Source organism: Alloacidobacterium sp., assembly GCF_035631355.1.
Taxonomy (GTDB): Bacteria; Acidobacteriota; Terriglobia; order Terriglobales; family Acidobacteriaceae; genus Alloacidobacterium.
Genome location: NZ_DASQIX010000007.1, coordinates 1 through 57,671 on the forward strand (window position 1 = coordinate 1; position 57,671 = coordinate 57,671).

A 57,671-nucleotide genomic window follows, 5' to 3' on the forward strand; every position below is an offset into this window, starting at 1 on the left:
CCAGGCCAAGCTGCGGAACCTGCGCTCCGGCGCAATGTTTGAGCACCGCTTCCGCTCCGCGGACGCGATTGATCGCGTGGTGGTGGATGAGATCGCGATGGAGTTTCTCTACAACGACGGCGACGACTATTACTTCATGAACACGGAGAACTACGAGCAGACACACTTGAAGCATGACACGCTGGGTGATGCGGTTGAATACCTGACGCCAAATCTTCAAATCACGGTGTCGTTCTTCGACGGTGTGGCCGTGGGTATTGAGCTGCCACAGACCGTTGAACTCACCGTTGTCGAGACGGAGCCGGGGTTGAAGTCGGCTACTGCTTCCTCTGTGACCAAGCCAGCAAAGACAGAGACCGGACTGATTGTGCAGGTGCCTCCATTTATCAATGAAGGCGAGAAGATTCGCGTGGACACGGCTGAAGGGGCTTATCTGAGCCGCGCGTAGGATTTCTGCTTAGACTTGTTACCAACGGGTGCGGCCTTGACCGTGCCGTTTTTACTTTTAAGCGGATATTGTTGAACTTTGTTTCGTAAAATCGCCACCAGTGAATCACATAGCACTGTATAGTGGTCGTCTGATGTTACCTCGGAGCACTGCGTTAATCGATACGCTCCTTCCGAAAATGCACTAAAATTAAGAAGGAGAAGACTATCTTGTAGTCAGTTTGGCGGATGGTCTGACACCGAGGGAACATGGCTTCCGAACTGCGAATCAGCCCGCGTGAGCGGCTGGTGCTGACTACTATTATCGAGCACTACATCACTACCGGGGAACCGGTGGCTTCGCAGGCAGTTGCGCGCCAGTTTGCCGACAAGGACGGCCTGAGCTCGGCAACCATCCGGAACGTGATGGCTTCGCTCAGCGACGCGGGGCTTCTCGACCAGCCGCATACTTCGGCGGGGCGTGTTCCGACGGCGAAGGCGTTTCGCTTTTATGTGGAGCAGCTGAGTGGCGCGTCAAAGCATCTCCCGTTGACACAGGAAAAGCGCGAACAGATTGACGACAGTTTTGCTGGAGTTAGCAACAGCCAGCAGTTTCTGGAGCGCACATCGCATGTGCTGGCGCTGATTTCGAGCGGCGTGGGAGTGGCGCTGGCTTCGACAATTGAGGTCCATGCCCTGGAGCACATCCACTTTACGAGGCTTACGGCAGGACGAGTGCTTGCGGTTGTGGTCACGAAGGCTGGCCTGGTGATGGACCGGATGCTGATGCTTGACCATGATCTGACACATGTCGAGCTTGAAGCTTCGGCGCGGTTTCTGAACGAGAATTTTCATGGCTGGTCGATTGATCGCATTCGCACAGAGTTGACTCGGCGCATGGAGCAGGAGCGCAGCGAGTATGACCGCCTGATGGCCTCGGTAAATGAGCTATGCCGCAAGGGCGCACTTGACGCCGATGGCGGCCTGCAGACAATTTTCGTGGAAGGCGTGGCCAACCTGCTGGCCAGTGAACTGGACCGCGAGCGGTTGCGCCAGATGCTGGCGGCGCTTGAGGCCAAGCAGCGCATAGTGGAATTGCTGAATGCTTATGTGGATGCGCGACAGCATTCGGTGCGTGTCGTGGTCGGGCTGGAAGAGGCCATGCCGGAGATGGAGAACCTGGTGCTGATTGGATCGCCGGCAAGGCTGGGGGCGGAGAATTTCGGCACGGTCGCGGTGATTGGCCCAACGCGCATGCAGTATCAGGAGACGATCAACGCAGTCTCCTATATCGCGCAGCTTTCAGACCGGATATTCCAGCCCCCTCAGTAGGGCATCTAAAAACAGACTGGGCAATAGTCGGCAGGCGGTTTGAACGCGTCTCGCAAAAGGTTTGAATTGATATGAGCAGAAAAACATTGGACGAGAAAACTGTGAACGAAGAAGAGAATCAGAAAGCAACTACAGCGGCTGTCGCGGATGAGCCGCAGGCTGAAGCGATTGTGCCGGTGGAAACATCCAATCCAGCGGAAGAACTGGAGCGGGTCAAAGCCGAGCGTGATGGACTTGTTGACCGGGTAGCGCGATTGCAGGCCGAGTTTGAGAACGCCCGCAAGCGCGAGGCGCGGGAGCGGAATGATTTCCGCGAATTTGCCGTTGCCGGCGCCATCGAGCAGTTCCTGCCGGTGCTGGATAATTTTCAACTGGCGCTGAAATCGACCGGCTCGGCAGAGCAGCTTCGGACAGGCGTGGAGCTGATCGTGAAGCAGATGGAAGAGGCGCTGCGGTCGTTGAATGTTCAGCCAGTGGAGTCTGTGGGCGCTTCGTTCGACCCGCGCGTGCACGAAGCGCTCGAAATGGTCGAGCGGCCTGATTTGCCGGACCATCAGGTGTTCGAAGAGGTCCGCCGCGGCTACAAGATTAAGGAGCGGCTCCTGCGGCCCGCCCTTGTCCGCGTAGTGAACAACCCGCAGCAGAAAGAAGCATGAGCCGAACAGCCAACGTGATTAAAGCCGATTACTACGAAGTGTTAAGCGTGACGCGGACCGCCTCCGACCAGGAGTTGAAGACCGCTTATCGCAAGCTCGCGATGCAGTACCATCCCGATCGCAACCCCGGCAATGCCGAAGCCGAGGAGAAATTCAAGGAATGCAGCGAGGCATATCAAGTCCTGAGCGATCCGCAGAAGCGCGCAGCCTATGACCGGTACGGCCATGCGGGCGTGAGCGGAGTAGGCGGCAATGGCGATCCCTTTGCCGGCATGGGCGATATTGGCGACATCTTCGGCGATTTCTTTGGCGAGATGTTCAATATGGGCGGCGGCAACTCTCGAGGACACGCTTCGCGTGCGCAGCGCGGGCGCGATCTGCGCTATGACCACGTCATTGAGTTTGAAGAGGCTGTCTTCGGCAAAGAAGTCCAGGTCACGATCCGCCGCGCCGAGGCATGCTCGACCTGCCACGGAACAGGCACGGCGAGCGGACGCGGTCCTTCAACCTGCTCGCAATGCCAGGGACGCGGACAGGTGCGCTACCAGCAGGGCTTCTTCTCGATTGCGCGGACATGCAGCGCCTGCGGCGGAACGGGGAGCGTGGTTACCGATCCCTGCACAACTTGCCGCGGCGATGGACGGCAGGAAAAACAGCATACGTTGCAGGTCAAGATTCCCGCAGGCGTGGAAGAAGGCACGCGCATCCGCTATCAGGGCGAGGGCGACGCTGGGCGCTTCGGCGGTCCATCGGGTGATCTTTACATTGTGCTCTCGGTCAAGCCACATGCTTTCTTCGAGCGCGAAGGCAATGACCTGCACTGCGTTATTCCAATTTCGTTTTCGCAGGCGGCGCTGGGAGCCGAGATCACAATTCCAACGCTCGAAGGGGACACTAACCTCAAGATTGGCGAAGGGACGCAGAGCGGCAAAGAATTTCGCCTTCGTGGCAAAGGTGTGCCTTATCTCAACGAGCACGGACGCGGCGATCTTGTTATCCAAGTGGTGGTACAGACGCCAAAGAAGCTGACGAAGCTGCAGAAGGAATTGCTGCGGCAGCTCGGCGAGTCGCTCACCGTAGAAAATGTTCCGACTTCGCGGAGTCTGTTTTCGAAAGTGAAAGAGATGTTTAATTAGGGCTCAGGTCACAGGGTGCAGGTCCCCAGATTCTGAAACGGAACCCCTTTGAAAATGAGACAGCATTTTGTTCGGGTATTTCTGTAATCTGTGATCTGTGCCCTGTGCCCTGTGCCCTGTTCACTCCAGCAATGCGGCTACTACTGCAGTTGCGGTGATGGCTGCGGTTTCGGCGCGGAGGATACGCGGCCCGAGGCTCACTGACTTCCAGCCTTCAGCATCGAAGAGCGCTTCTTCTTCCGCTGTCCATCCGCCTTCAGGCCCTACAGCCATCCGGATGGCCGGCATTTCCGCTCCAGCATTTCTAATAGCTTCTTCGACAGCATTTCGCAGAGTGGTCGAGCATTCCTGCTCGGCAAGCAAGAGGCGCACCACGTCGCTGGTTTGACGCGCTGCTATTTTCAGGGGCAGCACATCATCTACCACGGGAATATCCGAACGGCGCGACTGCTTCGCTGATTCGCGAGCGATACGACGCCAACGATCGACCCGATTCTGTGCCGATTGCGCGAGATGTTTCTCGCTGCGGCGGGCGATGATGGGCACGATGCGTTCGATTCCCAGTTCCGTTCCTTTTTCGATGGCCCACTCCAGGCGGTCGAACTTGAAAATGGAAAGCAGCAGCGTGATGGGCAGCGCCGGGTCGGCCTGAACTTCAGCGATGAGGTTGAAGCGGACGGCGTCGCCCGAGATGCCGACGATGACTCCATGCCAGACGCGATCGCCGGCGACGATGTCATATTCCGTGCCGGGCTGCGCGCGCAGCACGCGGATGAGGTGCGAGGCCTGTTCGCCGGTAAGCGATGCGGTGCCTTCACCCCAACTATCGGCTATCCATCTGCGTCTGGTCATAAGGATTTCTATTCTCACAGAAAAGCGAAATGCCCGCATAAACACTAAGGGGAACGCTATTCGCGTCCCCCTTAGTGTTGCCTTGTTTCTTTGCTTACTTCTTCTTTGCAGCTTTCTTCGCTGCCTTCTTCGCTGGCTTCTTTGCTGCTTTCTTGGTTGCCATAGTTATCTATTCTCCCTATTCGTGTACTGCAACAACAAATGCTGCAGTTAACGAATGTATAGAGTTCTACAAAAAGAGTGTCAAGAAAAAAATGAGAAACTTTTTCAACTTCTGTGCCAATTATGGCGGCGGGCATGACGAAAGTGTTCCGGGAAAATTCAAAACATGCGCACATGTCTCAGCAGCATGAGGGCGATCCCGGAAAAAATATCGTGCCACGCGTGCGCCATCATGCCCGGACGCAGGCTCCCTCGCTTGATGGTCAATACGCAGAAAAGCGCCCCGTATATGGTGATCGCGATCACTCCACTCGCGCCTTCATATCCGTGTGCGATGCCGAAGAGCAGCGATGAGATTACGACGCCTGCCCAGATGCTGCGTCCGGCACCTGCGAACTGCTGCAGCAAGTAGCCGCGAAACACTAGTTCTTCGCAGATTCCGGCGGAAATGCTGAGTACCACCCATAGCAACAGCTCAAACGCATTTTGCGGGGCAAGCTGTGCCAAAGTTTTCTGCGGCGTTGCGAGATGAGCAAGTTTGAAAATGACGCCAACCGCCGTGAGGATGATTAGAGACGCGACCCAGAAGGCGGCGGCTAGCACGATGTCGTCTCTCCAGTCGCGCAGCGTAGGGCGGCGCGCGCCGAGAAGTTGACGCAGCGGAACACGGCGCATGCGAACGCCCCAGAGAGCAAGCGCGGCAAGGACCCATTCCCAGGCGAGCGTCGCCAGGTATTGCGCGATGTGGTGGCTGCTGAGCGCGTGATGCGTCGGCCGGATGCTTCCCAGCAGCGAAAAAATAAGCACAGGAACAATGAGCAGGACCGTGTGCCACGACGGCGCGATGGTCCGGGGTGGTTGTGTGGCGAATTTTTCACTCATCGTTTGCGCAGTCCTTGAATTGATTGTTACATCCCGGGCTTGATATCTTCGTGTGTTTGCCGTCTAACGAAGTGTGGAGTTTGGTTATGGAAGAAATCGTGATTGTCTCCGGCGTGCGCACTCCTGTGGGGAAGTTTCAGGGTGCATTGTCTGACCTCTCTGCGACCCAACTGGGCGCGATTGCCGTGCGCGAGGCTGTGAGGCGAACCGGAATTGATGCCTCGACTGTTGACGAATGCATTATGGGCAACGTCGTTTCTGCCGGACTCGGTCAGAATCCAGCACGCCAGGCAGCGCTCAATGGTGGCCTATCACCCGCGGTTGGCGCGATGACGATCAACAAAGTCTGCGGCTCGGGCCTGAAAGCTGTTGCTCTGGCAGCGCAGGCGATCCAGACAGGAAACTCGGAAATCGTCGTCGCCGGCGGCATGGAGTCTATGACGAACGCTCCCTACCTGCTTCCCAATGCGCGCAGCGGCTTCCGCATGGGAAACGCCACCGCAGTAGATTCCATGGTGAATGATGGACTGTGGGACTCGTTCAACAACTACCACATGGGGCAGACGGCGGAGAACGTTGCCGATAAGTACAAGATCACCCGCGAGGAACAGGATGAGTATGCGCTGAACTCGCATCGTAAAGCGGCTGCAGCTTGGAAAGAGTGTCGCTTTAAATCGCAGATAGTCCCGGTAGAGATTCCCGCAAAGAAGAAAGGTCAGGCGCCGCTGCTATTCGAGCAGGACGAGTCGATTCGTGGAGACGCCAGCATTGAAGCGCTGCGCGCCCTGAAGCCGGCCTTCAAAAAAGATGGCACGGTAACGGCGGGAAACGCTCCCGGCGTGAACGACGCAGCGGCGGCACTGGTAGTGATGTCAGCGGCAAAAGCAAAATCGCTGGGGCTGGAACCGATGGTGCGGATCCGCGCGCAGGCAACCAGCGGCGTCGATCCGGCATGGGTGATGATGGCTCCAGTGACCGGCGTGCAGAAAGTCATTGCCAGGGCCGGATGGACGGCAGACAGCGTGAATTTGTTCGAACTTAACGAAGCATTTTCCGTGCAGGCTATTGCAGTGACACGCGAATTGGGAATTCCCCTTGAGAAGGTGAACGTAAACGGCGGCGCGGTGGCCATCGGACATCCCATTGGCGCAAGCGGCGCGCGCGTCCTGGTGACGCTCATCCATGAGATGATCCGGCGTGATGTGCATCGCGGTGTGGCCGCGCTTTGTCTGGGCGGGGGAAATTCTGTAGCGATGGCGGTGGAGCGCTGAGGATTCAGCATTCGATAACGTTCAGCGCCAGACCAGCCAGAGACGTTTCCTTATAGCGCGACTGCATGTCGAGACCGGTGAGATACATTGTCTTGATGACCTGATCGAGTGAGACTTTGTGGCTCTCTAATTCATTAAGAGCAATGCGACAGGCATGCACGGCCTTAACTGCGCCCATGGCGTTGCGTTCGATGCAGGGAATCTGCACTAGACCGCCGATGGGGTCGCAGGTCATCCCGAGATTATGCTCCATGCCGATTTCAGCGGCGTGCTCGATCTGACCGTTTGTGCCGTTCATCGCAGCCATCAAGCCGCCCGCGGCCATCGAACAGGCAACGCCGACTTCTCCCTGGCAGCCGACTTCCGCGCCACTGATCGAAGCATTCTCCTTGTAAAGGATGCCGATGGCGGCTGATGCGAGGAAGTAGCGAAGAATGCCTTCATCATCTGCGCCTGGAATAAATTCGCGATAGTAGCGCGCTACGGCGGGAATGACTCCAGCGGCTCCATTGGTCGGCGCGGTTACGACGCGTCCGCCTGCGGCGTTCTCTTCATTCACCGCCATGGCATAGACAGTCACCCAGTCGAGCGGAGCCAGGGGATCCACAGAGCCTTTTTCGCGGAGACGCGCGGCAAGCCGCGGCGCCCGGCGGCGCACATTCAATCCGCCCGGCAGGATACCTTCGGTCTTCATGCCACGGTCGATGCAGCCCTGCATGATGCTCCAGATGTGGAGGATCCCACCTCGAACTTCCTGCCGCGAGCGCAAAGCCGATTCGTTTTGCAGCATCAGATCCGGGATCGTGAGCTGTTTTTCAGCCGCCGTCTCCAAAAGGTCTGCCGCGCTCTTGAAGGGATGCGGCAATTTGGCTGTCGCCATGACGGGCCCTTTGCCTGCGCCCTCCGCGTCAGAGACGATAAAACCGCCGCCAATGGAAAAGAAGACTTCACTTGCGAGAGACGCGCCGGTGTCATCCAAGGCAGTAAAACGTAAGCCGTTAGGATGCTGCGTCTTTGCGCCTTCGGGAAACATCCGGTCACGATGAAAGAGCAGGTCCTTCGCTTCGCTGAATGCGATGGGCTTTCTTCCGGCAAGCGACAGCCGATGTGCGCTGCGAATCTGTTGCAGCTTCGGTCCAATGCTTTCAGGATCGATGGTCGCGGGTTCCTCTCCAGAAAGCCCGAGCAGCACCGCGCGGTCGGTGCCATGGCCCATCCCGGTGAGGGCGAGCGAGCCATACAAGTCGGCCTGCACGCACGTCACCTGATCCAGAATTCCGGCTTTTTCAAGAGTGAGAACAAAGCGCCGTGCGGCGCGCATCGGGCCCATCGTGTGCGAACTGGATGGTCCGATGCCAACCTTGAAAAGATCAAAAAGGCTCGTCTTCACGAGAGTTGATTTTAGTCCTGCAAGATGGTGTTGTGCTTCGCATGTGTCTAAAGTTTGCTTCGTGCCTCGCGCTGAGAGCGTTTGTCTCACGTTTGGGCACTCCGGCGATGCTATACTCCAGCCACTTACCAGTTAAAAATTATGCTTTTCAAGGCCCTGAGTGCCGCCGTGTACGGCATCGACGCGAACATTATTGACGTTGAAGTTGATTTTTCCGGAATTAAAACAACTGAAGACCACTTCCATACCGTGGGCCTGCCCGATGCCGCCGTGCGCGAAAGCCGCGACCGCGTGCGCGCCGCGATCAAGAATTCGGGCTTCGATGTGCCTTCGACGCACATCACCATCAACCTTGCCCCGGCTGACATTAAAAAAGAAGGCTCAGGGTTCGATCTGCCCATGGCGATCGGCATTCTCGGCGCCTATGGCGCTTTGCAGCTTCGCGATCTGAGTCAGTTCCTGCTGGTTGGCGAATTGGGGCTGGATGGCGGCCTTCGCGCCGTCTCCGGAATGCTGCCGGTTGCAGTTGCGGCGCGCGAGCGTGGAATCAAGAACCTCGTGATTCCCAAAGCCAATGCGCGCGAAGCGGCAGTCGTCGAGGGCGTAAACGTCTATCCTGTTGAGACACTAAATCAGGTGCGTGAGCTGCTGAACGCCGCAGGCAATGGTGGGATTCACACCGAACCGTTTCGCATACAGACAGCCGAGATGCTGGGCGAGTTACAGCATTATCATGTGGACTTCGCCGATGTCCGCGGGCAGCAGACCGCGAAGCGCGCGCTGGAAGTGGCGGCTGCCGGTGGGCATAATATTCTGATGATCGGGCCGCCTGGCTCGGGCAAGACGATGCTGGCAAAGCGGTTGCCATCAATTCTTGCACCGTTAAGTTTTGAAGAAGCGCTGGAGACCACAAAGATCCACTCAGTCGCCGGAGTACTCGATGCCGATGCGGGTCTGGTGACGCAGCGGCCTTTTCGTTCGCCGCACCATACGATATCCGATGCCGGACTGATTGGCGGCGGCGCAGTCCCGCGTCCCGGCGAAGTGTCGCTGGCGCACAATGGCGTGCTCTTCCTGGATGAACTTCCGGAGTTTCCGCGCAATGTACTGGAAGTCATGCGTCAGCCGTTGGAAGACCGCAATGTAGTCATCGCCCGCGCATCCATGTCCCTGACTTTTCCATCTGCTTTCATGTTGGCGGCAGCGATGAACCCGTGCCCGTGTGGCTATTTCAATGACAAGTCACGCGAGTGCTCCTGCACGCCGCCTATGATCCAGCGCTATGTGTCAAAGGTGTCAGGGCCGCTGCTTGACCGCATCGATATTCATATCGAAGTGCCGGCAGTGCAGTACCGTGAGCTGCGTGCCGGAGCAGCGAGTGAGAGTTCGGCGGCAATCCGGGCGCGCGTGCTGGCTGCGCGGGTATTTCAGCGCGAACGCTTTATTTCGGCAGCTGAGAAAATTTACTCGAATGCGCAAATGAGTACGCGGCAGATTCGCGCCTTCTGCGAGTTGGGGCCAGACGCGGAGCGTCTTCTAGAGCGGGCCATGCAGCAGCAGGGACTGACCGCGCGCGCTCACGACCGAATTCTGAAAGTGGCGCGCACAATTGCCGATCTTGAAGGCGCTCCAGCCATCACAGTCCCGCATATTGCAGAAGCCATCCAGTACCGTACGCTCGACCGGAGTTACTGGAGTTAGACGAGTCTGGGATTGGTGTAATCCCAGACGCAATTGTCATCCCGACCGAAGTCATTGCGTAGCAATGACGTAGTGGAGGGACCTGTGGTTCACTGGTTCACCGCAACGCCGAAAATGCACTAGAACTCACTCAATCGTAGCGCTCGAAGATAATTTGCTTTCTCTGCCAGCCCAGCTCCTTCAGCTTGTCGCGGTTTGCGGAAACCATCTTGTTCAGGCCGCAGATATAAGCATGGATGTCGAAGCCCATTGGCTCGGCCACAGCGACAACTGGTTCTGTGTGTTCCCTAGCGCGCTCAGTGACGATTTCAGCGACGTGGTTCTGGACATATCCGCGCAATCCTTTCCATCCGTCGCGTGGGCGGCTCAGAGTCGAGAGGTAACGAAAGTTGTGCCGTTCAGCGGCAACTTTCTCAAAATACTTCTGATAATAGAGACCGGTTTCGTGGCGTGTGCCATAGACGAGCCAAATGGGACGACCCTGGCTGCGATCTTCGCCGGATTCAGGGAACAGCCACTCTACGAATCCGCGAATCGGCGCGATGCCGGTTCCCGTGGCAATGAAGATCGAGTCAGTCAGCGGTTGCCGCAGTGTGAACACTCCATGCGGGCCGTGAAACTGGACAGTTTGTCCTGGTTCGAGATCACAGAGCAGGTTTGAGAAAAAGCCGTTTTCAACGCGATTTATGCAAAGGTCGAATTGATTTGCCCTCGGTGCTGAGGCGATGGAGTAGGCGCGGGTCTGGGTCTTGCCTCGATCATCGACGGCAGCACAGGAGATAAACTGACCCGCCGTGAAGTCAAAATGCGAGAGCTCGTCGATGGAGAATTCCAGGTGATAGGACTGCGCGGACGCGGAGAGAAGTAATTTCTGTTCAAGACGGGCAGTAAGAAGGGGTCTATCCAATGCTTGCGCACGCTCCTCTCTTGAAATTATCTCTTGCGTTTAACGGCAACAGCAATCAGAGGAGCGGTAAGCGTAACAGCTATACTCGATTTAACGAGAATCTGCCCCAAAAACCTGACTACCCTATGAGCACAGAGCCGCAAAAGTACACCCGGAACAATCCCTATATATCGCGCATGTTGGTCAATATGCTGGTCACTGGACCCGGCTCAGAAAAAGAGACGCGTCATATTGAATTGGAGCTTGAACCGGGAATGCAATATACGCCTGGCGATGCCGTCGGCATCGTGCCTGAGAACCGGCCCTCTGAGGTAGTCGAGGTGCTGGAGAAGCTCCACTTCAAAGGCGATGAGCGCGTACTGGACCACTACAAAGTCCAGATCAGCCTTGAGGAAGCTCTGCGCACGAGGCTGGCCATCGGCAAGCTCACTCGAAGCGCCGTCAATGCATACGCAAAGGTCGCTCCGGAGTCGGCGCCAGGGCTGGCTGCCCTGAAATCGCTGACGCTGCCCGACAATCGATCCTTGGCCGAGAAATATGTCTGGGGTCGCGAGTTCATCGATCTCATCACCGAGTATCCCGGCGGAATAACCCAGCCTCAGCAGTTGTTTACCGTGCTGGCGCGGCTCACTCCGCGCATGTACTCTATTGCCTCATCGCAGTCGCTGGTGGAAGACGCCGTGCACACAATCGTGCGCGTGGTTCGCTACACGGCCCATAACCGCGACAGGCAGGGATTATGTTCCGGGCATCTGGGAGACCGCGCGCCGGAAGGTTGCACGATGCCGATCTTCCTGCACTCGAACAACAATTTCCGCCTTCCGGAAAATACCGATACGCCGGTCATCATGATCGGTCCGGGTACGGGAATCGCACCTTTCCGGGCCTTCCTGCAACACCGCAAGGCACATGGTCACAAGGGCGATAACTGGCTTTTCTTTGGCGAGCAACGACGCGCGTCAGATTTTCTTTATCGCGAAGACCTCGAAGGAATGTTCAAGGACGGTGTTCTGACACGCTTCGATACGGCCTTTTCCCGCGATCAGGCACACAAAGTTTATGTACAAGACCGCATGCGCGAAAATGAGGCAGAGCTATATCGTTGGCTGGAACGCGGAGCGCATCTATATGTATGCGGCGACGCCAACCGGATGGCAAAAGATGTGGAAACCGCGCTTCTGGAGACCATTGCCAAAGGCTTGAATGGCACGCCGGAAGCTGCGCAGGAATATCTTGCCAGCATGAAGAAGGCGAAACGCTATCAGACAGATGTTTATTAGCTTCCGCTGAATTTTCCGCGTACGTCCAAAATAGTGTCCCCCGTGAATCTGATGCCCCATCGCCGATTGGCAATTGGAGTGATCACCAGCCTTCTGTGTTTCGCGCTGGAAGCCTTCGCCCAAAGGCCGGTAGTCCTCACCCTTTCGGACGAAAATGGACTGGCGGTCTCCGGCGCCAGCGTGAGTGTTGATGAACCGGGACGGCCCGTTGTTGAGATGCGGACAGATTATGCAGGCCGCTGCTCTTATCCATTACATCACGACGCTCCCTACCAGCTTCTTGTGAGGAAACCCGGCTTTTACCAGGTCCTTAAATCGGACATAGACGCGCATCTTGAAACCGTAACTGTCGTGCTCGCGCATGAGCAGATTGTCCGCGAGCAGGTCGATGTCACCGCTTCGACTGTCGGTATCGATCCGGAGCAGACCTCGCTCAAGAATACGATGAACACACCGGAGATCGTCAACATCCCATATCCTACTTCGCGGGACATTCGCAACCTTCTGCCATTCAATCCGGGTATCGTGCAGGATACTACAGGGCAGGTACACGTTGCTGGATCGGAAACCTATGCGACGCTGGATCTGCTGGATGGGTTCGATATTCGTTCCCCGGTGAGCGGTATTCTCGCCATGCGCGTAAGTACCGATGCCGTGCGATCGATCGATACGGAAACGACGCGCTACCCAGTCGAGTTCGGCAAGACTACGGGCGGCATAGTAGCGCTCTATACCGGCATGGGCGACAACAAGTTCCGGTTTAATGCGACCGATTTCCTTCCCTCATTCCACAACGTCAACGGCATTCGCTTCGACAAGTTTGTGCCGCGTCTCACCTTTTCCGGGCCGATTGTCCGCAATCGTGCGTGGTTCTTTGATGGTCTTGAAACAGAATACGACAACATCTACATACAGGAGCTCCCTGCTGGAGAAGACACGAACCATGTGATACGCGGCAGCAATCTGGTGAAGGCGCAGGTCAATCTCACTCCGGCAAACATCCTCTCTGGGGGATTTCTCTTCAACGATTATCACTCGCCTTATGACGGCATCTCATCGCTGACTCCACAGGAAAGTACGGTAAAGCGCGATACAGTGGCATGGCTGCCATACGTGCGCGATCAACATACCTTTGCGAACGGCGTGTTGCTGGATGCGGGCTTCGGCGTCGTGCGCTTCCGTGATGGCTTTGAGCCGTATGGTAACCAGCCCTACGAATTGACGCCTGAATTGCCGCAGGGCAGTTTTTTCGAAAGCCAAATCTCTCATTCGCTGCGCGAGGAGGGAACGGCCACGCTCTATGTCCCTCCGCGACACTGGCTCGGGCGTCATGATCTTAAAGCCGGAATTGATCTCGACCATGTCTCTTTCGATGAGGATGTGTCGCTTGCTCCGGTGAGTTACCTGCGGGAGGACAGAACCCTGCTGCGCCGCAGCGTTTTCCCGGATTTCACTCCATTTACGCGGCACAACGTTGAAACTGGCGCATACATGCAGGACCGCTGGCTCGCCCGCCCTGGACTACTGTTCGAGCCGGGGCTGCGTTTCGACTGGGACGAGATTGTCCGTCATCCTCTCTTTTCTCCTCGTCTCGCAGTGGTATATGCTCCGCCCGGAGGAGAAGCCAAAACCAAGCTTTCAGCAGGTATTGGACTCTACTATGAGCATACGCAGCTTGACTATCTGACGCGGGCGCTGGCAGGTGTTCGCTATGACACCTACTACGCGGTTGATGGCATCACTCCCGTAAGTCCCGCACTTGAAACGATTTTCCAGGCTGACGATGATTCCCTGCACCAGATACGCGCCATCAACTGGAGCGTCGGTGTCGAGCGAAAGCTGCCCGGTGAAACTTACGCTGCGGCGAACTTCATCCAGAAGCGAATCAGCAATGGCTTTGTATATGCCAATCAGAATGGTCCAGGCGCGCTGTCCGGAACCTATCTGCTCACCAATGAAAGAAGCGACCACTATAACGCGATAGAGTTCGACGCGCGCCACACGTTCGCCAATGGATACACACTTTTTGGCTCTTATACGCGATCGTCAGCACACACTAATGCCGCGCTCGACTACATGCCGACCATATCGCAACTGGGACCGCAGCAGAGCTGCCCTCTGGCATGGGACGTGCCGAACCGGCTCATTTCATGGGGTTGGCTGCCATTCCTGCTTCCGAAATTCAAGAAGAGCTGGGATTTTGTCTACACGCTTCAATGGCAGTCAGGGTTTCCCTTTACCGCAATCGATGCCAACCACCAGGTGGTGGGGGCGGCAGGCTCATACCGCTTTCCCGACTACGTTTCTTTCAGTCCCGGCCTGGAATGGCGGTTCCACTTCCGCGGCGCTTATTTCGGCCTGCGCGGAGTTCTCGAGAACGCGACTGACGGCAAAGATCCCGGCATTGTGAACAACAATATCGATTCGCCTGCCTTTGGCACATTCACTGAGCCTCAGGGCAGGGCCATCACCGCGCGCATCCGGCTCATCGGAGCAAAGTAGCTACTCAACAGTCACGGATTTCGCCAGATTGCGCGGCTGGTCTACGTCGCAGCCGCGCCGCACCGCGATATGGTAAGCCAGCAATTGCAGCGGAATCACATCAAGCACGGACAGCAACAGCTCAGATGTACGTGGAACATACAGGACATGGTCCACAAGCTGTCCGATTTCATGGTCCCCTTCAACCGCGACGGCAATAACTTTACCGGAGCGTGCCGTCACTTCCTGAATGTTCGATAACGTCTTTTCATAGCGCAGCCTTGAGTCGCGGTTGCTCTTGTCCTGCGTAGCCAGCACAACCACAGGGAGCGTCTCATCGATCAGCGCATTGGGGCCGTGCTTCATCTCGCCGGCCGGATAGCCTTCGGCGTGGATGTAAGAAATCTCTTTGAGCTTGAGAGCGCCTTCCAGCGCCATGGGGTAATGTATGCCTCGTCCGAGAAAAAGGAAATCGCTGACATTGGAGTAAATGCGGGCAAGCTTTTCGCACTCGGTATCTAAAGTGCGGAGAATCTCTTCCACTTTTCCGGGAAGCAGCGTCAGCTCTTCAATCAGAACGCGGCTTTCATCGTCGGATATGATCTGGCGTGACTGCGCCAGATGCACGGCAAATAGGAAAAGAGCGACCAACTGCGCCGTAAAGGCTTTCGTTGACGCAACGCCAATCTCCGGCCCGGCATGAGTGTAGATCGTGCCATGTGCTTCGCGCGCGATCATCGCCCCAACCACGTTGCAGATGGCAATGGTCTTCGATCCCTTGGCAATCATCTCGCGCTGCGCAGCCAGGGTATCGGCGGTTTCACCCGACTGCGTAATAAGCAGGCCCAGCGCTGTAGGATCAGGGATCGGGTCGCGGTAGCGGTATTCGCTGGCGTAATCAACTTCGACAGGTACCCGCGCGAGACGCTCGATCATGAACTTTCCAGCCGTGGCGGCGTGCCAACTGGTGCCGCACGCGGCAATGTTGATCTTGGTGGCGCGGCGGAAATCCCCCCTGCTGATCTTCATTTCGCTCAGAAAGACCTTGCCGGTATCGAGCGAAATACGGCCGAGAGTGGTGTCACGAATGGCGCGCGGCTGCTCGAAAATTTCCTTGAGCATGAAGTGCTTGTAGCCGCCCTTTTCCGCCTGGATCGGGTCCCACTGGATGCGCTGCACTGGGCGCTCGATGGCGTTGCCCGCAAAGTCGGTGAGATGCACGCCCGCCGGAGTAAGCACTGCCATGTCGCCATCGGCGAGAAAATAGAGATTGCGCGTGTGGTGCAGGATTCCAGGCACGTCCGAAGCGACAAAGTATTCGCCTTCGCCGATACCTATAACAGCAGGCGGCCCAAAGCGCGCGGCAACAATCTTGTCCGGCTCGTCGGCAGAGATAACGACGATGGCGAACGCGCCCGTTAAACGTGCTACCGACCGACTCACAGCCTCTTCGAGCGGCATGGTCTTTCCAGAAGTCGCAGCGGAGACCATTTCCTGTTCGATAAGGTGAGCGATGATCTCCGTATCCGTCTCGGTTACGAATTTGTGACCTTCAGCGCTAAGTTCGTGCTTAAGCGCGAGATAGTTCTCGACGATTCCGTTATGCACGACGACGATGCGTCCAGTACAGTCACGATGGGGATGAGCGTTTTCTTCTGTAGGCCGTCCGTGGGTGGCCCAGCGCGTGTGGCCGATGCCGTATGTCCCGTGGATAGGACGGTCGTGGAGAACTTCTTCCAGCTTCCGCAGCTTGCCCGGTGCGCGACGCAGTTCCAGGCCGTTGCCTGTTCCACCCACAGCAATTCCGGCCGAGTCGTAGCCGCGGTATTCGAGGCGACGTAAGCCTTCGATGATGACGGAGACTACTTCCTTACTGCCAACGTAGCCGACAATGCCACACATAGTCAGATTGTACGGGATATGTCAAAGCGCGCAGTCTATGCGTCTTCCAGCTTGTAGGTGAACTCTTCAATGACAGGATTGGTCAATACATCTTTGGCGATGCGCTCTACTTCCTGTTTGGCGGCTACGGCATCCAGCGCGCGGTCGATGTCCAGTACAAAATATTTCCCCTGGCGGACGTCGTTTACGCCTTTGTACTGCATCTTCTTGAGTGCGTTCTGAATGGTCTGGCCCTGGGGGTCCAGCACTGTTCTCTTGAGCGTCACATAGACATGGGCCTTCATTACGCTCGATTATAAAGGACTCCGCGCCCTGCGCACCTGGGAGCTCGCGCTACCTGCGGGCATCGGCAATTTCATATCAAATTGCGTACACTGGATTCGCATGGTGAATTATCTGGAACTGCCGATTGGAGATAAAGTGCCCGAGGTGATCAACTCGGTCATCGAGATCCCGTTCGAGGGCATTAATAAATACGAGTACGACAAGCAGTTGCATGTCTTTCGGCTGGATCGCAATTTGTATTCACCGGTGCACTATCCGGGGGATTACGGATTTATCCCCTCGACGTTGAGCGATGATGGCGATCCATTAGATGTGCTGGTGCTGGTGGATGCGCCCAGCTTTCCTGGGTGCGTGATGCAGGTGCGTCCAATCGGGCTGATGGAGATGCTGGACCAGGGCGTTCTCGACGAAAAGGTATTGGCCGTCGGCAAGAACAATCCCCGCTACACCGACGTGTGGAACTATTCGGAAATCTATCCCCACGTTCTCAAGGAAATTACCCACTTCTTCTCGATTTACAAGGACCTTGAAGGAAAGCGGGTCGAAGTCCGTGGATGGCATGACGCGGCTTATGCGCGCGACCGCGTTCTTCTGGCAGCAAAAAGCTTCGCAGACAACAAAGAAAAGAAACAGGCCGAGGTTGAGACACAAAAATAATTTGCTTAAGGTAATTTCCACCTTCGCAACCAAATAATACTTTGTCATCCTTCGCGGGGGGAAGGATCTGCTTTTCTCTCAGTAGTTATCTACGGAGTGCGCTGAACTGCTCTAGCTACATGAGTGGGCTCCACATGGTCCGAGATGGTTAGATTAGGTTTCCTGTCGAAAGAGATTGATCCCGTAACCGTCTGCCTTTGCGGACCTCTTACAATTTGTGATTGATCAAAGGTGAACTGCCTGTTCTTGATCGTCCCGTCAGCGCTCCAATGGTCGAAGTGTGTCAGCGATGCGAGGACAAGTGTGGCCGCGCCCTGCGTCCAGTCCCAGTGAAAAGTTCCTTGCGCGGACTGGGCCAGATCGTCCACTGCATATCCTGATAGTTCCAGGTGCGTCGTTGCGCTGACGAATCCCGAGACCGGAGGTTCATGCCACAGGGCCATTAACGTCGTGGCATTCGCGTGCAGAAGCTGCGCATTCAAGCTGTACTGGGGAGCACCGCTCGTTGCGTCCATCGTGCCCGTCGCCTGCAAAATGCCGTTCAACGCATGTGCCTCAATCGAGGTGAACTGGATTTTTCTTCCTGCAATATGCAATGAAGCGCTGGCGTCGTGAAGGGCGAGAGGTCCGAGCGTAAAGGTCGCAGCGCGAATTGTGCCGTCGAATGTGGGCCACAGGACTTTGTGGCGGTCCAGACGCGCGAGAATTTGTTGCAGGAATTCGCGATGGTCGCCTGCCCCCATAATGGCTGACTGGAGCGCTCCGGCATCAAGCTGTGTTGTTGTGAGAGAAAAGTCGCGGACGCAAGCCTGATCGGAACAGGGAATTGGCGAAGTTACAGACAGTGTGGCCGGAATTTTGTGGAAAATGATTGAAACAGGGTTCCATACGATTTGCGCAGGCGAAAGCACAGCCTGCGCTGAGACGATTTCCACCGGCTCAGGTAGAAAGTCGGCCTGGTACTTGGCGTTCTTCAAATGCAGCGAACCCTCTGTAAATGTGGTCGGCCCAGGATTAACGAGAGCGCTGGCAGGTTGCAGCCAGGGACCCTGCACCGTCAGGTCAAGTGCGGCACTCCCCTGCGGCGCCAGCGCCGAGGCCGCATGACGCAGAAGGCTCAGATTCGACGCGATTGGCAACAGGCGCTCAACAGATGTATCGCCGCTGAAATGTAGCGAAAAATTCCACCGCGTAAAGTCGCCAGAAATTGTCAGCGGCGCAGCTTCGCCAAGGGGAATGCTCACATTGGCAAGATGGAGCGATGCAGGATCAGTCGCCGCAACTGGTTTTTTTCGCGCCATGCGATGCCGGGCCGGCGGAGGCGCGACGGAGGTGACAATATGCAGTACTGGAAACGTGAGCGGCGCGTTCATGCCGGGGATGCGCAGCGCGAGACCATTTACGGTCGCGTCGCCCGTCAGGGTTTCCATGGGCAACGAGGTATAAGCCAGGTTCCCCATCACCTTTCCCGAGACTTGTACCGATGACGCAAAACCATTACGGACGAGGCGCAACGCCGCCAGCCCAAAAGCAGCAGGGACGTTCTGGATCTGAAGATTCAATGTGGGCTTCGGATGATCGGTATCGGGCACGGTTCCGGTCAGTAGTAGATGGCCATCGTCGACGGGCCAGAGGCAGGTCAGGTCTTCCAGTGAGCGGAAATCATGGTGGTATACCCCCTGACAGGTGGCATCAATATTGAAGGCATCGAGCGGCGCGAATTCCTGGCGGTGCATGGCAGCAATCCGGATGCGCGACTTGAACTGCGGATTGAAGGCGTCGCCTTTGATTGTACCTGTCACATCCAGATTGCCACGCCAGCCCGTGTCCCGCCCGATCAGCAGGCGGGCAATCTGGCCCAGGGGCGCATTCGACCATTCAGTCCTCAGATCAAGCGGCATGCCCCCGATTTCGTTGGCGCGATGGAGCGAGCCTTCCACGCGCAGCAGGCCGGTATCCGATAGGTCTAGATCGAGGTCGGTGCGTACCGGCTGGGCTTCCAACCGGATGCGCCATTCGTCGGGATTGGCGAGCCACATAGCGAAATCGGCATTGAACAGAGAAAACGGCTTTTTCTCATTGCCGATTTTGAAATTTACGCGCGCATCGCTGGCCTCAATATAAGGAAATCGCGGTGCGGAGCTGATACGCCTTTGCGCGGTCGGGGCATTGGAGATGTGCGAGGCCTGCAGCAGTACTGTCCCGATGTTCCAGCGCCCTTCGCTGTTGCGGACAAGGTTGAGGCTCGGCTGATCAAAGCTGATACGCCCGATTTCCAAGCGTCCGCGCCATAAAGATGTTAGCCGAATGTAAGCATCCACACTGGGCGCGCGCAGCGTCGGCTCGGCCCCAAAGGCCGGGTCTTCTTCCACGATGACATCGCTCAACGCCAACCCCGGACGCGGCAGCAAGCGCAGCGTGACCGACGCGAGATGGACAGGACGGCCGAGGCTGTTGCTGATGGCTTCAGCAATGCGCCGTTGGTAGCGGTTCAGGTTGATGAGCGGCGGCAGGACGAGGGCTGCGACCACCACCAGGAGCAAAGCAAGAACAATCCAGTGTTTTCGTCGAGACGCGCGCGGGGTTTGATTGATCGTTTCCACTGCTGATTGAAACATACATCCGGCAACTTGCTGTCGCCCTGCATTTTTTTTAGCGTAAATTCATCCAGCTTCTACGCCCCTCAACCGAAGCATTCATAGAAGCTATTTGATCAGGTGCAAGGTACGGCTCCAGCGGGTTTGATCAAAGAAGTGCAGAATGATGTGGAAGATGAAGCCGACACGATCTCCTATGGAAGTTTTGTCGATCTGGTTTTCCGGAGTGACGAAGGACCAGTAGACGAAGAGCGGCCTACCTACGATGTTTTCTCTTGGCACGAATCCCCAGTAGCGGCTGTCCAAACTTAATGGGCGGTTGTCTCCCATGGCGAAATAATGGCCCGGCGGCACAATCAGGTCGTCGCCCTGAATATGGTTGGGCAGATCTACGGCCCATTCGGCGGTTACGTCGGCTGCCTGCGAGGGCGGTACTGAGGGAAAATCGTCGCGGTAGGGAAAATAATCCGTGGCCTTGGCCGCCTGCGGCTCGTTCTGAGGGACGCCATTGAGATAGACAACGCCGCCGCGCAAGTGAATGCGGTCTCCCGGAATGCCGATGACGCGCTTGACCAGGAAGATGTGCTCGCCACCGGGTGTATCAATGACGGGCTTATAGAAGACGATAATATCGCCGCGCTTCACATCGCGGTGGTGGTCAAAGGGAGCCCATTTCGTCGGCGGGGCAAGGGTCATGCGGTCAACGAGGACGTGGTCGCCGATAAGCAGCGTCTTTTCCATGGACGCGGACGGTATCTCAAAGTTCTGGAAGATGAAAGTGAGCGCGAAGAGTCCCAGCACGAGCACGCTGCAGATGGAGGCGATGAACTCAAGGGGAGTTTCTTCGTGGTGGGCCTGTTTCTTTTCCGTTTGTTTTTCCAGAGTTTGTTCCATGTGTCTTTAGTATTGCAGAGCTACCGTACGATGCGGAACATGCGGTCCCAGCGGGCAAAATCAACGACGCTGTTCACCGGGTCTTTGTCGTGTCCGAGTCTATCACCTGGAAGGTCGGGAACATCTGTCGTCGAGGGCTTGCGGATAGAGAAATAAATGATGAACGGGCGTCCGACAACGTTGGGTCCGGGCACGAATCCCCAGTAGCGGCTGTCGCGACTGTGGTTCCGGTTGTCGCCCAGAACAAAGTAATGATTCGGCGGCACAATCAGCTCACCTTGCTGTACGTCATGGTGCATCTCGGCCCACCAACCGGTATCGACGCCCGGATCAGTGTAAAGCATAGTGGGAAACTGGTCGCGGAAGTTGTCTGAATAGGACGTTTCGTACACAGCGTATGGCTCAGTGATTGGCTGCCCGTTAATGTAAACCTGACCGTCGTGCAGATGGACCCGGTCACCAGGGACGGCGATCACACGCTTGACCACATGGTCCGGTGGATCGAGCGGAAAGTGGAAGACGACGATGTCGCCGCGCTGAATCTGGCGGTATGGAAGCAGCCATTTCCAGATGCCGGGCGGCGCATAGATGGTCTTATTGACCAGCAGGAAATCGCCGACCAGAAGCGTGCGCTCCATGGATTCAGACGGAATGCGAAAGGGCTGCACGATGAACGTCAGCACAAATAGCGCAATGACGATGACGGAGAGCAGCGAGCGCGCCGTGTCTAGCACAGAAGGATAGACAATGTGGTGCTTGTACAGTGTTGCTGGCTGGTTCGTAGTGTCCGGCGCGGGCGGAGCTTCGACCATCTGAGGCTCATTCATCGGCAGCCTCCCCGGCGATGGTCTCTGCCGGAATCCTGAGCTTTTCGAGTGCGCGCCGCGCTGCTTCCTGCTCTGCCTTCTTTTTGGTTGTGCCCGTGCCTCGGGCGAGGGCCTTGCCGGGAACTCCGTTATCAGCTACCCGGACTTCGACCGTGAAGCGTTTCCGGTGGTCAGGACCGCTTTCGCCTTTAACGACATAGATGGGCTGGGTGCCCTTCTGCGCCTGAAGAAACTCCTGGAGTGCTGATTTGTGGTCGCCAATGCTGCGGCCTTCGACCAGCTCTTTTTGCAATTGAGCGACAGAGGGGGAGACAATTTCGCGCTCGACAACAGCGCTGGTCGCTCCAAGGCCGGCATCAAGATAGATAGCGGCGACGACCGCCTCCATACAGTTGGCCAGCAGCGCAGCTTTCTTGCGTCCCCCACTGCGCTCTTCACCTTTGCCGAGCCGAAGATATTTGCCCAGCTTGAGCCGCGCCGCCACCTGCCCGAGATGCTTGCGGCTGACAAGAGCGGAGCGCAGGCGCGTCAGCTCGCCTTCGCTAAGCTCAGGAAAGCGCTTGTATAGGGACTCGGCGACCAGCAGGCCGATGACGGCATCGCCGAGGAATTCCATTTGCTCGTTGTCTTTCGGGGGCGGTTGGTCTGCCGGGCTGGCTTCAGAAAGCTGGAATTCATGGGCGAGAGAACTATGGGTCAACGCCTTGACGAGCAGCGCATCCTGCTCGAACTTGTGTCCGAGAGCGCGTTCGAGCGGTTGAAATGCCGGTTGCCCCATTTGCGATGCAGCCCTCTTTTACTTTAGTCGATTTATTGGACGCTGTTCAAAGAGGCTGGTATGAGGTGGCTTAGACTACGAGTTTGCCCAGACAGAAAAATTCGCTGAGAGTCACTGGTCCTCAGGTACCATGCTTTTCATCAGGAGAGGGGATGATCTCTCAGATAGATTTGGGCGCGGTGCCGGATTTGGCAAACCTGACTCCTCTCCCGGTTAGTTTGCCCCAGCTTGTGGGCCTTAACATCAAGGCCAGGTATCGCTCGGCCCGCTGCGGCGGGGATTTCTTCGATGGAGTGGCAATTGGCTCCCGTGTCATCTTCCTGCTGACAGATATCGCTGGCAGGCGAAGAGAAGTTTTCCCCATTGCAGCCCAAATGCAAAATGTGTTCCAAATGAGAGCGCAACAGCTGTTCGGGACGCCAGATGCAAATGAATCCGAAGGCATTGCCCTTTTGGCGCGCGATGTTAACCGCTCTTTGATTGAGGCAGCCCATGGCGTACGGTTCGCCCCTGCTTTTTTAGGTTGCTACAACCTGGCACTCGGAATCCTTACTTATCACAACGCAGGGCATCTTCTTGCGGTGTTCCATGATACGGAGAGCGTGCGCATTCTTGAATCAGGCGGAATGCCGATGGGGCTTTTCACTCACAGTACTTACGAGCCCGCAGTCCTGGCATTCGAACCGCACGCAAAGCTGCTTCTTGTAACGAAGGGAATTACCGAGAGTAGACGAGGAGCAATGACATTTGGCAGCGAACGCATTCGGCAGATCCTGGAGAATTCTACGGATTCAGCCTCGGACATCTGCGAAGCCGTTTTGCGAGAAGCGCATGAGTTTGGAAAATCTCCCTGGTGGCACATCTACGATCTACTACATCCGGGGAAGCCGCATTGCAGCGATGACCTGACCGCAGTGGCGCTTGTGCGTAGTGACCCATCATGATGACTCTGACGTTTTGAGACGAGCGATTATTAGAGGATACCTTGATGCAAAGACGTCTGGTGCGCCGCATTCTTTTAATCGCCGGGCTGCTAAGCATCATAGTAGTCGTTGGCACTACTGGCTTTGTGCTGATCGAAAGCTATTCATGGTTCGATGCCTTCTACATGACTCTCACGACAATCACGACCGTCGGCTACCAGGAAATACGGCCTCTCAGCCATGCAGGGCGCATTTTTAATTCATTTCTGATCATGTTTGGCGTGAGCGCCATGTTTCTGGCAGTCGGCGCCATGACCCAGTCAATCATCGAACTCGAGTTACAGGACCGCTATGGCAAGCGTAGGAAAAAACGCATGATCGATCACTTGCAGGACCACTTCATCATCTGCGGTTTCGGACGCGTAGGCCGCAACGCCTCGTATGAACTTCAGCGGGCCAATGCTCCTTTCCTGGTGATTGACCGCAATGAGCAGCGTGTCGCAAAGGCGGCGAGCGCGGGAATGCTGGCAATTGTTGCGGATGCAACGCATGACGACTGCCTTCGTGAAGCGGGAGTGCTCCGGGCAAGAGGTCTGATTGCCGCATTGCCCTCCGATGCTGAAAATCTCTTCATCATTCTTTCTGCGAAAACGCTGAACACTAAATTGACGGTCGTGACGCGAGCTTCAGAGGAAGAAGCCGGAGAAAAACTGCGTCGCGCCGGGGCCGACACGGTCTTTACTCCGTATGCAATGGCAGGACGCCAGCTTGCAGATGTTTTGCTGAGACCGCATGTGGTCGAGTTTATGGACTTCGCCAGAAGCAACATCGGCTCCGGAGTCGCCATGGAACAGGTCTGCGTCAGCACAAGAACTGAGTTCACCAGGAAGACTTTCGGCCAACTACTGGAGTTGCGGAAGTCCGGAGTAATTGTCCTTGCGATTCGTAAACAAGGAGGCGAAACAACTTTTAATCCTCCACCTGAGTTCGAAATCTCGGCAGGTGATTTCCTGATTGTTATGGGGGAAAGAGCAAACCTGCAAAAGCTTGAGCAGATCCTCACCAGCTAAACCGCAGTTGTTCACGAATTACCAACGGCTCAAATTTAATGGTGTGGTTGAGCGGCAGGTGCTTGCCCATTAGGTTGAGCAGAAGATGAAGCGCCGTCGCTGTCATCCTCACCCTGGGCGCTCTTTGGCGGAGCAAACGGCTGTTGGATTCCCTTTTCGGCGGCGGCCTTGGTGTCGGGCTGGCCATCACGAACGGTCAGCGCAGTTTTGTATTCGACCAGCGCCTCGTCGCGCTCGTCACGGATATCGTGGATACGGCCCAGGTAGATGTGCGACCAGGCAACCAGGCGTGGGTCTTTGGAGAGGCGGATGGTCTCGTTGAAGTTCTTTTCCGCGTCTTCCATTTTGCCCTGCATGACGCTGGTCAGGGCGAGGATGTAGTCGGCGCGGCCAGGGTCGGGCGTGTGCTGGGCCAGCGCTTGCTGCGCGAGCTTTTCCGCTCCGGCGGCGTCGCCCTGGTGTAGCTTGATCTCGGCGAGATCCAGACCGTGGGGTGTGCGCGTAGCGTGGCGGATCACGTCAGACGAGCCTTGTTCGGCAAATTGGATGTCGCGAGCGTGATGCGTCTGCTGGTCGATGTCCATGCCGTAGACCATGGGGCCGATCGCTTCCTTCAAACTGTCCGGCGTGCGCTCGAAGGCGATGAGCTGGTCATAGAAATACTGCGTAAGCACAAAGCCTGACACCATGCTTTGGTTGACCGCGTTCTGGCGGACAGTGGCGATGCGCTGCAATGAAGCGTTGCGCTTTTGCGTCTCACGTTCGAGGTCGGCGCGGCGCACGTCGTCGGGAATTTTGTATTCGGCAATGCCGGTGTCCATGGTGCGCGCTTCAATGGCGCGGATGAGGCACTCGATGACAAGCGAGACAATGTCACTGCGGTACTGGAAGTCGAGCGGTGCTTCGCGGATAGTCTTGAGGATCGGCAGCAGACGATCCATTGCGGTGGCGCGCGAGTAAAGCAGTGGCTCGATCACATAGTGCAAGTAGGTGTGGCGCACTTCCTGCATGTGGATCGTGCCGTTCACCGGTGATGCAACCACAATATAGTCTGGTCCGTAAACACGGGCGTTGGTTTCAGCAGGTGAGAGCATCGGCTCAAGCACGACCAGAAAGCGGCTGCCGGTATAAGTGCTGGCCGGCATTTTGAGATAGACGTTGGTGGTGACGATCATGCGCGTGAGCGGGTCGTGGAGGCGGGCAATTTCGTCGTCATAGGCAGCGCGGTTTGCCACCCAGATGAGGTGCAACTGCGCCTTATCGACGAAGTCGTGGAGCAGCGGCAGCATGTCAATGACCTGGGTCGAGTCGGGCGGCATGTCGTCCTCTTGTACGCTGAGGGCGAGGTCGGGTGGCGGAGTGAGGTAAAGGGCGAGCGAGACATACTGCGCGAGGTCGCGGCTCGCGTCGGCCAGGCGGTGCTGGTTGATGTAGACGCAGATCTTATCGCGAGCATCGCGGGCGGCTTCAGATTGCTCCAGAGCCTGGTTAAGCTGGTCGCGGACGCGCGCGCGGACGGGATCGGATTCGGAGAGGCCATTGTCGTACCCGCAGGCGTTGAGCGCAACGGCCACGTCGAAGAGCGCTTCGCTGGTTTGCAGGCTGACGGTCGGGCCGGCGGGATCGATGAGCGCAGCAGGCGGCTTTTCCGGCTTTGGGGGCTGGAGGTTCGGCGGCTGTTGCTTGGTTGCAGCCTGGGCTGTTTGCTGGGCCGCTGCCGGGAACAGGCTGCAAGCGAATAGAGTGGCAATAAGGATTGGGAAACGCAGGTTCAGGCGAAACGACATTGGCTGGAAGCTCTGTTGGAAGTCTATTGAAGCGCGTTTGCGGTGGTCAATCGCCGCTGGGGGCAAGTGCTGATTCGCCCATAGCCTTCTGGCCCCAGCGTTTGCGCGAGATCCAGTAGAAGATCGGCCCGGCGAGGGCGATGAGAAATCCAAACAAGAGCGCTGGCATATGCGCCATGCGCTCGTCGCGCGCGGCATACATTACATATGCAATAAGCAGTGCGGGCGGAAGGCCGAGAGTACAGGCCATGAAGAGATTGCCGGCACGGAAGGGGCGTTGCAAGTCTGGTTCTTTGAAGCGCAGCACGGCAAGAGCAACGAATTCGAGCAGGAGGCTGCTGCCGTAAAGGATGAGATCGATGGAGATCAGCTCTTCGAATCGGAAGCCAAGCGCCGCGGCCCAGGCAATGCCGCAGACGATGATCGCAACCCACGGGACGCCGCGCCTGTTTTTCAGCGCCATCCATGACGGGAGCATGCCGTCATGCGCCAGTACCATGGGCAGGCGCGTGTACGACATAACAAGCGCATTGAACATGCCGAGACCGCTGATCATTCCGCAGACGACGACGGCAATGCCCAGCAGCGGACCTCCGAGCATATGAGCCGCGTCAGTCCACGATCCGGTTGTGAACTGATTCACCGCAACCCCGGCATACGCTAAGGCCAATACCGGCAGGATGTAAGAGATGGCAACAAGCCCGGCAGCGGAAAGCATAGCCAAGGGATAGTTGCGGCGCGGATTCTCGACTTCTTCAGCAACGGTCGAGGCGTTGTCCCAACCCATGTAGTTCCACAGTGCGACAATGACGGCGGTGCTGATGCTGCCTCCGGTAAAGGCGGTTGCGTGGGCCTGCCAATGCGGACTGCGAAGAAAACAGAGCACGACGAGAACGGCAAAGGGCGAGAGCAGGAGAACGAAGAGCGTGACAGACCCTTCGCCGACGGCGGGCGCTCCGCAGAGGTTCCAGAGGCAGCAGATGGCAACCAGCACGACTTCCCAGGTGATGCTTCGCGAGCCTGCGGTCCATGTGGGGAAAAGCTTGCCGAGGTAGAGGACGAATAGCGTTGGGTAGATGGCCATGTCGAAGATGCTGGCCATGAGCGAGAGCCACGCCTCCTGATACCCCCAGAACGGCCCCATGGCGCGACGCACCCAGACATAGAATCCACCTTCAGAAGGGATGGCGCTGGTGAGTTCGCCCAGCATGAGCGCGGTGGGGAAGCTCCAAAGAAACGGGAAGAGGACGAGGATGATGAGGGCCTTCGTATAGCCCGCGCCGCCGAGGATGTCCTCAATACCGTAAGGGCCGCCAGAGACCATGAAGTAAGTTGCAGCAATGAGCGGCACTAGACGCATGCGGCGCATGCGTGATTTTTGCTTCGAGAATGCGGCGATGGCGTTGACTTCAGATTCCTCCCTGTGAAGCGGCCGCTATTGGAACTCTAAAAGAAACAGGAAGGAAAAGTGCAGGAAATCAGGACGGCCCATAACTGACTTCATGCGTGGAGTGAAAATGAAAAGCTACAATTGGCCAAGTGCGCCGCTGGGAGATCGTTCCTATATAATCAGAGCACACGCCGCGGAGAGATGGCCGAGTGGCCGAAGGCGGCGGTTTGCTAAACCGTTATAGGGTCAAAAGCTCTATCGAGGGTTCGAATCCCTCTCTCTCCGCCAGCATACCGTCCGGTACAGTCCATTACAGTCCAGCTAATCGACAAAATACTAGCAATCTACCTACATAAATCCACTATTCCATTATCCGTTATCGTTCGCCACGATACACTAAAATCCGCTCCTATCTGGGGGTATTTACGGGGGTATCTTTGAAGCTAACGGACACAAAGGTCAAGAATGCCAAACCCAAGGCAAAAGCCTATCGGCTGGCTGATGGGCGGGGCTTTTATGTGCTGGTCACACCTGGCGCGGCCAAACTTTTTCGATGGAAGTACCGTTATTACGGTTCCGAAAAGCTGATGGCATTTGGCAAGTATCCGGATGTCTCACTGGAAAAAGCCCGCAAGCGATGTCAGGATGCGCGGGAACTGCTGGCTGACAATATCGACCCGATGGCCCGCCGCAAGGTGGAGAAGCAGGTGCAGCGGCAACAGGTGCAGCACACCTTTCGGCATGTGGCGAAGCAGTGGCATGAGCACTGGAAGCAGGGGCAGAGCGAGAGACACGCAGCTTACGTCTGGAGCCGTCTGGAGAAAGACATTCTGCCTCGGATTGGCTCCCGTCCGGTAGCGGAGATTGAATCGCTGGAGACTGTGAACATGCTCCGGGCGATTGCAGATCGTGGTGTGGCTGACCTGAGCAAGAGAGCGTATCAGGTCACCAGCAGCGTCTTCCGTTACGCGGTCATTCACAAGCTGGCGGAGCACAATCCGGTGGCGAGTTTCAAACCCAAGGACGTGCTGCCGAAGACGGAGAAGCAGAACTATGCCAGAGTCGATGCTAAGGAACTGCCCAAGCTGCTGCACGCCATAGATGCGTATGCGGGTGAACAGACGCGGCTGGCGATGCAGTTGTTGGCGCATACCTTCGTGAGAACCAGCGAACTGATTAACGCGAAGTGGAGCGAGTTCGATATCGAGCATCGCCGGTGGGATATTCCCCCCGAACGCATGAAGATGAAGCGCATGCATACCATTCCGTTGTCCAAACAGGCACTGTCGATATTGGCACGGCTGAAAGAACTCGCTGGCACGTCTGAGTATGTGTTTGCGGGACTGAAGCGGAATCAACCCATGAGCAATGGCACGATTCTGATGGCACTCAAGAGAATGGGTTATCAAGGCAGGATGACGGGCCATGGCTTCCGAGGCGTGGCTTCCACCATCCTCAATGAGCAGGGCTACGAGTCGAAATACATCGAAGCGCAGCTTGCGCACCAGAAGCGCAATCAGGTGGAGGCCGCTTACAATCACGCGAAGTATTTACCTCAGCGTATCGGGATGATGCAGGCATGGTCTGATTATCTGGACAAGCTGAGACAGCGCACGGTCAGCCTCGTCGTGTGAGGGCGAGGCTGTCGAAGTCGGGGACGGTTACTCTCCCGGCTCCGTCGGACATTGTAGGAAGCCTTCATGAATGTGTTGCCTCCGTCTACGCCGGGTGTTGCCGTCTACCTGTGGGAGCGACAGCCAGATGAATCCGCTAAAGCCTTTCATGCATTTTGCTTATACCGCGATGCAGGCATCCAGAGGTCATTGACGCAGGTTGCTCAGATGTTGCACGTCTCGAAGCAGGCTGTCGGGCGATGGAGTCGTCAGCATCGCTGGGTGAGACGTGCTCTCGAATGGGACAACTACGAGGCTGCCCGCATCAATGAGCAGACCCTCCAGCAGCAAGTTCAGTTGCGGGCGCGGATGATGCAGAGGCTTCTGGCACGTATGGAGGCCATGACCGAAGACGAAGCGCGCTCGATGAGCGTCTTTGAGTTTTGTGCGCTGGCGCGGACAATGCAGCAAGGGATAAATGGGGGTGGAGAACACTTGGCCCACTTCCCGACTGGATTACCCCAGCCAGAGTTTCGGACTAGGTTCTACATCGACGTGATCCCGGAGAGAGGTGAAGGGTTTTATTACTTCCGGGTGGAGGATGAGGAAGGGCAGCCTGGGATCATAGGCCGGGTGCGATCTGATGAGGCCGCGCAAAACAGCCTGCTCGAAGCGCATCCGACCGCCATCATCGTGAAGTGAAGGAGGCGGAATTGACCGGAAAGCAGAAAAAAGGTGCTGCTGTGGCATTCCACCTGCATCGAGGATGACTCGGTGCTCAGACATCTCTTTGTCGGCGCTCACATCATTTCTGAGCCGTCTCAGTCGCTAAAGGACGATCCCTTCAGGTGCTATCGAGGCTTCGCACTGCCCCAGCCGTTGTATTGCGGCCGCACCTGGATGTGTTTTTCACTTGGCCCCAATGCGCTAATTATCCAGTAGGCTGGCTATTTCCGGATTCCGGAAATGTGCTTTATAGGCCCGATAAGTGGTTACCCGGCAGCCCCACGGGTCGGGGGTTGAAATTGGTTTTCCGTCCTCGTGATTAGCCCACCGTTCTCAATCCTTTAAGCACGGCGCGGAAGCTGGCGAGGCCGGATTCGAGATTCTCAATGATGTCCTCGGCGAGCGAGTCCGGCTCGGGGAGGTTGTCGAGGTCGGTCAGGCCCTTGTCTTTGAGCCAGAAAATATCAAGGCTGGTCTTGTCGCGCACCGTCAGCTCGTCATAAGTGAACTTGCGCCAACGACCCTCGGGGTTCTTTTCCGCGTCCCACGTCGCCTTGCGCTGGTACCGGTTCTTGGGGTTGTAGCACTCGATAAACTCGGCCAGATGCTCGAAGCGGAGTGGCTTCTGTTTCAGCGTGTGATGAATGTTGGTGCGATAGTCGTAGTACCAGACATCCCGCGTCCATGGCGTCTTGCTGGCCTCGTGGTTGTCGAAGAAAATCACGTTTGCCTTCACACCCTGGGCGTAAAAAATGCCGGTGGGCAGACGCAGGATCGTGTGAAGCTCGGTCGTTTTGAGAAGATTTTGCCGCACCGTCTCGCCTGCGCCGCCCTCGAAAAGTACGTTGTCAGGCACCACAACGGCGGCGCGGCCCGTGGTCTTGAGCATGGTACGAATGTGCTGGACGAAATTCAATTGCTTGTTCGATGTTGTCGCCCAAAAATCCTGACGGTTATAGGTCAGGTCGTCCGTCTCTTCTTCGCCCTCTTCATTCGTAAAGGTCATGGAGCTTTTTTTACCAAAGGGCGGATTTGTCAGCACGAAGTCATAAGACTGACTGGAGGGTGCAACAAGAGAATCATTGGGGGAAATGAGCACGTCGCCGTCAATCTCGCCGATGTTGTGCAGGAACATATTCATCAGGCACAAGCGGCGGGTGTTAGCGACAATTTCGTTGCCATAGAAAGTTTTGTGCTTGAGCGCGGCTTTCTGCGCTTTGTCGAGCTGATAGTTGCCGGAGTTGGTCAGGAAGTCATAACAGGCAAGGAAGAATCCGCCGGTGCCGCAGGCCGGGTCAGCAATGGTTTTGCCCGGCTCCGGTCGCATACATTCGACCATTGCACGGATAAGGGCGCGCGGCGTGAAGTATTGGCCCGCTCCCGACTTGGTGTCTTCGGCGTTCCTCTCAAGCAAGCCCTCGTAGATGTCGCCTTTCACGTCCGCGCCCATCATGACCCATTGAACTTCATCAATCATGTCGATGAGGCGATAGAGCTTGGCCGGGTCCTGAATCTTGTTTTGCGACTTGGTGAAGATCTGCCCCAACACGTCCTTGCGCTTGCCGAGTTCGCGCAGGAGTTCGATGTAGTGCCCTTCCAGTTCCGCGCCGCGTTTAGCCTTCAGCGTCACCCAGGTGTACTTGGCCGGGATGCCAACGTCGCGGTTATACGGCGGCTTGGCGTATTCATCTGCCATTTTGAGGAAGATGAGATAGGTCAACTGTTCCAAATAGTCGCCATAGCTCACGCCGTCGTCCCGGAGCGTGTTGCAAAAGGCCCAAACCTTGGAAACGATGGATTCGGTCATCATTCGGCGTTCTTCTTTCCGTTTTTACCGCTGCGAGATTTCTTTGCTGGCGCGCCGTCCCGCTCGGTGCGGATGCGCTCAAGCAACACGGAGGCGGGTTCGTCCTTCGTGTCCTGCGGCACAAGCTGTCCGGAGAATGCCTTTTTCAGGATGGATTGGCGGAGAATGTGCGATTCAGCCATACCTTGAGAAATCTCTGTCTCCAGTGCCGATAATGCAGATAGCGTACTCTCCAGACGTTCCTCTAAAATCTCCTGTTCGCGACAATCCATCACGGGCAAGGGAATGTCACGACAAATCTCCAAAGTAAGGTTGAATTGGCCCGCTGTAGCTTTTGATTTCTTTTCAAGGGCGCGCAACGTTCCCTCGTAAGTGAGGTAATGCGCCAAGACTTTCGGTCGAATAAACGGCGTCCTAAAGATGGCAATGGCCTGATTTATGTTCCACTCTGCAAAAGTGTCAGGAACAATGGAAACCTTGCCTAGCGGAGGGCCGACGATATTCATTAGGACATCATTTGGGTACACCTTGGACCTCGACAGGAACCCATCATGCGTCTTCTTGCCAACGAAAGTCGGATTGACTGAGAAGTCTAATCGGCCTGAGGTGGTCAGGTTATAGACCTTAATGAACGGAATATCTCCAGCCCCGCCATGCAGGGCATCCTTTTGGGGGGTTGAGCCTTTTGTGATAAAAGCGCATACATCTTCAGCCCGAACACAGGCCCATTCGTCTGGCAGTTCTGGCGCAACCACGCGGACAATATCGCGACCTTTATGTCTTGCAATTTCTTGAGCGATTGCATCTGAACCCTTTAGGCCCCCCTTGTTGCTGTTTCTCCAACCCTCTGTCAGCTTACCCTTGAAGGCGTGTTTGAGGACGGATTGGCGGTAGACTTTGAGCTGTTCGCGAGCGATAGTCAGGGCCTCGATGCCCTTATCCAGTTCGGAGAACAGCTCCTCAATCTTGAGGACGATGCGGCGTTGCTCTTTATACGGAGCAATGGGGATACACCGCTCGGAAATGTAGAGAGTCGGTACGCGCCGCTGACCAACAGCGCCGGTCATATTGTGCTCGGCATCGGCACGGAAGCGTTGGGATGAAACGAAGTAATAGATATACTTCGCGTCAATATCTGAGTATGGCCTCACAACGTGAAACTCCGTAGAACCGAAGCCATATCCATTCTTGAGCGCAGGAACGACGGCCATTTTCCCGTTTTCCATGCACGGGGTTATTTTGGCGAAGAGCACGTCGCCCTCAAGAAAGGGCGTGTAGCCCTTCTTGACCTCGGCGAACTGGCGGGACGTACTAACGTCGATGTGGCCAGTAAGCTCTTGTACCGCTGGCATCGGCACAAACGAAACTTCAAGGTCGTCTGGAATTTCGGACTTGTTCACTTTCGGATTGATGTCCGCTATCTCCGAGAGCCGCGCAGGGAGCCAAGTGAACGGCAATTGTCCGGGAAGGTCACTCATGCCGCCAACGCCTCATTCATTTCATGGAGCACCGTGTCCATGCTTTCGCCGAAGAGCTGATACATTTTTCCAAGTCCGCCTTTGGCGTCGAAGGGGGCCATGTCGAAGTCGTCACGCTCGATGTGGATGGACGTGGCAATGTGGTCGCGTATCATCCGAAGCCATTCCATCTGTTCGTCGTTGAATTTCTGTCCCGCGCCGCTGTGGCGTTTAAGAATCCACATCTGAAAGTTGCGGCGCACGGTTTCTGCGTAAGGCGCAATCTTTTCGTCGAGCCCGCAGACGCGGCGGATGAGCGCGACAATGGCCGTTAGTTCGTTCGCAGGGTTCTCTCCCTTGTAGTCGTCCAACAGCGCGTAGGCGCGCCAAACGCGGATAGGCGCGAGTTTGGGCCGGTCGGCTCTTAGCGCGTCGAACAGGCTCTTAATCATTGCGTAGGTTATTTCGGAGCGTCTCGCGGGCTGGCTGAAAAATATCGTCAGCGCCTCTACCTTGTCGCGGTGTTCTTTCAGATACGCAGCAAAATCTTTCGTCAGGTTTTGCGCGTTTTCCTTCGCGTCGCCATCCCATGCCGCCGTCAGTACCGTGTCTAGATTGTCGTGGTCGATGGTCTGCTCTTTTTCGCGGCGGATATTGTCAATGAGATTGATGAGCGGGCCGGTGAATACGTTCGCGGCGTGGCCCACGAGTTTGTCGCGCGCCTGGGTGCGCTGTTCGTCAGTCGGCTCCGCGCCCTTGGCCGCTTGCTTGGCCGTGTCCTCGATGCGGTCCGGGTCAATGGCGTCAAGCAGTCCTTTGACAATATCGGTCAGGCGCGTGCCGCCCGCGAGTTCGCTGATGCGGGCGCGGTCGTCGTCTGTGAGTTCCCGTTCAAGCCGCGCGAGGCGACCGGCAAGCGAGCTTACGGTATCTTCATCCCGCACGCCCATCATGACGCCGGTTGCAAGGTCTTTGAGCAGGACGGTGGGTTTGGTGATGAGCGGTTGGCTTGCCGTCTTGAGTGATTTGGTGACGCTCACCGCGTCCACGATGACATAGTGCGTCTTGGCGATAGCTGAGGGCGTGACTTTCTTGAGGTCATCCGCGTCCAGCACGCGTGTACCGCGACCCTTCATCTGCTCGAAATAATTCCGGCTCCGCACGTCGCGCATGAAGACGAGGCACTCAAGCGGCTTTACGTCCGTGCCGGTGGCAATCATGTCCACGGTCACGGCAATGCGCGGATAGTAGTTGTTCCGAAACTGCGCGAGGACGGATTTAGGGTCGTCGGCCTGATAGGTGACTTTCTTGCAAAAGTCGTTGCCTTCGCCGAACTCCTCGCGGACGGTCTGGATGATGTCGTCGGCGTGGCTGTCGGTTTTAGCAAAGATGAGCGTCTTTGGCACCTCCGCGCGTCCGGGGAATATCTCCGGCAACTTGTCCCGGAAGGTGCGGACGACGGTGCGTATCTGGTCGGGGTTTACCACATCACGGTCAAGCCGAGTCGCTGAATACTGCTCGTCCTCATCCTGCCGCTCCCAACGCTTTTTGCGCGTCATCCGTTCGCGCTTTTCAATCTGCTGTTCGGCTTTGATAAGAGCGCCGCGCCTCGTCACGTCGGTTTCAATAACGTAGACCTCATTGCCGACGTTCACGCCGTCTGACACAGCTTTTTCATGGCTATATTCGCTAACCACGTTCTTTTTGAAAAAGCCGTAGGTGCGCGCGTCCGGCGTGGCGGTGAGGCCAATCAGAAATGCATCGAAGTATTCGAGCACCTGCCGCCAGACGTTGTAGATGGAGCGGTGGCACTCGTCGATAATGATGAAGTCGAAAAACTCGGGCGGAACCTTTGCGTTGTAGACGACGGGGAGCGGCTCTTTCGGGCGCACCATGTTTTCCGGGCTTACTTCCTCGGCGGCCTCGTCCAACGGCTCGTCTTTGAGGATGGAATACATTCGCTGAATTGTGCTGATGCAGACCTGATTGCTCGACGCAATGAACGGCGACTTGAGGCGCTGGACGTTGTATAGCTCGGTGAATTTCCGGTTATCGTCGTTGGGCAGGTAGGACATGAACTCCTGCTCTGCCTGCTCGCCAAGGTTCTTCGTGTCCACCAAAAACAAAATGCGTTTCGCGTCGGCAAACTTGAGAAGGCGGTACACGGACGTAATCGCCGTGAAGGTCTTGCCTGCACCTGTGGCCATTTGGATAAGGGCGCGGGGCTTGTCAGCCTTGAAGGATGTTTCCAGATTCTCAATGGCCTTAATCTGGCAATCGCGGAAACCAGCAGGGTCTAGCGGCGGAATGTCATGAAGGCGTGCGCGGAGCGATTTGGGCTTAGACAGCCACTCGGCCATTGTTTCTGGCCGGTGGAATGTGAATACCTCCCGCGAACGGGGTTTGGGGTCACGCCCGTCGGTGAAGCGGGTGATGACGTCGGTGCTTTCATAAACGAACGGCAACGGCTGTTTTTTCTCTACCCATTTGAGCTTGGCGGCGGCGTATCCCTCCGACTGCTCCTCAACGGTCGTGATTTTGTGGCCCCAATCGTCTGGCTTGGCTTCGATGACGCCGACGGTGCGGCGGTCCACGAAAAGCACGTAGTCGGCGGGGCCGATGTCGGTCTGGTATTCGCGCACGGCGACACCCTGACCGGCATTGAAATTGATTTTGTCTTTGGCCTGGACCTGCCACCCCGCCTCGGTCAGCTTGGCGTCAATCTGGTCGCGTGCAATCTGTTCAGGATTCTGGTTCTTGGTTGCGGGAGGCATTGTCCTCAGTCAATTCGTGCCTGTTCTGACTTTGTTGTTTGTGTCTCTAATATCGCACACGTATCTTGGTGTTTCGTTGGCTACAAGAATACGAATCAACGCCGCATAGGCATGAGGAATCGGTGTCTGCCGGTCACATCCAGCGGCGGAGATAAAATTCGATTGCGCCAGTTTCGGGCGCTCGGGGTGGGTTTCCTTATTGTGCGTCCCGATTGCCAAAGAAGGCGCGATTGCACGTCTGAGGCCGTCTGAGGACTGCGGACGCGCTGAAGAGTTTTTTCACTAGAATGATTGGCATCCGAAATATTTGTCGAAAATTGCACCCTTGTTGCTCTTAAAAGCTGACATCCATGTACTCACTTGCCAGCTGCTCGAACTCATAATCGGACTTGCAGAATTTCTTTTCCCCGCTAGTTTTGACATAGCACTCGACAGGCTCAACTTCCCAATATTTCTTCACCGCGTCGTTGTGCCACATGTAGGACCCGTAAATCCTCCGCTCCACGGCGTCATACAACTGGTTCGTTGTCCACAGCATGCCGCTGTTCCACTGAGAGGAATGAATCGCAACGAAGCACTTTTTCATCCCGGTGTTGTAGTGGCTAGAGTAGTCGGCATTGTTGTAGTCGACTTCCTTGTAAAAAGCGCGAGCGTATTTCTCGCACTGGACTTGCTCTTCGAGCGTGGGTATGTCCGGTGGCCGCGTCGCAGCCACTACTTCCTTAATCGGTGCCTGAGGCTTTTCAATCGGTGCCTGAGGCTTTTCGCACCCAAACGGCGCCAGCGCCAGCGCGAGGCATAGATACTTTAGTTTCATTGGTTCATACGCAGTCGGGACGCCCACAGTTGCGGTTCCCGCAGAAGTCGCCGAGTCCCCTATCGCTATGGTCACTTGCCTTGAGCTTTCAGGTCGTTGCGCTGGCGCACAGAACGATTGACTGCGAATCAATAGGTCGGAACGAATGACTCCGGAGCATTAGGTCAAAGCAACGCGCGCGGCGACAAGCCGCAACCCAAACCATACAAAACACTTACACCAACTTACCGCGGGAGCGGCGCGCCGGAACTCCGCAACCCATTGATTCTCGACAAGATACAGAGGTCGCGCCGGGCCGTGCGCCGTAACTCATTGTTACCAAAGGGAGTTACTGGTTACACGGCGCACATTGACCGTTGTTAAGTGTGTGTGTCTGTCAACAACCCAAGAATCCACAGACAGGTGCTCTCAGGAATGTTGACGCACGGGCGCAAGGTGTTCCTTGAGAGGAACCGTGCATGAGCAATACCACCCAGAACGCATTTCGCCCCCGCCTGCCGAAAGCACTGGAGAAAGAGAATAAAGAACTGGCCCGTCAGGAAGGCATCCCGGCCACCGATCTGGTCGTGAGGATTCTCGCGGCTGCGGCCTTTCAAGCCCGTAATCGGCCGGCGGTGGTGACGTCATGAACTGGCCGCTCGCGGAAGCCGAGGTCCGGCACGTCACGGCTTTGGCGCAGTCCATTGTCGACCAGCCTCAAGTCAACCGGGGCAGCGCGGTCGAGTCGCTGCTCCGTGGGGACCGGCGTCTTCTGGCTGAGGCAGTGCTGGCATTGATTGCCGACTATCAGGCGCTGGAAGCCCGGCAGTTCGCCTGCCCGGATTGCGTGAGCCGTTTCGACACTTTGCAAGGGCTGGGTAATCACCGCCGACACCATCACGGCTACCAGCGCGAAGTCTATTCCGGCCCGTTCCAATGCCCGGACTGTCCGGCTCATTTTCGCAATCTGCACGCCTTGTCAAAGCACCGCCAACGGCAACACGACTATCAGGACTGGAATGCGGGCCAACGCTTGAAGGACGTTGGTTCTGCAACTCCGCGAGCGTAACCGACCGGGGAGTCGGCTGTCACCGAAGGTCAGCCGGCTCTCTGAACCCAAAAACGAAAAAGCCCGTTCTCTAGGGAACGGGCTTTTCGCAAACGAAGTATTGGTCCAAGGAGGCGATCCATGAACACGGGAAGCATAGCACGGGGCGGTGGCGCATGAAACGTGAAGCGCCCACCAACACGAAAATGAAGCGCCTGTGCTGGATGCTCGACATTCCGCTCTATCAGGCAGTCGGGATACTTGAGCTTCTGTGGCACATGACCGCGCGTGAAGCGCCACGCGGGGACATTGGCAAGATCAGCGACGAAGACATCGCCCTCGGCATTGACTACCGGGGCGACCCGAAGAAGCTCATCAACGCATTGGTACGTTGCCACTGGCTGGACCGGCACAAGAGGTACCGCTTGTCGGTCCACCACTGGAGCCAGCACGCCGACGAAGCGGTGAAAAAGCGTCTGGAGCGCAACGGACTGGCATTCATCGAATTGGAGGGTGTCGCGACACCCCCCCCTGATGTCGAGACAAAGCCGGCAAATGTCTCGACAAAACACCAAAAAAACCGGCTCCGCGCGCGCGCGGGACCAGTGCCAGAGCCAGTGCCAGTGCCAGAGCCAGTGCCAGTGCCGGGGCCTGTGCCAGTGCCGGGGCCTGTGCCCTCTCTCTCCCTCCCGGTCGAGAGAGGGTCCGGGGGAGAGAGAGCGCAAAGGCGCACCTACGCCGAATGGTTCAACGAACGTCTAGCCGAAGCAGCCGGCCGCGATGGAGGGAATCATGCCTGTTGAAATTCGCCGTATGTGGCCCGGTGGACCTTTGCGCAAGTGGTCTGTCAATCGAGAAGCCGGCGTCAGGATTCCCTATGCCAGCGGTGGCTTCGTCGGCGGCTACGTCTGCGACGTGAACCAGCATGACGTCAATGGGGTGTACCGAATGTCGGACGGAAGCTGGCTCTGTGCCGATCATCGGGCACTCCATCGCAAACAGAGTTCGACCGTTTTTGTAACACCACGCGGAATAGCGTTAGACGCGCCCCTGACTCCTCGGCAGGCCTTAGGTGGTGGTAACCCCCCATCCCGAGGCAACGACGCTCAAATCACACTATTCCCCAATCGAGGGGAGAAACCCGATGAATAGCGAAACAGTGAACCGCTGTTCCAAAGCTACCGAGTGGCTGCAGGAATTCTTTGCTACGGACAACTCACCCCTCGATGAAGTACGTCGAGAAGCCGGCTGGCGCACTTTCATTGGGAATTTATCACGCAAGCGGCTTCTATGCTGCGCGTCGATACGTTCGACAACCCGGTGGAGCTTGCCCAACCACACGCGAGGGGACGCATGAAAATTCACCTTTCGCTGGACCGCAAGAAACCCCATCACCCTGACCAAAGGTTCACGACCGAATGCCGGCTCCGAAACGCTGCCGCTGGCACTAGCAAGACCACGGGGAAAATTCTCCACTAGGAGGAACCAATGCCGATTAAGAACTACACCACGGCTGTACCTGCGGACCGTACAGTCGGCGAGATTAGCGCTCTGCTGATTCGTAAGGGAGCAAGGGAGATTACCAGTCAGTACGACAACAATGGGAAATTTGTCGGAATCCGTTTCATGATGTTGGTGGGTGGCGTGCCCTGCTGTTTCCAGCTTCCCGCGAACATCGATGGAGTGTTCCGGGTGCTGCTACGAGATGAACCCTTCAACTTCCGCAGAGCAAGCAGCAAAACCGACTACGAAGCCAAACTGCGTGACCGGGCAGAGTGGGTTGCATGGCGCATTCTCAAGGACTGGATTGATGCGCAGATAGCGATCATCGAATCGGGTCAGGTGGAACCTGCGCAGGTGTTTATGCCCTTCGCCATCACTGGAAATAACATCACCATGTTTGAGGCTTGGGTGGAAAGCAACCAGAAACGTCTGAGCGCCACAAGTCAGGTCAACTAACCCGCTAGGAGGAACCATGAACGACGCCCTCAGTCTCGATTTGCGGACACGCCTTCTTGATGCTTTGAACGCATCCGGCCGGCGCCTCGAAAACCTCAAAGTTGAACTTCAGAGTGCCGAAAACTGAACATCGGAGAGTCGAGCGCCAGCTATGGGTCGATCAGTTGGCCCATACCCGCACCCAACTCAAGGAGGCCCGAATCAGCTATCAGGCAGTCTCTGCGCTGGTCAAAGCCGAACGCGCAGCCATTGACGAATTGCAGAAGAAAAATCATTGCCGCAACCACGGCGCTGAATGACTCGTCGGAACAGCGGCCGGCTGCTGCGCTCAAGATCGCGGCTCCCGTCGGAGTGATGATTCGTTGGCTCGATGGCCAGCTTTATGAGACCGTCACCTCTGCCCGTAGTCCGGTCGACAACATTACCCTGATCGGAGACACGACTTCGGTGCAGAAGGTGACTTATGCCGGGGAAAGCTCCAGAGGCTCGGTTTGACCCCGTTCTGACGGACCGGGGAGCGCAACAAATTTTTTCCGGATTCCGGAATTTGGCTGTACTATTTCGAACTCTGTCCGGGTCCGCAGATAGTTGCCGAAGATGGTGGAAAAGTAGGATAAAATACCCCACTTTTCACGATGGGACGATGAACCTTGGTGATCTTGCGAGATTCTCAAATGGGCATATGCTTTGTATGGACATTAGCAGTCTCATCAACTAATCGAGCCCGTGGCCTCACCCACGGGCTTCTTTTTGCACGGCCAGCCAAATACTCAAACGCTGCTAGGTTTCTACTAACAGATTTCCCGTCACGCCGGTCGGCGGCTCACTGTGCAGGTAACTCATCCAGCCAGTCGCCACCCTGTCGGCTGGGCGTGAATCCAGTACCATCGCGTATCTCATAAATAATGTTGGCACGGTGTTCAATCACGATTAATTGCGGGCCAGCTTACTGGCGTTCATTCGCTGCTCGATCCAGTCATCAATGTCCGAAGCCAGCCAGCCAACACTTCGCTTTCCAAGCTTGAATGGCCGTGGGAATTCGCCGCTGGCCATCAACTCGTACAATCGGGTTCGGTGGAGGCCAATCTTATCAAGCACTTGAGGCCTGCGAAGCACCTGATGTCCGGTAACTATTTGCTGTCGACCCATGAAAACCTCCTAAAAGTCGGGAGCGTCCCCTGATTTAATTTTCAAACTCCTGTCAAGAAAACATTCGCTGTTGACAGCAGGGCGCATAGTAGAAAGCTCTCGGTAAATGCCGGAGAAAACCTGAGTGTGGGCGTAAAACGGTAGGGAGCCATTTTTCGGGGTATTTGTGGGGGTATCTTTCTAAGTTCAGGGCGCGGTTATTTTGATAATGAAAGACTTATATTTTAGGTTGTAAGGACTCTCTCTCCGCCAGGTAGTCTTTCTCTCCTCGTTTCGGAACTTTTTTGCCCCGAAATCCCCGCATTTGGCCGCAAAGCAGCGAATACTACGTCTGCCAGAGAATCGCGTAAGAGGAAATCAAGCCTCGAATGGTCTTTCTCTCTGATGGCCTCCGTCGAAGTCCGGTTTCGCACTCCAATGGGACTGAAGGTTCGAAGTTCCGCAGGTGCCAATCTTCACGAGCGATTTGGAATTGTTCCACCCAACACGATGGACGTCAGGTTCAGCGTGGCCGTGCCCGTGTTCTTGATCGTCACCACCTGCGCGGCGGTGGTGGAACCAACCGCCGTGGTTGCGAACGTCAGGGCAGTCGGTGTCAGCGTGACCACCGGAGCGGTGCCGGTGCCGGTGAGAGTGACGGCCTGCGGCGACCCGGCTGCATTATCAGCAATCGAGAGTGCGGCCTTCAGTGCTCCCGCCGCGGCTGGCTTGAATGCCACCGAGACAGTGCAGGTGGCGGCTACTGCCAGTGTCGTTCCGCACGTTGTGGCGGACTTGATGAACGAGGTTGCGTTGGTGCCGGTGATGGTTTCCGACGTCAGGTTCAGCGTGGCCGTGCCCGTGTTCTTGATCGTCACCACCTGCGCGGCGGTGGTGGAACCAACCGCCGTGGTTGCGAACGTCAGGGCAGTCGGTGTCAGCGTGACCACCGGAGCCGCAGTCGTGGCGTTGACGTTGACCGTGTCGACGCCGAAGTCCGTGCACAAGGAAGCGCACGCGGTGAGGCTGAAGATAACCTTATTGATGTTCGGTCCAGACTCATCGAGGGCGCCAAGGTATACCGGATCGCCCGCTGTGTCACTTGATACTGTGTACGTGGCAAGGAGCGTGGTTCCGTTGTATACCTGGATCTCGCCCGTGAAGGCACCGGGAAGATCTGCCTGAACCAACGCTCCGGCTCCCGAAATGCCTTTCGAGAAAGTTAGTGTCACGGGTCCGCTTCCGCCGTTTCCGGCATCGGAACTCCACAAAAGAGAGTGGCTAACTGTAAACCCGGTCCCAGTCCAACTGCATGGAGTGGCAGGGCAGACCACCGAGATGATGCTGTTGGCGGCGCTCATGCCCACCGTGACAGAATTGGACATCGAAGTTGTGGCACCGAAGCTTGCCGCCAATACGGTGCCATCAGCCCCTTTCTGAGACCATGCGAGGGTATCGTTGGCGGCTTGCGCGGAACTGGAGGTGATCTGCTTGAGGGTATCTGCGCTCGCTCCCGATAGACTCAAGGAAAAAGCCACTATGCTGCCGGCTTTCATCAAAGAATTGCGATTGAACGCCTCTGTCAGCCTTTTCCAGATGAGGGGCAAGCTTGATTGCAAAAGGCACGCTGAAGTGAACATCAGTTTGTACCTCCCGGCGGACAAGCTTTGGCGAAGCCGCTGAAAGTGCCGTTATCGGAGTACTTTCCTCCCGCGCCAAGTGACGGCTTCGAACCGAGAAACCAGGAATAGAACGCCAGCTCCTGCAGCGTGTAGCTGACTCCGGTTGACGTATTCGTGAAGGTAAATGGGTTCGTGGGCGTGCCGAATCCCGGACTCAATGGATCACCCACCTCCAAGTTGTCTTGGCACGTGCCGGCTGCCACCTGGCCTTCTCCGCCCCACGCAGGAACAGCATTCGAGGTGGAAGGGTCATCCAACCATTCGGCGATTTCATGGCTCATCACGCTCGTGTCACCGCCGAAAGCTCCCGAATTGTCATATTCATTGACGGAGTATGTTTGAAAGACTCCGCCGTTCAAATAAGAATTGTGATAACCCAAAGCGCAGCAATTGGAGGGATTGCCGCCGATGTACTCGGCAACACTGTCGAAGATGAACTGGGGGAAATTTGCAGGGCCAACGCCGTCGGCCGCCAACATGGGTATGATAACTGTCTGAACCTCGTTGTCCCACCAGTCGATGTCCATTTCGGCCGTGTCCATGCACCCCCCAAAATTCAGGAAGGAGATGGTTACGCCGTGGGCAGCTGGAACTGTCACGCGGACCGGTGCAAGCACAGTCGGATTCGTGCTGAAGGTGGTATGGTATGGCGTTCCACCGACCTTGGCCCAGAAATTTGCTCGCTGGAATTCATCGAGGTATTGTCCAATGCCGACGTTTACTCCGTTGATAGTGAAGTTGGGTTTGCCGATGAGCGGAGAGTTTTGAATGAGTTGAATAACGCTCTCGTTTGCTGGAGCACAGCCGTCGAAAGTGGTCGGATCGAAAACGTCTCCGGAGTCCTGAAAGGTCAAGATCACAGGAACAAGATAGGTGGGGATCGTGGTGATACGATGACCGTGAGCAAACGGGCTCCGGCCAACCATCGACCCCGTGTAAGTCTTGCCATCCTGCGCTACGGTTGAGTAGCTCCACAAAGGGATGGTTTGGGAAGCTGTCACCTGCGACTGGATCAGCTCCATGGCCTCCGGAGTCATCGGCTCTTTGTGCGGGTGATAGTAGAGCACCTTGTGCGGAAATGGGGTCGTGGCGGGTTTGGCATTTCTCTGCTGCGCGTGGCTCTGCGGCGAACTCACCGACGCCGCTATGGCCAGTGCGAGAACTGTGGCGAACCTAGCTTTCACGTGATACTCCTTCGTGGCTTCCGAGGAAGGATAGGTGTGCCCCGACCTCAGCTTGGGCAGAGTGGAATGTTTTTCGGGGCCGAATAACAGGGCGGGCCTGGAAAGCGCGGGAGAAAATTTCGGACGTTCGCCGCTTCGCAGGCGTGCAAAATCCCTTTTCTGTTTACCTGAAAGTGACGCGAGCGTCAAGAACGTTTCAATGAATTGATACTTCTGAGTCGCCGACCAACCCGACTCTATCCACCGCCAGGTAGTTTGTCTCTCCTCGATTCGGAACTTTTTTGGACCCCAAAATCCCCAAATTTGGGGGTTCGCCCTCCTGAGGCTCGATTTCCTGAGGTCCGGCATCTGACGGTCCGAGTTGCTAAGGTCTGAATCGAATATCAGATTGCTACGCCATTGGATTCCACGCCTCCGCTCCCTGTCCGATGAGTTTTAGATGTCGAAGATTGGCCATTCACGCCAAGATACTGCTGTTGGACCCATGGCAAAGAAATGATGGGGCATACTCTAAGGCCTTTAAGGCAGATGCTACTATTCACCTGACTGGCTTCGGGCTGCGGAGCGACGATGACTGAGGTATTCATATCCTACGCGCGAGTGGATCAGGAATTCGCTCGCGATCTCAACACCGCCCTCCAGAACGCACAGCGCGAGACCTGGATAGACTGGCGCAGCATTCCTGACCCCGCCAAGTGGCGGGCGGAAATATTTGCCGCCATCGAAGCCGCCGACAATTTCGTGTTCATCATAAGTGCCGATTCCCTTCGCTCCCAGATGTGCGGACAGGAAGTCGCTCATGCCGTGGCCGGCAAGAAGCGGATTGTCACCATTCTCTACCGTCCAGTTGACCACGAGGAGCTGCTGCCTGGCTTGAAGGAAATCCAATGGATCAACTATCCGGTGCTTGGCATGGGGCGGACATTTCAACGGTTAATTACAGCCATCGACACCGATCTGGAGTGGGTGCGCCAGCATACCCGCTTTGGCTTACGTGCCGCGAGGTGGGAATCCCACTCTCGGGACAACGGATCTCTATTGCATGGAACGGAACTGCGAGAAGCCGTTCGATGGTTGGAGCAAGCGTCGACAATCAAAACCCGGCAACCAACGGAGCTTCACGAGCAGTACATCCACGCAAGCGTGTATTGGGAAGCTGGAGAACTCGAAAGGGCGCAACGGCACACTCAAAGACTTCGCCGCTTGTACTTAGCCGTCGGAGGGTTGCTCGCATTGGCGGGAGCCGCTGCAGTCGGCGCATATTGGCAGCGAACGCTCGCTCGGGAGTTGGTCTCGGCGTCGACTGCAAGTCAGGACACCGACCCCGAGCTTTCCCTTTTGATCGCAGCGGAGAGTGTAGCAGTGACCTGGCCATGGGGCCATACTGTCCTAGAAGATGCTGAAGAGCAGTTGCGCCGCACCATCCTAGCCTCCCACGCGAAGCTAACCCTGCGCGGCTACGAAGGCTCCGTGAACTACGTGGCCTGGAGCCCGGACGGAAAGCGACTGGTAACCGCGAGCGATCCCAATGCAGCAAAGATCTGGGATGCGGCCAGCGGACGGGAAGGGTTGGTCTTTCCTGGCAATACCAGTGTGGCATGGAGCCGGGATGGGAAGCGGCTGGTTACCACAAGCCGTGACGTGACAGCAACGGTGTGGGACACAGTAAGCATACAAGAAGTATTGACCCTGCGTGGCCATACCGGCCCGGTAGACAGCGTGGCGTGGAGTCCGGACGGAAAGCGGTTGGCGACCGCTAGTGGGGACAAGACGGCGAAAGTGTGGGACGTGGATGGCGTCCAAGAGGTGCTCATCCTACGCGGCCACCGGGGTTCTGTAAATTGCGTCACCTGGAGTCCGGACGGCGAGCGCCTGGCCACCGCGAGCGATGACCACACAGCAAAGGTGTGGGACGGGGTCAGCGGCAAGGAATTGCAAACCTTACGCGGTCACATGAAGGAAGTGAACTGCGTGGCCTGGAGCCCGGACGGTAAGCACCTGGCCACGGGCAGCGATGACGAAACAGTGAAGATATGGGACGCGGCCAGCGGCAAAGAATTGCTGACGCTGCGCGGCGAAAATTACAATGCGGTCCGTCAGAAGGAGGAAGAAAAAGAGAATGAGGAATGGGCAAAAGAGGATCCTAAGATGAGTGGCTTGCTGGGTCATCAATTGCCGTTCCCGAATTATGTGAATAGCGTGGCTTGGAGCCCGGACAGCAAGCTGCTGGCCACGGCCGGCACCGACGAAACAGTGAAGATATGGGGACATAGCCAGTGGAGAGGAAGTGCTGACCCTTTCTGGCGATAGGAGTGTGGCCTGGAGCCCGGACGGCAAGCTGCTCGCCACCGCAAATGGCGATGATGTGTGTATGTGGGACACGACCAGCGGCCGGGAATTGCTGACCATAGGCGGCCACACGAGCGAAGTGAGGAGCGTTGCCTGGAGCCCGGACGGCAAGCGGCTGGCTGCGGCGAGCGATGATCGCACCGCAAAGGTGTGGGCCGCGGTCCGCGGGCAAGAATTGCAGACCTTGCGCGGCCACACGCGCCAAGTGAAAAGCGTCACCTGGAGTCCAGACGGCAAGCGGCTGGTGACGGCCGGTGACGACGGCACTGAAAAAGTGTGGGACGCCGCCAGCGGCCAGGAATTGCTAACGCTGCGCGGGCACAATTACTCCGTGAATAGCGTGGCTTGGAGTCCGGACGGAAAACGGATAGCATCGGCGAGTGCGGACCAGACGATCCGGATCGTCACCACGGTGTACGCTTTGGACGTCCACAACCTGATCGCTCTTGCACGTGAGCGTTTCATTGATGACCCTTCAGTAGACAGTTGCAAGAAGTACCTCCACGTAGACAAGTGCCCCAGCTTTCCTGAGCTTCCTTGGTGGTGAAGTTCGATTGCTGTCTGGAGTGAAGAGTTCCAGAAGATGTTCGAACCGGCGACAAAAAAGTTCTATCGAGGATTCGAATGACTCTCCCCCGCCAGGTAGTCTTTCTCTCCTCATTTCCCGGATTTGGCGGCGAATCGTGAATTCTGCTGAAAACAGAGAATCAGTATAGGCGGATCAACCGCTTCAGAATACCCATTTTCTCCCTTGGGATGAGTCAGGTTTTTGGCCAGAAGGTTCTCTGCGGTTCGAGACCTCGCTAACCTTACGTTTAATCCTTTGCGAACCACCTCGTAAGAAGTTCTATCTAGGAAACTTCACTGTGGTTCACTTTTCGTCTTCATGTCTGATATTTTTTCGGCCCTGCTAGCGACAATGTCGGCAACTCTTCGCTGGTGCGCTAAAGCAGGTAGCATCCGATTCATGTTGGCACCACTCTTGAGCCACTCTGTGATCCGATCCGGGCCCAGACTCCGTCAGGCTTTCTGGTCAAGGAGCCGACGTTGTACTGCATTACAGCCACGAGCCGGCAGGTGCCGATTCGACTCTTGATGAGATCTTGTCTATCGGCTGGCGGGCAAAGACTGTCCGGTCTGGTTTGACGATGCAGCCTTCACCTATTATCCATTTAATGCGCCGTGGCAAGAGATGACTGCCGCAGCCAAGAGCGGTAATCCAGCTCGATTGATTTCCTACAACAGTTGGATCCTTCCACGATTGAATGATTTCTATGAAGTCTATGCAGGTGAAAACGCATTTTCCCAAGAAATGATCAATGGTGATGGATATCTTCCGGTTGGAGGAACAGGAAAGTTTACCGGCGGGCCTCAAGCCGGTCTTCAAGGTCAGATCACAACCATAGTCGATGAAGATTGGGGTCACTTCCAATCCGACACTCCAATCGGTCCACCCAGGTACTCAGCAGAGATCATGATTGTAAAGATCAAGGATGCGATGAGCCGAAGAAACGTTCCTCTTTTTGATATTGAGATCTACCAGGATGGCTCAATCTCACCGCAGACCGCTCAGATGTTTGAAGCCATACGGCGCGCGATCAAATAGGCGCCGATATCGGCGGCGATACCACTTCGATCAACATCGTTTAAGTAACGGCAGCCACCGACAATAGATCAACTTGAATGCGACACCAGGGATTGATCCATCCATGTCAATATCTGTTCGCGCATTTCCGGTAGCTCCTCGTGCGCACAGTCAAAAAGCTCAATCTGGCAGTCTTGCTCGCGCCCATAGGTGCGATACAACGGCAGCAACTTGTTCCGGATCTTTTCCACTCCTTCCGGCGGAGTAAGTGGATCCTGGCGTCCGTTCACGCTGAGATGAGGTCGCGGAACCGTCAACTCATTAATCTGAAACGTATTGAAATGCTTGAGCAGCGAAGGCACAAAGTAATAAACTCCGTGGCCGCTCAATCCGTGAGCTTCAATCAGGGACTCGTAATCGGTCAAGCAGCAGACATCCATGGTCAGCTTTACCCGTGGATCAAGTGCACCGAGCCACCACGCCTTGGTGGCGCCCATGGACATTCCGAACGCGCCCAGCCTCGACGGATCCACCTCAGCACGTCCCGCCAGATACGAGAGGGCTCGAAACTCGTCCAGCATCATCATCCCCCACAGCACTCGCCCTTGCCATAGCATTTGCTTGAACGTGTTTTCTTCACCTTCATGCCCATTCGGCTCATGCTTACGCTCGCCGAAACACCAGCTATCGATGGCGAGTGTCACCAGGCCTTTTTCCGCGCAAACCGGAGCATACGCTGGTTGGACACTCGTTCCCCGAAGCAGTTGCTCCTTGCCCAAGTCATATTGTCCGGCGTGCCAATGGATAAAGAGCAGTCCAGGAGCGGGGTTCTGGCGACGATCGGGAAGGAGTAGCAGGGCCGGAACCGGCTCGATACCATTAAGGTCCAGAATCCAGCGCTCCAGAGTGTATCCGTCATGCTTCTCTTCCCGCACCAGCTGCGGTGGGGCAGCCTCATGGCTCCAGGGCAGATCGCCGAGCAGGTTCCAGAGTTCCCAGCGACGCCGCTCCTGGTAAATCGCGAATTCACTTTTGATGCTTCGCGAAGATTCAGAAGAACCAGCAGCCGCCGGCATCGCCGAAGCCGTTGACGCAATCAGCGAACCACCGACCATACCCGACGCCCAAAGAAACTCCCGTCGCTCCATGCCAATCAGGATAACGCTCACGACTCACCCATCCGATCCGGAGTAGCACGGCTCGGCGCTAGGATAGGGAAAAGGCAGTCCACGCCTGCCTCATTCGTAAATACGCATCTGATTGGTTCCGGAAATGCGATGAGTCGGGATCCTTGCCAGCAATATAACCGCCGTACCTGGAGAGATTATTTCCCTGATATGGCCTAGATAATTCCCTGTTTCGAAGTGCATCCAAATCAGCGGGGGAATGCGTAAATGCTTGGACAGTCAAAGCTGTAGAGGATTTCTCTGCTGTAACTTTGGGTCGAGAATCGAAAACTTCCCTGTATTTTTCCCTATCAGCAGGGAATTTGAGACTGGAGAATGGTTCGCCCCTGACTCCAATTCACCGCCAGGTAGTCTTGTCCTTCCTGATTTCAGAACTTCGCCGCCCTAAATTCCCCTGACTGAGGCGACAATTTCGCCTCCTAGGCTCCGGCTATGGCTTTGTTCTGGAGCACCCGCACAACTACGCGGCGATTCTCCGCCTGTCCTTCCGTCGACTTTGCATTGCCGACTTGTTCGCTCTCCCCCATTGCACCCGGCGCCAGCATTCTGGTGAGAGGGACTTTCCCCTGCTGGATCAGGATATTTGTCACATTGTTAGCTCGGTCTTCGCTAAGTTTCTGATTCATGGCTGCGCTGCCGGTTACCGAAGCGTACCCCCTTACTTCGATCATGTAACCATTCACTGTTTTGGCCTTCTCTGTCAGGGCCAGCAACTGAGAATTGTATTTTGGATCGACAGCTGTCTTACCATTGTCGAAATAGACTGTAACCTCGTCCATAATGTAGTAATCGTCCAACTGGCCAAAGCGGGCGACCGCAGCATCAACGGCCGCTTTATTTGCGGCGATCGCCTCCTGGTGCTGCTGTAAAGCTTCGTTCTGAGCCTTCAGTTCCGCATTGTGCTTTTCTAACTCGGCAGTGTTTTGCTGGGCCTGCTGCTGGGTTTCATGCATACCCGCTTGGATGGCTGCGGCTTGTTTAAGATCATCGCCCTTGAACCTTACCGTTCTGGCGATGAGCCGGGTTTCGTGATAATAGCCCTCCACCTTAACGGCCAGGCCCGGAATGAGAGCTGCCATGGACATTTTCTTGTTGCGAGCCTTAAACATTCCTTGCAGCTGGGCTACATCGGTGCCATCCGTCAGCTCGACGACGAGATCCGGATTATCCGTTGTCTGCACGATCATATTGTCCCCACTTCGTCCTTTGATCAGGCCTTCGATTTTTACGGTTTCTTGAGCGGCGAGTGTTGTGCTCAGGAGTGTGAGGCATACAAGCATTAGGATCGCAGGATGTGTGACCTTGGGCAGATTGAACCTTGTCATGATCGATTCCTTTCGTTACTGATCTTCAAACTCTGGCCTATCCGCTCAGAGATATCACAGGAGCAAGATGTACCCATTTACCTCGCGTCATAGTGTGGGCGAGTGAATATCTTCCAACGGAGTAAGAAAAGTCTTCACGTTGAATATTCAGGCGTTTTCACTGATCACATCAGCTCTTTGGCTTTGGCGGATAGTTTTTCAGGAGTTTCGTAATTGCCTTTGTGAGATTTTTCTGCTGCTTGTCGGGCTTCGCCTTCGGATCGATGGTCTTGCTCACAATGCCGCGCCACACCAAATCCTTGTTAGCGGAGTCGTTCATATCCAGAGCCAACTGCCCGGTGTAGATGGTCGACGTTTGTCCAGTTGTCATGCCGCCTCCCCCACCGTACCATCCACCCCGATACCAACCTGGGCCATAGCCCCAACCGGTATCGTATGATGTGAATTGTTTTTCAGTGCCAATCCCTGCCTGGTAGCCAATGAGCAGGTCAGGGTTATCTGTGTCCACCTTGCTCAGCCCTTTCGTCGCTAACTGAGCATCTACAGTGTCCTTGATCTGCTTATCAACCAGGTCGTTGACTGTGGCCGCACCTTTGAGGGCGACCCACTTATACGTTTTAAACTTCGAGAAATCTGTGTCTTTGTCGAAGTTGTAGCGAACATCCTGAGCGATGGCACTGCTCACAAGCATGAGCATCAGAGCCATCCAGATAAATGAAATTTTCTTCATATCCAATCTCCAGTCCATCGAGTTCCCTGCTCTTGCTTCAACGTTAGTTGTTGCAGTACAAATCTCATCGTTTTCGCGAATCCACACCGATGCTAAGGCGCTTACCTCATTGTGTGAACTGTCAATCTTGACAGTAGGTATTGGCTGGTTGTCAGATCTGTAGTTGGCGAAGGGCCCAAGTATTAGTCGCAAGCAGCTAGAAGGTTCTTAGACCTTTGCCTCGAAACTGTGTGCAGACTTCTTCAACGGCTTCGCGCCTACCGAGGAATCGTAGTTCTGCTGGCTAAAAATCACGAACGTTGATCTCCCTCTACAAGAGACCGATCCTGAATCCCGTGCCATCGTGAAATCATTGTCTCTGTTCAATCTGGTTTGAGGAGGCGATAGCTATGACAGGGCTTTCCCTGTTCTGCCGGTCAGGAAACCGGCTGCATCAATCCAAGTAGCAACCATGTATGTCGCGCGATCATCAGTTCCTCATTGGTCGGCACTACCCATGCCGAAATTTTGCTTTGCTGAGTCGAGATCCTCGGCCCTCCACTGGCATTGGCTTGTGCATCCAGTTCCAGACCCAGCCATGAAGAAGCTACGCAGATTCGCTTGCGAATCTCTGGCGAATTTTCTCCAATACCTGCAGTGAACACGAGGCCGTCGATGCCGCCCAGGACAGCAGTCAGGGCGCCGATTTCTTTGACTGCGCGATACACGAAGTAATCCACCGCGAGACAGGCTTCTGGCTCACTTCTGGAAAGAAGATCACGCATGTCATTGCTGATACCGGAAATCCCAAGTAAACCTGATTGCTTATAGAGGATGGTTTCGACTTCTTTGGCTGCCAGTCCAAGGCTCTGGAAAAGATACAGAACTACACCAGGATCAAGTGCACCGGGCCTCGTTCCCATGCACAATCCGTCAAGGGCGGTAAAGCCCAGACTGCTGTCTATGCTTTTCCCGTCTTTCAAGGCACACAGACTGGCGCCGTTTCCAAGATGGGCGACGATGACCCGCCCCTTGGCAATGTCCGGGCATATCTCCGGTAGAACAGATGCGATGTATTCATAAGACAGACCGTGGAAGCCATATCGCCGCAGACCTGATTTGCAGAGATTACTCGGCAGTGGCACCAGGTTTGCGACTTGGGAATGGCCGGAATGAAAGGCCGTATCGAAGCATGCGACCTGTGGCACATCGGGTAGACGATTGAAGACGGCCTCTATTGCCGCCAGATTATGAGGCTGATGCAATGGGGCCAGAGGAACTAACTCATGCAGTTGTTGAAGAATTTGCTTTGTCAGCAGCACCGGCCGGTCATATTGAACGCCGCCGTGAACAACGCGATGACCAACACCTGATACTCGCGCTCCTGCCCATTTCGAACGGAGCCACGATGCCAGCGCTTCAATCGCAGATTGTCCGTCCGTAACCGTTGCGGTTAAATTGCTCTTCACGAGCACGGCGCCCTGAGCGTCTCTTACTGAAAACTGCGGTACGGTTCCGATACCTTCAATCTGGCCACGGGCTGCAACCTCCCAATTCTTTTCGTCGAGCCGCCGGAAGAAGCAAAACTTCAGGCTCGATGAGCCGGCATTGAGCACAAGTGTGTAGTCTTCCATAGTTACCTATCGTTTCTTGCGGCGTGCATGAGCGGCCAGCATTGCCACTCCACAACTGGCAATCCGAGCGCGCACGCTGTCGGCGCGACTGGTAAGGATAATCGGTACTTTCGCGCCCAATACCAGCCCGGCACTGTCAGCGTTCGCAAGGAAACTTAGTTGCTTGGCAAGTATGTTTCCCGCTTCGAGATCCGGAGCCAGAAGAATATCAGCATCACCGGCAACTTCAGAGTGGATGCCTTTCGTACCCGCTGCCTGCTTGCTGATTGCATTGTCAAATGCCAGCGGACCATCGAGAACTGCGCCCGTGATCTGTCCTCGTTCAGCCATCTTGCAAAGCGCAGCGGCGTCTATCGTGGCTGGCATTTTCGAGGTTACTGTTTCAACCGCCGCCAGGATTGCAACCTTAGGCCTTTTGAGACCTAGCGCGATGATGAGATCAATTGCGTTCTGGCAGATGTCTGCCTTGTCCTCCAGTGTGGGAGCGATGTTGATTGCACCATCAGTAACAAACAGCACCTTGTGATATGTGGGAACATCCATGACAAACACATGACTGATTCGGCGCCCGGTGCGAAGCCCTCCTTCGCGCGAAACGACTGCAGCCATTAGCTCGTCCGTGTGAAGGCTGCCCTTCATCAGGAGTTCTGCCTTGCCCTCCCGCACCAATTCCACCGCATTTGCCGCAGATGCGTGGCTGTGGGGAGTATCCACGATTTCATATCCGCTTATATCGATTCCCGCAGATTCGGCGGTTGCTTCGATCTTGTCGCGCGGTCCGATCAAGATGGGAACAATGAGTCCGAGGTTCCCTGCCTCAACCGCGCCTGATAGGGCAGACATTTCGCAAGGGTGTGCCACTGCGGTCGGAACCGGCTTCAGGTTCTTGCACTTTGTCAACATTTGTTCGTATTTTCCGGTGCCGGTTTGTTGACTCACTCGCACCTCCCGAGTGGCTTCGATTGTCGCTATCTGGATTCGAGATGCATCCCTAAATCCTCTTGATACATTCGGCTACAGGTACTTTAAAACTGAGCGCGGATGCGCAGCCTTAACCGTTCGATACCAGCGGCACGCCGGGTAGAGCAGGATAAGCATTATGACGGAGACACCGTACGTAGCACGCATGCCGTCAATGTCTCGAAGGCCAAAATACGTTGCTGGCACTTCCAGCACCAGACGATGCGCGATATAGAAAAACATTGCGGTCTGCCCAAACACATAGAACGGTCCATTTTCGCGAGTGCCGATGCGCAATTCGAGTGCCCTTAGCATGGCAAGGCAGAGGAAAAGAATGCCAAGCTCCAGTGAATAGTAAGTGAGCGACGGTGGATACTTGCTGACATGCAGCCACTGCTGCCAGGAATTGTCCGAGCGATGTAGAAACATGTCGCCATAACCGGCAAAACCCCGCACTACTGCGAACATGATCAGGCTCACGATGCCGCAAATCCACAATACATTCCGCCCCGAAACCGTGCTCTGACCGGCAGCGAAACGAATGAGATGCCGGCCGAATACCCAACCGAGGACTGAGATGGCCAGCCAGGGAATCACCGGGTATTTGATGACTAAGATGTCGCTTGCATAGTTCGCCACGGTTAACGCAGCCGGCACAGAAGAATTGCCGGGCGGTGTCCAGACCCAGCCAGTCACGATCTCTCCAAGGAACATCCAGCCGACGGCCACAAATAGTAACGCCCATGTGGGCAGTCGTCGAAGAGGTACCATGCAGATCATCGATGTGCCTATTGCAAATAACACACCAAAATTCCAGTGGCCGGAACCGAGAGAGATGACAGTCAGATCAAGAAGCGCAATGATCAGGCCGCGCGTCAGCATGCCCTTATCAATTTCCCATGCATCGAAGCCCTTCACTACCCGGCGTTCCACGCTTATGGCCAGAGAGGTTCCCATGAGAAAGACGAAAGTGGGCGCGCACAGATGCGTGATCCACCGTGTGAAGAACTCCGCCGCGGGGAGAGCCATCGTGCTTGCGCCCGCATATATCGCGGAGTCGTTATCTAAATGGTGGGCATCGAATGCCATCGAAGCATGGTCGATGACCATGAGCACCATAACAAACCCGCGCATCCAGTCGATTGAGGCAACACGTTGCGATATTCGAGTATTTGTAACTTGGCTGCCGGGCTTCTGAGGCGAGACCTGAACTGTATTTCTGGTATCCATGTTTTGCCTACCCCAAGTTCCAATGAGAGGTGCACGTGTGGGCAACTGCTCAGTAGATGTAAAACAGGTTCTGGATTTCTGAGGTGGAGCGTGGTTTAAGCAGGGCCAGGGCCAGCAGAATTCTAGCCTTTTGCGGATTAAGTTCGTCAGACGCTACAAAATTCATTTCATCATCGTTCACTTCCACGTTACGTCCGACGCTTCCTGTTGCTACGCGGCTGCTTCTGACTACCACCACCCCCTTCTTGACGGCTCTCTCCGCGGCTTCCAGCGATGCCTTGTTCATGTTTCCATTCCCGACTCCGGCGATGACGATTCCCTTTGCGCCATTTGCCGTAGAAGCATCAATCAGATCTGGAGACATATCCGCATAAACATAAAGAATGTCCACACGAGGCATTCTGGAAATGCCAGCGATGTCAAATTCGCTTCCAGTCGTGTGCTTCCAAGGTGGCGTATTGAAGAAATCGTTTTTCCCATAGTTACAAATACCAACCAAGCCGCGCAGGGGAGACATAAAGGTTTGAACAGCGGTTGTACTCGTCTTGGTGAGAGAGTGTGCTCCGTGAATCCAGTCATTCATAACCACAAGCACTCCTCGTCCTTTTGCATTCGGATCGACCGCCACACCAACTGCATTAAAAAGATTCAATGGCCCATCCGCGCTGAGCGCAGTTGAGGGCCGCATCGAGCCCACCAGGACTACCGGTTTCTCACTCTTTACTACAAGGTTGAGAAAAAATGCAGTCTCTTCCATTGTGTCCGTGCCGTGGGTTACAACAATGCCATCGACATCGTTCTGCGACAGCAGGACATTGATTCGCTTGGCCAGTGTAAGCATGATTTCGAACGTCATATCTTGCGATCCGACATTTGAAATCTGTTCACCTTTTATGTTGGCGATATCCTTGATCCCGGGAACAGCCGCAAGCATTGCATCGATGGTCACCGCGCCGGATGTATAAGACGCTTGAGTCCCAGTGGGAGCAGCCCCGGCGATGGTTCCTCCGGTAGCCAAAATTACAACGCTGGGAAGTTTCTTTGACGGATTCGCCTGGGCTGGGGCCCGATCCGGATTTTCAAATATGACAAGTAAGAGGAGCAGGATTTCGAATCTCCATTTCCGCGTCATATATCTCCTTCAATTGGGCCAATAAGAGATTGCCTGTGCATACTCTGCACTTTCTCGCTTCCATGCCCAGGCGCGCCGGGCGCGCCTATAGCCCGTTAACCCCACAAATCTTGGTTTCGTCGCTTATGATCTTCCTTTATTGGGAACCAATGAACTGGTATTTCTGACAGTGTGAGCCTCCAGAGAATTCCTCTAAGCTTGACCCGACTTGGAATTGGTCGGACAAGACGTTTCTGCTGTCGGTCTAAGTTCTGCCTGTCAATATCAAACTCAAAGCAAGAATCCTGCATTGATCGGCGCACAACTCGCCGGCTGGAATAGAGGAGAGAACAAATGAAGCCCGTCGAAAAAACCCGTTCACCCCTTTCTTATATTGAGGTTGCAGAACAAAAAAGGCTGAATGATGCTCGTGAGCACGGCGTTCCGTGGAAGAAATGGGGACCATACCTCAGCGAGCGACAATGGGGAACGGTGCGTGAAGACTACAGCAAGGACGGCAACGCCTGGGATTACTTCACCCACGATCAGGCCCGATCGCGCGCATACCGCTGGGGTGAGGATGGGCTCGCAGGGTATTGCGACGATAAGCAACTGCTCTGCTTCGCCGTCGCTCTGTGGAACGGCCGCGATCCGATTCTGAAAGAGCGCATGTTCGGCCTGACGAACAGCGAATCCAACCACGGTGAAGATGTCAAGGAGTACTACTTCTATATTGACAGCACTCCGACTCACTCGTACATGAAGTACCTGTACAAGTATCCGCAGGCCGAATATCCCTATAGCGATCTTGTCGAAACCAACAAACATCGCTCCCGCGAAGAATTTGAGTACGAGCTTCTCGACACAGGCATCTTCGACGAAGACCGCTACTTCGATGTCTTCGTGGAATACGCCAAGGCCGACCCGGAAGATACGCTGATAAAAATCTCCGTCCACAATCGCGGCCCGGAAGCAGCAACCATCCATGTGCTTCCGACACTGTGGTTCCGCAATACCTGGACATGGGAGGAGGGTGAGCCGAAGCCTGTGTTGGGACAGATCGACGGAGGAAAAATTCACGCCTCTCATTCGAAGCTCGGAAATTACACCCTGCAATGTGAAGACGCATGCGAGCTTCTCTTCACCGAGAACGAATCCAATAACAATCGTTTGTGGGGACAGCCGAATGCATCCCCTTACGTCAAAGATGCCTTCCATCAGTATGTAATTTCAGGCGCGCACGATGCAGTGAATCCCGAGAAGAAGGGAACCAAGGCTGCCGCTCACTATGTGCTCGAAGTTCCGGCCGGAGGAAGCAAGGTCGTGCGTCTGCGCCTCAGCGCAAAGCCGTCGAACGACGCATTCAGCCTCTTTGATCAGGTTTTCAGGAATCGTCTTGAAGACGCGGATGAGTTCTACAAACGCATTACTCCGACGAACCTGAGCGAAGACGAGCATCGCGTTCACCGCCAGGCGCTCGCCGGGATGTTGTGGTCCAAGCAATATTACTATTTCGATCTCGATCGATGGCTCATCGAGCACAACTCACATCCCATGACGGGATCAGGCTCAGGCAACAGCCGTAATTCCGACTGGTTCCACATGCTGAACAGTGATGTCATCTCCATGCCAGACAAGTGGGAGTACCCGTGGTATGCGGCATGGGATCTGGCCTTTCACACCATTGCTCTCTCGCTGGTCGACTTTGACTTTGCGAAAGATCAGCTCCTGCTCATGCTGCGCAACCTCTATGCCCATCCCAATGGTCAGATTCCAGCCTACGAGTGGAACTTCGGCGATGTGAACCCTCCCGTGCATGCC

The 57,671-nt window shown here is 55.8% G+C and carries 50 protein-coding genes and 1 tRNA gene (1 of these 51 running past the window's edge); 23 read left to right on the top strand and 28 right to left on the bottom strand.

Going from position 1 to position 57,671, the window contains the following annotated elements; genetic code table 11:
- The 4 genes from efp to dnaJ form a co-directional block, all read left to right on the top strand.
- The coding region (efp, locus tag VEV40_RS01875; protein ID WP_324829734.1) for an elongation factor P at positions 1-448 on the top strand (448 nt) is incomplete at its 5' end.
- Between the two features lie 248 nt (positions 449-696).
- Positions 697-1,758 carry a heat-inducible transcriptional repressor HrcA gene (hrcA, locus tag VEV40_RS01880; RefSeq protein WP_324829735.1) on the top strand — a complete coding sequence of 354 codons (1,062 nt, stop codon included), beginning with the start codon at positions 697-699 and terminating at the stop codon, positions 1,756-1,758.
- Between the two features lie 71 nt (positions 1,759-1,829).
- A complete protein-coding gene (locus VEV40_RS01885) occupies positions 1,830-2,414 on the top strand; it encodes a nucleotide exchange factor GrpE (protein WP_324829737.1) in 585 nt (194 codons plus the stop codon).
- 14 nt (positions 2,415-2,428) lie between these two features.
- Positions 2,429-3,550, top strand: coding sequence for a molecular chaperone DnaJ (dnaJ, locus tag VEV40_RS01890; protein WP_414637778.1), 1,122 nt, complete (start codon positions 2,429-2,431; stop codon positions 3,548-3,550).
- A 120-nt stretch (positions 3,551-3,670) separates the two neighbouring features.
- On the opposite strand, the gene VEV40_RS01895 is transcribed toward dnaJ, so the two are convergent.
- From VEV40_RS01895 to VEV40_RS01905, 3 genes are all read right to left on the bottom strand, one after another.
- The gene (locus tag VEV40_RS01895) at positions 3,671-4,402 is read right to left on the bottom strand and encodes a 16S rRNA (uracil(1498)-N(3))-methyltransferase (RefSeq protein WP_324829739.1); all 732 of its coding nucleotides are present in this window, start codon (positions 4,400-4,402) and stop codon (positions 3,671-3,673) included.
- Between the two features lie 71 nt (positions 4,403-4,473).
- Positions 4,474-4,701 (bottom strand): hypothetical protein, encoded by a 228-nt coding sequence (locus tag VEV40_RS01900; protein WP_324829740.1) that lies wholly within the window; start codon positions 4,699-4,701, stop codon positions 4,474-4,476.
- 22 nt (positions 4,702-4,723) lie between these two features.
- Entirely contained in the window at positions 4,724-5,446 is a 723-nt protein-coding gene (locus VEV40_RS01905; protein WP_324829742.1) for a CPBP family intramembrane glutamic endopeptidase, read from the bottom strand.
- Positions 5,447-5,532: 86 nt separating this feature from the next.
- Between VEV40_RS01905 and VEV40_RS01910 the strand changes: the two genes are divergently transcribed.
- Positions 5,533-6,717, top strand: a complete 1,185-nt coding sequence (locus VEV40_RS01910; protein WP_324829743.1) for an acetyl-CoA C-acetyltransferase — start codon at positions 5,533-5,535, stop codon at positions 6,715-6,717.
- A gap of 4 nt (positions 6,718-6,721) precedes the next feature.
- On the opposite strand, the gene VEV40_RS01915 is transcribed toward VEV40_RS01910, so the two are convergent.
- The gene (locus tag VEV40_RS01915) at positions 6,722-8,107 is read right to left on the bottom strand and encodes an L-serine ammonia-lyase (RefSeq protein WP_324829744.1); all 1,386 of its coding nucleotides are present in this window, start codon (positions 8,105-8,107) and stop codon (positions 6,722-6,724) included.
- Between the two features lie 141 nt (positions 8,108-8,248).
- Here VEV40_RS01915 and VEV40_RS01920 point away from each other — a divergent pair, with 141 nt between their 5' ends.
- Positions 8,249-9,808, top strand: coding sequence for a YifB family Mg chelatase-like AAA ATPase (locus VEV40_RS01920; RefSeq protein ID WP_324829745.1), 1,560 nt, complete (start codon positions 8,249-8,251; stop codon positions 9,806-9,808).
- 130 nt (positions 9,809-9,938) lie between these two features.
- Here VEV40_RS01920 and VEV40_RS01925 read toward each other — a convergent pair whose 3' ends face one another.
- Complete coding sequence (locus VEV40_RS01925; RefSeq protein WP_324829746.1) at positions 9,939-10,715, bottom strand: FAD-dependent oxidoreductase; 777 nt, start codon at positions 10,713-10,715, stop codon at positions 9,939-9,941.
- Positions 10,716-10,840: 125 nt separating this feature from the next.
- Between VEV40_RS01925 and VEV40_RS01930 the strand changes: the two genes are divergently transcribed.
- Positions 10,841-11,995 carry an oxidoreductase gene (locus VEV40_RS01930; protein WP_324829748.1) on the top strand — a complete coding sequence of 385 codons (1,155 nt, stop codon included), beginning with the start codon at positions 10,841-10,843 and terminating at the stop codon, positions 11,993-11,995.
- A gap of 51 nt (positions 11,996-12,046) precedes the next feature.
- Positions 12,047-14,497: a hypothetical protein gene (locus tag VEV40_RS01935; RefSeq protein WP_324829750.1), complete on the top strand. Its 2,451-nt coding sequence runs from the start codon at positions 12,047-12,049 to the stop codon at positions 14,495-14,497.
- Here VEV40_RS01935 and glmS read toward each other — a convergent pair whose 3' ends face one another.
- A complete protein-coding gene (gene glmS, locus VEV40_RS01940) occupies positions 14,498-16,378 on the bottom strand; it encodes a glutamine--fructose-6-phosphate transaminase (isomerizing) (protein ID WP_324829751.1) in 1,881 nt (626 codons plus the stop codon). It abuts the gene before it with no gap.
- A 35-nt stretch (positions 16,379-16,413) separates the two neighbouring features.
- Positions 16,414-16,662: a phosphoribosylformylglycinamidine synthase subunit PurS gene (gene purS / locus VEV40_RS01945; protein ID WP_324829753.1), complete on the bottom strand. Its 249-nt coding sequence runs from the start codon at positions 16,660-16,662 to the stop codon at positions 16,414-16,416.
- A gap of 100 nt (positions 16,663-16,762) precedes the next feature.
- On the opposite strand from purS, the gene VEV40_RS01950 reads away from it, so the two are divergent.
- Positions 16,763-17,320 (top strand): inorganic diphosphatase, encoded by a 558-nt coding sequence (locus tag VEV40_RS01950; RefSeq protein ID WP_324829755.1) that lies wholly within the window; start codon positions 16,763-16,765, stop codon positions 17,318-17,320.
- Between the two features lie 89 nt (positions 17,321-17,409).
- Here the strand turns inward: VEV40_RS01950 and VEV40_RS01955 are convergent, their stop codons facing one another.
- The 4 genes from VEV40_RS01955 to rnc form a co-directional block, all read right to left on the bottom strand.
- Positions 17,410-19,938, bottom strand: a complete 2,529-nt coding sequence (locus VEV40_RS01955; RefSeq protein ID WP_324829756.1) for an AsmA family protein — start codon at positions 19,936-19,938, stop codon at positions 17,410-17,412.
- An 87-nt stretch (positions 19,939-20,025) separates the two neighbouring features.
- Complete coding sequence (lepB, locus tag VEV40_RS01960) at positions 20,026-20,811, bottom strand: signal peptidase I (RefSeq protein WP_324829757.1); 786 nt, start codon at positions 20,809-20,811, stop codon at positions 20,026-20,028.
- Between the two features lie 20 nt (positions 20,812-20,831).
- Positions 20,832-21,638, bottom strand: coding sequence for a signal peptidase I (lepB, locus tag VEV40_RS01965; protein WP_324829758.1), 807 nt, complete (start codon positions 21,636-21,638; stop codon positions 20,832-20,834).
- On the bottom strand, positions 21,631-22,416 hold the full coding sequence (rnc, locus tag VEV40_RS01970) for a ribonuclease III (RefSeq protein ID WP_324829759.1): 786 nt from the start codon (positions 22,414-22,416) through the stop codon (positions 21,631-21,633). Before rnc ends, lepB (VEV40_RS01965) begins: the two co-directional genes overlap by 8 nt.
- 152 nt (positions 22,417-22,568) lie before the next feature.
- Between rnc and VEV40_RS01975 the strand changes: the two genes are divergently transcribed.
- Both VEV40_RS01975 and VEV40_RS01980 read left to right on the top strand, forming a co-directional pair.
- Positions 22,569-23,360: a PP2C family protein-serine/threonine phosphatase gene (locus VEV40_RS01975; RefSeq protein WP_324829761.1), complete on the top strand. Its 792-nt coding sequence runs from the start codon at positions 22,569-22,571 to the stop codon at positions 23,358-23,360.
- Between the two features lie 44 nt (positions 23,361-23,404).
- Positions 23,405-24,409 carry a potassium channel family protein gene (locus tag VEV40_RS01980; protein WP_324829763.1) on the top strand — a complete coding sequence of 335 codons (1,005 nt, stop codon included), beginning with the start codon at positions 23,405-23,407 and terminating at the stop codon, positions 24,407-24,409.
- A 35-nt stretch (positions 24,410-24,444) separates the two neighbouring features.
- On the opposite strand, the gene VEV40_RS01985 is transcribed toward VEV40_RS01980, so the two are convergent.
- Together VEV40_RS01985 and VEV40_RS01990 are read right to left on the bottom strand one after the other, a co-directional pair.
- Positions 24,445-26,196, bottom strand: a complete 1,752-nt coding sequence (locus VEV40_RS01985; RefSeq protein WP_324829764.1) for a hypothetical protein — start codon at positions 26,194-26,196, stop codon at positions 24,445-24,447.
- 46 nt (positions 26,197-26,242) lie between these two features.
- Complete coding sequence (locus tag VEV40_RS01990; RefSeq protein ID WP_324829766.1) at positions 26,243-27,565, bottom strand: APC family permease; 1,323 nt, start codon at positions 27,563-27,565, stop codon at positions 26,243-26,245.
- A gap of 216 nt (positions 27,566-27,781) precedes the next feature.
- Here VEV40_RS01990 and VEV40_RS01995 point away from each other — a divergent pair.
- The 3 genes from VEV40_RS01995 (at position 27,782) to VEV40_RS02005 (ending at position 29,901) form a co-directional block, all read left to right on the top strand.
- Positions 27,782-27,874: transfer RNA gene (locus VEV40_RS01995), tRNA-Ser, on the top strand.
- 149 nt (positions 27,875-28,023) lie between these two features.
- Positions 28,024-29,220 (top strand): tyrosine-type recombinase/integrase, encoded by a 1,197-nt coding sequence (locus VEV40_RS02000; RefSeq protein ID WP_324829767.1) that lies wholly within the window; start codon positions 28,024-28,026, stop codon positions 29,218-29,220.
- A gap of 66 nt (positions 29,221-29,286) precedes the next feature.
- Positions 29,287-29,901 carry a hypothetical protein gene (locus VEV40_RS02005; RefSeq protein WP_324829768.1) on the top strand — a complete coding sequence of 205 codons (615 nt, stop codon included), beginning with the start codon at positions 29,287-29,289 and terminating at the stop codon, positions 29,899-29,901.
- Between the two features lie 343 nt (positions 29,902-30,244).
- On the opposite strand, the gene VEV40_RS02010 is transcribed toward VEV40_RS02005, so the two are convergent.
- The 4 genes from VEV40_RS02010 to VEV40_RS02025 form a co-directional block, all read right to left on the bottom strand.
- Positions 30,245-31,735: a class I SAM-dependent DNA methyltransferase gene (locus VEV40_RS02010; protein WP_324829769.1), complete on the bottom strand. Its 1,491-nt coding sequence runs from the start codon at positions 31,733-31,735 to the stop codon at positions 30,245-30,247.
- A complete protein-coding gene (locus VEV40_RS02015; RefSeq protein ID WP_324829770.1) occupies positions 31,732-33,210 on the bottom strand; it encodes a restriction endonuclease subunit S in 1,479 nt (492 codons plus the stop codon). The genes VEV40_RS02010 and VEV40_RS02015 overlap by 4 nt, the downstream gene beginning before the upstream one ends.
- Complete coding sequence (locus VEV40_RS02020; protein WP_324829771.1) at positions 33,207-35,963, bottom strand: DEAD/DEAH box helicase family protein; 2,757 nt, start codon at positions 35,961-35,963, stop codon at positions 33,207-33,209. The genes VEV40_RS02015 and VEV40_RS02020 overlap by 4 nt, the downstream gene beginning before the upstream one ends.
- A 334-nt stretch (positions 35,964-36,297) precedes the next feature.
- Positions 36,298-36,855 (bottom strand): hypothetical protein, encoded by a 558-nt coding sequence (locus tag VEV40_RS02025; protein WP_324829772.1) that lies wholly within the window; start codon positions 36,853-36,855, stop codon positions 36,298-36,300.
- Positions 36,856-37,238: 383 nt separating this feature from the next.
- Between VEV40_RS02025 and VEV40_RS02030 the strand changes: the two genes are divergently transcribed.
- The 4 genes from VEV40_RS02030 to VEV40_RS02045 all read left to right on the top strand — a co-directional run bounded on the left by VEV40_RS02030 (position 37,239) and on the right by VEV40_RS02045 (position 39,766).
- On the top strand, positions 37,239-37,409 hold the full coding sequence (locus VEV40_RS02030) for a hypothetical protein (RefSeq protein WP_324829773.1): 171 nt from the start codon (positions 37,239-37,241) through the stop codon (positions 37,407-37,409).
- A complete protein-coding gene (locus tag VEV40_RS02035; RefSeq protein WP_324829774.1) occupies positions 37,406-37,828 on the top strand; it encodes a C2H2-type zinc finger protein in 423 nt (140 codons plus the stop codon). The genes VEV40_RS02030 and VEV40_RS02035 overlap by 4 nt, the downstream gene beginning before the upstream one ends.
- A 155-nt stretch (positions 37,829-37,983) precedes the next feature.
- Positions 37,984-38,610, top strand: coding sequence for a hypothetical protein (locus VEV40_RS02040; protein ID WP_324829775.1), 627 nt, complete (start codon positions 37,984-37,986; stop codon positions 38,608-38,610).
- Positions 38,611-39,295: 685 nt separating this feature from the next.
- Positions 39,296-39,766 (top strand): hypothetical protein, encoded by a 471-nt coding sequence (locus tag VEV40_RS02045; RefSeq protein ID WP_324829776.1) that lies wholly within the window; start codon positions 39,296-39,298, stop codon positions 39,764-39,766.
- A gap of 149 nt (positions 39,767-39,915) precedes the next feature.
- On the opposite strand, the gene VEV40_RS02050 is transcribed toward VEV40_RS02045, so the two are convergent.
- On the bottom strand, positions 39,916-40,098 hold the full coding sequence (locus VEV40_RS02050) for a hypothetical protein (protein WP_324829778.1): 183 nt from the start codon (positions 40,096-40,098) through the stop codon (positions 39,916-39,918).
- Positions 40,099-40,120: 22 nt separating this feature from the next.
- Here VEV40_RS02050 and VEV40_RS02055 point away from each other — a divergent pair, with 22 nt between their 5' ends.
- Entirely contained in the window at positions 40,121-40,261 is a 141-nt protein-coding gene (locus VEV40_RS02055; RefSeq protein WP_324829779.1) for a hypothetical protein, read from the top strand.
- Between the two features lie 435 nt (positions 40,262-40,696).
- Here VEV40_RS02055 and VEV40_RS02060 read toward each other — a convergent pair whose 3' ends face one another.
- The 3 genes from VEV40_RS02060 to VEV40_RS02070 form a co-directional block, all read right to left on the bottom strand.
- On the bottom strand, positions 40,697-40,915 hold the full coding sequence (locus VEV40_RS02060) for a helix-turn-helix transcriptional regulator (protein WP_324829780.1): 219 nt from the start codon (positions 40,913-40,915) through the stop codon (positions 40,697-40,699).
- A 455-nt stretch (positions 40,916-41,370) separates the two neighbouring features.
- Complete coding sequence (locus VEV40_RS02065; RefSeq protein ID WP_324829782.1) at positions 41,371-42,420, bottom strand: choice-of-anchor D domain-containing protein; 1,050 nt, start codon at positions 42,418-42,420, stop codon at positions 41,371-41,373.
- 113 nt (positions 42,421-42,533) lie between these two features.
- Positions 42,534-43,760, bottom strand: a complete 1,227-nt coding sequence (locus VEV40_RS02070; protein ID WP_324829783.1) for a hypothetical protein — start codon at positions 43,758-43,760, stop codon at positions 42,534-42,536.
- Positions 43,761-44,330: 570 nt separating this feature from the next.
- On the opposite strand from VEV40_RS02070, the gene VEV40_RS02075 reads away from it, so the two are divergent.
- The 3 genes from VEV40_RS02075 to VEV40_RS02085 all read left to right on the top strand — a co-directional run bounded on the left by VEV40_RS02075 (position 44,331) and on the right by VEV40_RS02085 (position 47,715).
- Positions 44,331-46,070, top strand: a complete 1,740-nt coding sequence (locus tag VEV40_RS02075; RefSeq protein ID WP_324829784.1) for a toll/interleukin-1 receptor domain-containing protein — start codon at positions 44,331-44,333, stop codon at positions 46,068-46,070.
- A gap of 4 nt (positions 46,071-46,074) precedes the next feature.
- A complete protein-coding gene (locus VEV40_RS02080) occupies positions 46,075-46,656 on the top strand; it encodes a WD40 repeat domain-containing protein (RefSeq protein WP_324829786.1) in 582 nt (193 codons plus the stop codon).
- A gap of 645 nt (positions 46,657-47,301) precedes the next feature.
- Complete coding sequence (locus VEV40_RS02085) at positions 47,302-47,715, top strand: hypothetical protein (protein ID WP_324829788.1); 414 nt, start codon at positions 47,302-47,304, stop codon at positions 47,713-47,715.
- A gap of 68 nt (positions 47,716-47,783) precedes the next feature.
- On the opposite strand, the gene VEV40_RS02090 is transcribed toward VEV40_RS02085, so the two are convergent.
- The 7 genes from VEV40_RS02090 to VEV40_RS02120 all read right to left on the bottom strand — a co-directional run bounded on the left by VEV40_RS02090 (position 47,784) and on the right by VEV40_RS02120 (position 55,871).
- Complete coding sequence (locus VEV40_RS02090) at positions 47,784-48,863, bottom strand: dienelactone hydrolase family protein (protein WP_324829790.1); 1,080 nt, start codon at positions 48,861-48,863, stop codon at positions 47,784-47,786.
- A gap of 437 nt (positions 48,864-49,300) precedes the next feature.
- Positions 49,301-50,206, bottom strand: a complete 906-nt coding sequence (locus tag VEV40_RS02095; protein ID WP_324829792.1) for an OmpA family protein — start codon at positions 50,204-50,206, stop codon at positions 49,301-49,303.
- 169 nt (positions 50,207-50,375) lie between these two features.
- The gene (locus tag VEV40_RS02100; RefSeq protein ID WP_324829794.1) at positions 50,376-50,936 is read right to left on the bottom strand and encodes a DUF4136 domain-containing protein; all 561 of its coding nucleotides are present in this window, start codon (positions 50,934-50,936) and stop codon (positions 50,376-50,378) included.
- A gap of 416 nt (positions 50,937-51,352) precedes the next feature.
- A complete protein-coding gene (locus VEV40_RS02105) occupies positions 51,353-52,549 on the bottom strand; it encodes an acetate/propionate family kinase (protein WP_324829796.1) in 1,197 nt (398 codons plus the stop codon).
- Between the two features lie 6 nt (positions 52,550-52,555).
- Complete coding sequence (locus VEV40_RS02110; protein ID WP_324829798.1) at positions 52,556-53,488, bottom strand: bifunctional enoyl-CoA hydratase/phosphate acetyltransferase; 933 nt, start codon at positions 53,486-53,488, stop codon at positions 52,556-52,558.
- Positions 53,489-53,563: 75 nt separating this feature from the next.
- Positions 53,564-54,739 carry a DUF1624 domain-containing protein gene (locus VEV40_RS02115; RefSeq protein ID WP_324829799.1) on the bottom strand — a complete coding sequence of 392 codons (1,176 nt, stop codon included), beginning with the start codon at positions 54,737-54,739 and terminating at the stop codon, positions 53,564-53,566.
- A 49-nt stretch (positions 54,740-54,788) separates the two neighbouring features.
- Positions 54,789-55,871 (bottom strand): type II asparaginase, encoded by a 1,083-nt coding sequence (locus tag VEV40_RS02120; protein ID WP_324829801.1) that lies wholly within the window; start codon positions 55,869-55,871, stop codon positions 54,789-54,791.
- 333 nt (positions 55,872-56,204) lie between these two features.
- Here VEV40_RS02120 and VEV40_RS02125 point away from each other — a divergent pair, with 333 nt between their 5' ends.
- Positions 56,205-57,671 carry the 5' portion of an MGH1-like glycoside hydrolase domain-containing protein gene (locus VEV40_RS02125; protein WP_324829802.1) on the top strand. 1,281 nt of this gene lie beyond the right edge of the window, so only the first 1,467 of its 2,748 coding nucleotides appear in the window; the start codon lies at positions 56,205-56,207; its stop codon lies off the right edge, out of view.

Bases quoted from the DNA above. Each gene is read 5' to 3' on its own strand.
- VEV40_RS02120 (WP_324829801.1), bottom strand. From the start codon at position 55,871: ATGACGCGGAAATGGAGATTCGAAATCCTGCTCCTCTTACTTGTCATA.
- VEV40_RS01895 (WP_324829739.1), bottom strand. From the start codon at position 4,402: ATGACCAGACGCAGATGGATAGCCGATAGTTGGGGTGAAGGCACCGCA.
- VEV40_RS01950 (WP_324829755.1), top strand. From the start codon at position 16,763: ATGGTGAATTATCTGGAACTGCCGATTGGAGATAAAGTGCCCGAGGTG.
- VEV40_RS02095 (WP_324829792.1), bottom strand. From the start codon at position 50,206: ATGACAAGGTTCAATCTGCCCAAGGTCACACATCCTGCGATCCTAATG.
- VEV40_RS01935 (WP_324829750.1), top strand. From the start codon at position 12,047: ATGCCCCATCGCCGATTGGCAATTGGAGTGATCACCAGCCTTCTGTGT.
- VEV40_RS01980 (WP_324829763.1), top strand. From the start codon at position 23,405: ATGCAAAGACGTCTGGTGCGCCGCATTCTTTTAATCGCCGGGCTGCTA.
- VEV40_RS02040 (WP_324829775.1), top strand. From the start codon at position 37,984: ATGAAACGTGAAGCGCCCACCAACACGAAAATGAAGCGCCTGTGCTGG.
- lepB (WP_324829758.1), bottom strand. From the start codon at position 21,638: ATGAATGAGCCTCAGATGGTCGAAGCTCCGCCCGCGCCGGACACTACG.
- rnc (WP_324829759.1), bottom strand. From the start codon at position 22,416: ATGGGGCAACCGGCATTTCAACCGCTCGAACGCGCTCTCGGACACAAG.
- VEV40_RS02100 (WP_324829794.1), bottom strand. From the start codon at position 50,936: ATGAAGAAAATTTCATTTATCTGGATGGCTCTGATGCTCATGCTTGTG.
- hrcA (WP_324829735.1), top strand. From the start codon at position 697: ATGGCTTCCGAACTGCGAATCAGCCCGCGTGAGCGGCTGGTGCTGACT.
- VEV40_RS02105 (WP_324829796.1), bottom strand. From the start codon at position 52,549: ATGGAAGACTACACACTTGTGCTCAATGCCGGCTCATCGAGCCTGAAG.
- VEV40_RS02115 (WP_324829799.1), bottom strand. From the start codon at position 54,739: ATGGATACCAGAAATACAGTTCAGGTCTCGCCTCAGAAGCCCGGCAGC.
- VEV40_RS01910 (WP_324829743.1), top strand. From the start codon at position 5,533: ATGGAAGAAATCGTGATTGTCTCCGGCGTGCGCACTCCTGTGGGGAAG.
- VEV40_RS01955 (WP_324829756.1), bottom strand. From the start codon at position 19,938: ATGTTTCAATCAGCAGTGGAAACGATCAATCAAACCCCGCGCGCGTCT.
- VEV40_RS01990 (WP_324829766.1), bottom strand. From the start codon at position 27,565: ATGCGCCGCATGCGTCTAGTGCCGCTCATTGCTGCAACTTACTTCATG.
- VEV40_RS02055 (WP_324829779.1), top strand. From the start codon at position 40,121: ATGATTCGTTGGCTCGATGGCCAGCTTTATGAGACCGTCACCTCTGCC.
- VEV40_RS02035 (WP_324829774.1), top strand. From the start codon at position 37,406: ATGAACTGGCCGCTCGCGGAAGCCGAGGTCCGGCACGTCACGGCTTTG.
- VEV40_RS01885 (WP_324829737.1), top strand. From the start codon at position 1,830: ATGAGCAGAAAAACATTGGACGAGAAAACTGTGAACGAAGAAGAGAAT.
- VEV40_RS01920 (WP_324829745.1), top strand. From the start codon at position 8,249: ATGCTTTTCAAGGCCCTGAGTGCCGCCGTGTACGGCATCGACGCGAAC.
- VEV40_RS02060 (WP_324829780.1), bottom strand. From the start codon at position 40,915: ATGGGTCGACAGCAAATAGTTACCGGACATCAGGTGCTTCGCAGGCCT.
- VEV40_RS02075 (WP_324829784.1), top strand. From the start codon at position 44,331: ATGACTGAGGTATTCATATCCTACGCGCGAGTGGATCAGGAATTCGCT.
- VEV40_RS02045 (WP_324829776.1), top strand. From the start codon at position 39,296: ATGCCGATTAAGAACTACACCACGGCTGTACCTGCGGACCGTACAGTC.
- VEV40_RS02010 (WP_324829769.1), bottom strand. From the start codon at position 31,735: ATGATGACCGAATCCATCGTTTCCAAGGTTTGGGCCTTTTGCAACACG.
- VEV40_RS02005 (WP_324829768.1), top strand. From the start codon at position 29,287: ATGAATGTGTTGCCTCCGTCTACGCCGGGTGTTGCCGTCTACCTGTGG.
- lepB (WP_324829757.1), bottom strand. From the start codon at position 20,811: ATGGAACAAACTCTGGAAAAACAAACGGAAAAGAAACAGGCCCACCAC.
- glmS (WP_324829751.1), bottom strand. From the start codon at position 16,378: ATGTGTGGCATTGTCGGCTACGTTGGCAGTAAGGAAGTAGTCTCCGTC.
- VEV40_RS01930 (WP_324829748.1), top strand. From the start codon at position 10,841: ATGAGCACAGAGCCGCAAAAGTACACCCGGAACAATCCCTATATATCG.
- VEV40_RS01975 (WP_324829761.1), top strand. From the start codon at position 22,569: ATGATCTCTCAGATAGATTTGGGCGCGGTGCCGGATTTGGCAAACCTG.
- VEV40_RS02015 (WP_324829770.1), bottom strand. From the start codon at position 33,210: ATGAGTGACCTTCCCGGACAATTGCCGTTCACTTGGCTCCCTGCGCGG.
- VEV40_RS01900 (WP_324829740.1), bottom strand. From the start codon at position 4,701: ATGCCCGCCGCCATAATTGGCACAGAAGTTGAAAAAGTTTCTCATTTT.
- purS (WP_324829753.1), bottom strand. From the start codon at position 16,662: ATGAAGGCCCATGTCTATGTGACGCTCAAGAGAACAGTGCTGGACCCC.
- VEV40_RS01985 (WP_324829764.1), bottom strand. From the start codon at position 26,196: ATGTCGTTTCGCCTGAACCTGCGTTTCCCAATCCTTATTGCCACTCTA.
- VEV40_RS01905 (WP_324829742.1), bottom strand. From the start codon at position 5,446: ATGAGTGAAAAATTCGCCACACAACCACCCCGGACCATCGCGCCGTCG.
- VEV40_RS02020 (WP_324829771.1), bottom strand. From the start codon at position 35,963: ATGCCTCCCGCAACCAAGAACCAGAATCCTGAACAGATTGCACGCGAC.
- VEV40_RS02030 (WP_324829773.1), top strand. From the start codon at position 37,239: ATGAGCAATACCACCCAGAACGCATTTCGCCCCCGCCTGCCGAAAGCA.
- VEV40_RS02085 (WP_324829788.1), top strand. From the start codon at position 47,302: ATGACTGCCGCAGCCAAGAGCGGTAATCCAGCTCGATTGATTTCCTAC.